This window comes from Bacillus sp. EB V-12 (genome assembly GCF_056158125.1).
In genome coordinates, this window is sequence record NZ_JBUXJL010000005.1 from 288,357 (window position 1) to 342,454 (window position 54,098).

A 54,098-nucleotide genomic window follows, 5' to 3' on the forward strand; every position below is an offset into this window, starting at 1 on the left:
GATAAATGAGGAATAGAAGGGATATAAGTAGACATTTGTTTCTCTATTGTATGCATAATCATCCATTAAAATTGGTAAATTGACGAATTAGATTTTTTACTTTGACCTTGCGGATAATTTAGGATACGTACAGTTCCTCTTCTATTTTTAGTATCAATATTAAGCAGCTCACATGTAACAATTGTTTGGTTTATTGCGTCATCCACGGTTGGATTTGCCAGATTACGACCCTTTAGCCCTTTAAACTGAATACCTGGTGCAACTTCTACGAAAATCCCAGCAATAGCATCTACACCTACAATTTTACCTACAAAGCGGTCACGTCGTTTGTTTAATTCTAATAGTTTTTCCATTGGATCCGTTTCTAGTTTCTTTTTATTTCCTCTAAACTCATAGCGCCCATCCTTTTCCACTACTTTATCGATGATAAGCTCTACAATATCACCAATAATAATATCTGCCGAACGAACAAATGAATGAGACCATTGCGAGTATCTTACTCCTACTGTTACACCATGAACTTCAACCAGTATAGTTTGTGCAGATGGAATATGCCCAGAAACTGTTCCTGTGTATACTTTATTCCCCTCTTGCTCTACTATTTCTTCATATAATTTTCTTTGCAGTGCAAGTTCTCCTGCCGTGATAGATACAACAGCAAAGTTCCCTTCCTCAGTTTTTTGGAAATGCTCAATAATAACAGGTTTTGTTCTACCTATCAGCCATTGAGGATTTTTAGGAATATTTATACCTGCCTCTGTAATTGGACAATATGCTGTCGTATGAGTACCAATCTGCATTGTGAGCACTTGTATCCGCTCAGATGTCCCGTTTTTAGTTGGGAATAATTTTTCAGATACTACGGTAATTAAGCCTTTCCCTACAGTACGTTCACGTTTCATACGAGCTAATTCTTCTAATTCATGTTCACGTATTCGTTCAAATTGATTGAAAGTTGTTTCTATAAAGGTTGCCTCTAGCGTGCTATCAGGTTCAAATACCATCCCTAGCTCTTTTGGAATATGAGTATTTACTTTATCTTCTACCATTATATTTTCCTCCTAGAACGTAAAAAAGGACACACCTGTACCGTTGGAATGGTACGTAAGGTGTGTCCTTCACGTAAGTCATGTTTTATTTGTATAATTATTAATTAAAATATAACGTTTTTAAGTGGTTTGTGCAAGTCTTATTTTATGAAAAGGGAAAAGTTAAAATACTATATCTAACCTTTTCTCCTATTTTAAGCTAGCTTTTCCCTGAAAATAAAATCTTGAATAAAAAATTTTTTAGGTTTCTGTAGGTATTAATCAAAAAAATCATCTAATTCCTTACTCATTACATTAGATGTATTTTTCTTTTGTTGCTGGTTTTTGTTAAATAGTGAAATTGTATTGTTATACTTATTTTTTTGTTTGGCTTTTAAGCCTTTTTGGCGTTCTTTATAGCTCATATGTTTATATGCAGGCTGCTCTTCATTATTTCTAGTGTTATCTACCAAATTCTTTTCTAAGTTTTGATGAACAGTAATGCTAATAGATTCGTAAACTTTTGCAACCTCTTCATCAAGTTTATTTTCTTTAGTGGGATTAACTGTTTTTGTAGCTGGTTTTAAATTAGTTTTCATATCTGTTTTTGCTTCCTCTAATACTGTAGTTATAAGTCCCTCTGTTAGAAGCTTTTTTTGCAATGGATCAGTCTCAACAGGAATTCCTAAATGAATTGGGTAATCTATATCCCTTGTTGGTTCCAACATAGTATTAGATACCTCTTTCTTCCGTTCTGCTAGCTCCATATTTTTTTTAGGACTTACAATTTCCATATGTGTCTCCTTTGTTATATTCGGCAGCTCGCCATTCCGTTGTAGGGCATCTTGTAATCTTGAAGCACGTGTATAATCGATTTTAAATGCGTTCTGTAGTGCATGTATAGAAGCATTCCCTGATTCCTTAACAAAGGCTACTACATCATCATATAGGATGTCTTTAAAGAAGCCTGTGTCCTCTTGCTTTGCTTCTTCGTTTGGAATGCTATTTTCTCGTGAAGTCGTATTATCTAAATCTGTATTAGATGAAGGAGTAGTATTGATTTGAGAATCCTTTGATAATATCGACGTACTATTATTGTTTGAAATTAAAACTTTACGAGGGCCATTCCCAGTGTAAGTGCTCACAACCTGATTGTGTTCTAACTTCTCAATAAATTGTACAGCCTTTATATGGCTGATTCTGAATTTTCTTTGCAAAAGAGATGGCGAGATTTGTTGTGATTCGATTACAAATGCCTTAATTTCTTCATACAACTTATTTTCAGTTTCTTCAATAATATGTCCCTGTTGACTGACAGCCGTAGAATAATCGGGAAAAGTTACATTTTCTACGGTGTTTGTTTCATATTCGGACTTGTATTCTTTATAATTCTCCAACTCTACAATATGTTGGTTCTTATTGTTTGTTTCTATGGAATTATTTTGGCCTATTTTATCACCATGCATAGGTGGAAATGATTCTATCTGTTTTATATTATTTGCATCTACATGTTTCATAGGATTTGATTTTGCGATAGATTCTTCAATGAGTCGAAGACGTTCGTTTTCCCAATATTGTCCAGACTTAATTTCTACTTGAATGATTGCTTGAGCAAATTCCTCTTTGGGTACAAAGTTACTAGTAATTTGTTGTACAGGTTGTACATGATTGTCTTGTACAATACGTGCAGCACAAATGAAGGCACCTTGTGCCATGATATCTCCTGGTGACATAACGACTTCTTTTAATTTTTGGTATGTCGAACCTAAGCGACTAACAGGATTCTCTTGCATAGGAGAAATCCCTTGTTCAGATTCGGATTCTTTAAATTCCTCTGTTTCACCAAACATGTCAGAAAAAATTTTCGCATCATATGGTGTTACATCACCAAATATCATCTTGTTACGGAACGAACCTAGTAAAGTAAACATATACTGCTCTGTGAAATCCAAAGCTAATTGAGATAGTGTTTGACTTGCAATTGTCAGAATGACTTTATATTTACGAGATTGTGCAGGGAACTCTTTGAATGGGCGCACAACATAATCAGGGAATTCATCTACAATAATATGATGGTATGGTGAAATATTTGGTTCTCTTCGGAATACAGCATTTTGCATACTTAGTAATACGAATTTTCCTAGTACATTAGAAAGATCTGCAAGTTCTCCTTTGGCTGTATTTACTAGTAAAATACCACCTTGCTCTAGGTGAACATCAAAATCAAAATCTGATTTTCCAAATAAAACACGTCGTATTAAAACATTTGAGGCTAAATCTTTTAAGATGTTACGCAAACCTTTTACATATTCTTCTTCCCGGTCATAATGCATTGGTTTTCCACGATATTTTCCAGATTTATAAACGGCCGGTTCCCCTTGGAAACCCATTTTTTCACGAATGGTATTATCGAACCATTCATCGATACCTTTTATAATCTTATATTCGTTTTTCTGGTCACGTGAAGCAACACCACTTTGAACAAAATCATATAATTTTTCTACCTGTACTTTTAATAGTTTGTGCATACGGTGTACACGTTCTACATCGTCGTACATATCTATTAAGTCATCAAAGGTCACATCTTTTTGTGGGTTATGTAGTTTTAATAAATAAATATGTTGCTTAAGGTGGTTCCGTTGTGCTTGTTCAAAGAATGCATTATTAGATTCCGACAAACCCTGGATAACCATTGCAAAAACCTCGGCAACTTTATCAACTGGTCCACGTAAAATATTAATGTTTTTGGTATCAGGGTTTGTGGGATCAATATAATAAATTGAACTTTCAGGAATCTTGTGTGCTTGTACTAACTTAAATACCTTTTGACATAAATCATTACTCGGTTCAATAACAGTTATCCCATTTAAAAATGTTCCTTTTACTTCTTCAGTATCATAATTATTCTTTTTATACGTATTTTCAAACTTATTTATAAAACGTACCATCCAGTGTAAATCTTGATTAATCATTGGAATAATTAAACTAGATGTCTTACCAGAACCAATAGGACCAATAATAATTCCATTTAGGGTTCTATCTTTCCCCTTGATTCGAATCATTTCTTTGTGCTTAATATGAGGACCTATCTCAACATCAGGATATATTTGTTCCTCTTGACTATTAAACCACTTTTGCAACTTATGATTTTTATATTCGTATTTTTGTACCCATTTTAAGATTTCTTCTCTGTAACGGACAATATGGCCACTATACCAAAGACTAAACAAAATCATAAATACGGTTGGTAAGAATACAAATATCATGGTGAGTGTATGGAAATTTCCTGTTAATACATCCCCTATTGCTTGATACTCACCAAAATTAACATGTTTTGCTTTATTCATAAGATAAGGAATAACTTTCGCATGGATAGGAGTAGTTGCAAACCATAAAAACTGAATATCTACTGCAATATGAGAAGCAATTAAAATTAATAACTTGCCATTTTGAAATTGTAAAGCTGGGATACGACTGTAGAACCTAAAACTAAATTCTCCTAATAGCAAAGAGAAGAACATTAAAAATAGTGGTACATATGTAATTTCTATAGGATAAGACGGTGGTTCAAATGCATAGTAGAGTAACTGTATATAGTTTGCTACACCAAATCCAAATGAAAGGATAAATCCGCTAATTAAGGCGATTGTAGTGTATAATGGTAATCTTTTCTTAGATGTTTTCATAAAGGTTCACCTACCTTTTAAAGGCATAGTTGAGCTTTATGGTGTAATGTAAAACGATTATGAAGTTCTGACTTGAATCGTTCCTTTGATTTTTTTAGAAAGAACTTCGCTGTATCTTCAGTTTGTTTTAAATATAAGTCAATACTATCTCCTTCACACAATTGGTTATATTCTTCTTGAGAAAGTACGGCAATATTTATCTCTAGTTTGTTATTCGTTGCAGTTTCAATTATTACATCGTACCAATAATAATTAGGCTTTCCTGGGATTTTGATATCTTGTAGGGAAACGCAAAATTTAGCTCCCCCTTCTGTAATATGTTTAAGGACTAGTTCTGGAGTTTTAAGTGCTTCTCTTGCTGAGAGCACTCCCCCAGTAGTTGTTGCACATTGTATGTTCATTGTCATTTTCCACTTCCACCTTTCTCCATACAAAAAAGGCAAGCGACACCCACTGTAAAAACAGCGTGTGTCGCTTGCCTTAATTTCATATGTTCTGATTTGATTGTAGTTTTGAGTGTTTAGTTCAAACGTTATTCTAGCATCTTAAATAATAAAAATCAATAAAATTATATAAAAGTATATAAAAAATAAACGATTAATATAATTCTACAAGTTTACGTCTTTTCGGATTAACGTTATTTGCAGTATGTACCATAATCTGTTCATCGGTTGCTATATTTGTATTTTGAATGGATAGAAGTAGTACATTATCATAAGTGTCCATCAGTAGAATATCTCTAGGATTTTCACGTTTAGGATAGATAACTACAAGTGGAACGCCTTCATCTCCTTCCCTTCTTGAAAACACGACATCATCTAATCTTGCAATCATTCGGTAATCATTTTCATTTCCAAAAATAAAAAAGAAATCTTGAATAGAAGCTTTATCTCTCCTGTATGTGCATCGAAGGCCACCATCTATTGATTCTTTAAACGTTTGAATTTTTTCGACAAATGTGTAACGCCAATTGACATCTCCTACTGTACGTTGAGATAAAGGAAAAAGAATATCTTGTTCTAAGTTTTGATTATCATCTGTTCCTAGAATGATATCTGAAATAACATCCCCAGCATCTTTCAATGAGCAAATGTGTACATTTAGATTTGGTATATTCATTAATAGTTCATGATACTTCCGCATAGAAAATAATAGATTTTTCATACGTACGTATGGCGGTTCTGCATCTTCTGCAAGGAACATAGATTTGTCGTACATAACAAAGACAACCGTTACATCTTCAGTGGTTTTTTTTGTATATTCTATGTACTTCCCTACTTTTTCAACTAAGGTAGAATTGGTTTCTTTACACATATCCATCTCAATATGGATATTTTTATTTTGATATGAAATATGTTCATCAGGAATCAAGGCCAATTGGTTGTCCTCAATTTTCACATTATTTTTCTGGTAAAAAGAACGAATATCCAATTTATATAATATTCCATTGGTTTGTGTCTTCCTTGTAGTCGCTAAAAGAGTACGGATCATGACCTCACGTGAACACATTGTGTGAAAAGAAGTTGCTCTTGAGTAACGTCTTTTTGAACTTTTTTCAGAAATTCTTCCTATTTCCATTAAGAATTCAATTGTCTTTTCTTTTAAGGAAAATAAAGCACGTTTCGTAATACTGTCAGCCTTTTTATCTATTCTTTTAGTTAGCATAGCTCCATATTGTGAGTAGCGGTCAAGCTTTGTAAATATGCTAGCTTCAGAACATTCTCTTCCCTCAAATGCACTATATAACTGAGTGATTTGTCTTGTTGTAAGTGCTCTCTTGTAATATAAAACTGTAAAGACAAATATGTCAGCTTCTTTTAAGTGAAAATGTTTTTTGGTACCTGATCTTCTATATTTATACACTTTTCCGGACAATGCATACACCTCTTATATTGAATTAAACTTAAATTAAATACTTATTATTTTTAATATACTATTACATTGATGTGATAGTTGTAAAACAAGAAAAAATGAATAAGAGATTTTTAATCTTTAGAGATACCTCATTTTGTACATCGAAGTTGAGATGATAACTACTCTTATAAATCTCTTATAAATTATTGATTTATAGGGCTCTATTAAATCCTTTGTTTTGTTAGGACGAGCTACTACTAGACAGCTAACAATAGTTATAATGAAATTCCATTTATAAAATAATGTTATGACGTCCTAACATTTATTAGATAGTAAAAATATTATTTTAATTGATTAAAATTATTCAAGAATTATAAAAAGGCTTATTGATACTAAAGAGTAATTTTCTCTATCTTTAACTCGAAATTCAACTTTTTATATGTGATGAAGCACTCTTTCCGAATTCTGATATTGGCTTAATTTAAAATTCGAACTTTTTCTTTTAGTTGTTTTATATTGTATAGAATCACAAATTCACTTAGATAAATATTATTAATTGTTTCTACCAAATCAAAAATAAGTTAGAAATATGTCTACAGGTACTTAAATATAGGTTTTAGTCACGTGAACTACTTCGCCTTTTGCTTCGTTTAAAAGGAGTAATCCTAACTGAAAGGATAAAATTAACCAATTGTTAATTTTATGTAAGGTTATAATTGCTATCATCATTCCTACTACATTACAAAAGTTTTTATTGTAATGTAGTATCACTTTGATGTTAATAAGATGTGATCTCACTTTTAATAATCTAGTTTGAAGAAATGTTTCTTTTTCATAGTAGTGATGTGATTGTTAGCCTACTACTTTTAGAATGTCACAGTTAATTTATCTTAGTATTCTCTTTTTAATATGTTGAATATTGAGGGTATTGATGCTGTTTATATGAAATTAACAACCTCTTCTACTGGTTTTCAAGGAATGAATGAAATTGACAAGGAATTGAATTCAAATGAGGAACAGAGGGTAATTTTTCTTATAACATATATAATAATGTGAACTAACAAGTACTAAGTGAAGAACAGCGCATTAACATAACATTAACAATGAGCGGCCTTATAAGTAATAAATCCTGTTAAAACAGCTAGTTAATAAAGTAAACCTTAGTGTGAATTGCTATAAGAACGTTTTGAAATCTCCCTAGTAATATAAATACACATGACCAATATAAGATGTTGGAAAATTACAAAAAGTGAAGCTGGATTATGTAAGTTGTATAAATACATCTTATATAAAAGTTGTATATAAGAGACTTATATACAACTTTTATGTTAATTGGATAATAAGATTTTTGTTTTAATATTGATATAAAAGCATTTTTTTATACATCGTATATATAAAACTTATATATACGATGTATAAGTTTTTCTTGGGTTTTTATATTGAAAAAATAGGCGGTTTTTAATCGTTTTTTTGAAATTTTAATCTGGATTTTTTAATGATTTTTGTTGAAATGTAAATCACATGAAATTTAAGATTGATATAACATGTATACGCATTATATATACGTCGTACATCTAAGCCCTTATAAAATATAGATTAATTCTAATTTTATCTTTATAAAACTTATATATAAGTCCTGTATATAAGTTTTATTTATAATGACTTGATATACGACGTGTAATGATGTACTATGTTTCTAGGAATAATTAACCAGTGTTTTAAGGGGGGGACAACTTGAACGAAGTTTTAAGTGAAAAATATCAAACAATCAAGTTTGCAGATGAAGTAGTAAACATGTTTGCTGATATACTTGAACAAGATGAGATACTCTATAGTGTATTTCTATACATAGGAAACATAGTAAATAAACAATTTCAAGAGACGAAGTACATGAGGGGCATATCTATTAATGAAATAGTGGAAAATGTAGTTATTGATAGGAGAGTAAAGAAAAAAAAGGGAAAATCCTATTCATTAGAGGTTGAACGTACGAATATATCTAGACGTTCAGCTGAAATAAGTGTAAGTACGCTATCATCAATGTCTTTAATCTATGAAAAAACCATGCACCCATATAAATTTTTGATCTCAACTTATAGAGGGCAACAAGTACTGATTGAGTTAGGGAAAAGAAAAAAGATAAATAAGGAGAGATAAAATAATGGCAAAAAACTTCTTAAAGAATGAAGTGGCAGTTAAAATGACGATGGTCGGTTTTGGTCAAGCTGGTACTAGAATGGTAGATAAATTTGCGGAATATACACATACAGATGGCACAGCAGTATATAATTGCTTAGCACTAAATAGTAATGATGGCGATCTAGCTGAATTAAAAAATGTACCAAAAAGTAATCAAGTTTCACTGAAATTAGGTGGTTTAGGTAAGAACCCTGAGCGTGCAGTAAAAGTCCTTGATTCAAATGAGGAAGCAAAAGAAAAGCTAAAAGAATTTATTACTGAACGTGTAAGACCTACGGATGAACTTGTTTTATTTTTTGCAGGTTTAGGTGGAGGAACTGGAACTTCTACAATCATTAAGGCCATTGAAGAATTTTCGGCTTTTCATAACAAGCCAGTAATCAGACAAGAATTACAAAAGGTTGCGCAGCTATATCCAATGGCTGAAATTAAGGCGAATCAGGCAAAGTTTGCAAGAATAGCCTTTGAAAATGCTATTGAGCGCAAAGACTTTATTAAAATGGGGATTGTTGTAACTCTTCCCGTCCGAGCGGATGGGCCTGATGTATTACGACAAGTAAATAAATTTTCACAGGAAATTTGGAAATTAGCAAATGATAAATCAAAAGGTGTAGCATTTGTAGTATTTGCTGATAACCAGCATTTTTACGATGAATTTAAGGAATTAAATGAAAATGAGAAAAAAGGTGTCGCTAATTCACGAGATTATGCAAATCAACGTATTAGTGAAATTATTCATGAGTTAAATACCGCTGCTAATGGATCTGGTACATCTGTAATACTGGATTCTCAAGACTTTAAACGTATTTTACTTGAGAAAACGGGCTGTTTAGTAATTAATAAGGTTTCACGTAATATGAATCAAATAGAAAATAGCCATGCAATTATAGAAATGTTTCAAGAATCATTAAGAGGAAGCTCTTTCCATCCCCCAATTGATTTGATGAAGAAGAACGATGATGGTTCAGTTGAAGCATCAAAAGTACATCATTTTGGTATGCTTGCTATCCTAGATGAGCAAAAGAATATTAATGATTCCTTTATGGATGACGCTAAGGTAGAAGTTTCAAATAATTTACCTATAAATGGCACAGTCTTTAATGGATATTTGGTGAGTAAGAATGATTTCTTAGGAAGTGTATATACGTTCTATAAAACTGATGCATTACCATCGAGATTATCTAAAGGTTTAGTTGAAGAATTTAATGAGTTTAAAGAAAGACAAAGCCAAATTCAGTATAAAAAGTCTCAAATTAGTACGATTGAAAGTATAGATGAGGATGAGGATTTAGGTTTTGCATTTGGAGATTTTATCGATATGGGTAGTGACGAAGAAAACAATAATGCTGGAGCAAATGAAGATGAAGATCTAGCAGATTTTTTAGATCCAGATAAAATGTTTGGTACTACAAAATAATAAAAAAGTCTGGACTAAGTTCCAGACTTTTTTATTATTCAACTGAATTCATAAGAGATTTTATATGCTCAATAATATTATCTTGTATGTACTGCTCTATGAAGAGTTGTTTTTTACTCAAATCTTCCTCTTTTTTAAACCAGCCTGCTTTTCTAGTACGCTCTTCCTCAGGTTTATTATTCCATAAGTTCTCTGCTTGTTTTCTTAATTCCTGGCGTGCTCTATGCTCAATAATAAAATTATCAAGCCTATCTTGGCGTTGGCGTAATTTTAGCGCTTCTACATCCTCAGGTTGTGGTAATTGCTTTAATATACTCTCTACCTTCTCTTCATAATGAGATTCAATATGTTTTATTTTTTCTTCTAACTGTTTAGTTACCATTTTTTCAATAATTTCTGCAGTAGCTTGAAGGTTTAATTCAGTGGATACCTCATTTGTTTGATGTTCTGGTGACACTGGTCTTAAATCAAACTGGTGTGGTAAAAGGTCAATAATTGCATCTAAAGACCATTTCTCATCCCTTTTCTGCTTTATAAATAGAGCAATTTCAAGGTCTAAAGCATTATAGAGTTTTTCATTTGTATTTTGAGTTCTTAAAGTTTCATGAAGTCCCTTTTCTTCTAGGATATTGAACCAATTATAAACTGTATTATGATGACGTCCTACTAGTTTTGAGAATTCTGTTATCCGCCATGCTTTTTCGAAAACATTATCATCTAATATATCATCATCGTTAATTTGATGGTCTTGTTTTTCATTTTTTTGCTCAATCATTGTAACTACCTCCTCAAAAATCAACTCATAAACAACTAATTATAATTAACATGTGAGCTGAAATTAACATGTTAGCTAGTATTTCGATAATATTTGTAAAAATCCCTACCAATTCAATGAAATACATGAAATGTGAAATTAACATGTAAACATATACTTGTTAACAAAACATTAACGTTTGGTATAAAATTCAGTTGAATTAGTAACTTTATTACCAATTTGAAATGTATAATTGGTAATGTTTTGTTAATGGGAATATATATATTATGTTAGTAGCACTACTGATAGTTGCTATGAGATTAACAAATTAGGCTACTTAATATTAATGATAAGGAAATAAAGCTATTTTGTAAATAAGTTATAAGGATATAATCCAGGTATATAACGGAAAATACACATAGTAACGTCCAAAATGGAATTATCGCGTATAAAAACTAGTAAAAAGTAAAATAATATTAATGTAGATTTAGTATTGTTCAATAAACAAAACAGTATTTAAGGATATAGGAGCACAATCATAATACTTTGAAGAGGTTCGCTCCTACTCCCTATTTACTTGCTGCGGATCTACTTATGTATATTAATTTAGTATAGAATGTACAATTTAAGTTGTATACTGCATGTCATGATAGAAATTTGTATAGTCAGTATCAACAAAATGAATTTATCGGTATTTAAGAACAAACTGAGCCCGAGAATTGACATTGATATAAAAGATGACATTGACATGAAACGAATACTAAAACACTCTTCTAACAACACACAAATGCCTATTGTTAATGTTTTGTTAACTATAATAGGCATATTAACCCTATGTTTACATGTTGATCTAAAAAGATTACCTTTTAACATGAAATGTGAATCGCAAACGAAGGATTTTATGGGTAATTTTAAGGAAGTTTTTAAGATACTAAAGTTTGACTTAGAATACTAGAATAATCATGGTAGTGTTTTTTGTAGATATCCGATTTCTAGTACATGCTTGTATATAATAATAAGATCATAAATAAGATGATGAGATTGATATGTTAACCAAAATTAGATAAGTATACTTCGAATATCCATAAAGATAACATTGACATGAAATAAGAAATCGCTATGAGATTAATATAACATTAACAAAAACCATTCAAACTAAGGACGGATCATCCTAATTGTTAATGTCATGTTGATTAGAGATAGAAACTACCATTTTGACTTAGAGATGCTAGTTATTCTAATGGGTGTTTATGACTTAAACCTCCTTAAAAAGTTAATAAAAGTAATTGGTAATAAAATATAGCGTGCGCTGGTTTGCTAGTTGTTACATCCTATTAACTAATAATAATAATAATAAATGTAGATCTACCAAATGGTTTTACGTTAATTCACATCTGAGTGCCATCGAATTGATATAATATATAAAATATTGATATGAAATTAACATCTACACATTTTTATTTCGTTTCATATCAATGTTAATTGATATGTCAATTTCAATCAGGAGCATTAGTGTCGGATAATTGTTTATATAACATTAACATATCTGGGTTATGTACTTCTTGTGTTAATAAATTAAATAGAGATAGATTTTCTTTGAAACCTTCTTGATCAAGGAGATTTATAAAAAGAATGGTGTAGCATATTTGAATTTTAGTTATAAATAGCAGTTGTAATGTTCAGGTATATGACTTATTTAGTTGGGCATACTATAAGTATGAGTTTTTTTATGATAAAAAAGTACTGATGATATCTTTACAATCTATAATTATAGATTGTAGTTTTTATAGTATTTGAGTGAAAGAAATGGTTTTGAAATTTAGCTATAATAGAAATGATTTTGTGCGTCATTCAATTTTTAAGCATGCGCAAACTAAAAGTCATTTTAATTCTTACAAGAAAAACATGTTATGGATGTATATTCATCATTAGCATTCCTTTTTGTCTAATAACTAAAATAGGAATCTAAAAGCTATTTTATAATCTTTGTTTGCGAAATATGTAATTAGTAAGTTGGCTTAGGTATGAACTGGCTGGGTTAGTTTAACTTATATTTATCTCTCAATATAGGATTTCATGTCAATGTCAGTTGATGTGTTAATATCAATGAACGTGTTTATACCGCTTGATTGTTTACATAACATTAATATGTATTAGTTGTTTGGTGTTAGTTATGTTATGAGTACTATAAAGATTGTTTTATATCTAAAGTTTTCTAAGGCAAGGAATATATCAAATGAATGTTTTTTACTTTTGAAATTTAGTTGTAAATATAAATCGAAATTTTGGTATGAAAATCCTGTACTTAGATATACTAATAGTATTACCTGAATTAGGTGATTAAATGACATATGCAAAAAAAGAAAAAGGTTAATCAATTAGAAGCATTATTTTTGTGAGCTTAATTAATAATTGCGAAGTAGTATTGACATTTAGATATTATAGAGATAATCTTATACATAAGTTTCATTGTTTAAAATTAATATACGAATCGAGAGATATTTAATTCTTGCTAAACGGACACACCGAGGGCATATACCTGCCATTGGTGTGTCTTTTTTTTATTTAATAACTAGAAAATGATAAGGAGAGTATTAAAGAATGAATGAAATTATTAGTGAAAGCAAAAGAAGATTTGATAAATATTGTAAAGATAATCAAGTTTTTGAGGAGAGAATTAATTCTCTTATTAACTACTATTTTTTACTGCTTGCTGATCGTGTAAACATTTTACAAGATAGAGAATTTAATAACGAGGTCGAAGAGAAGCAATTTAAAAGCAGTCTCAAAAGGTTTGAAACATTATTCCCAGCTGCTGCTAAGAATGCATTTCTAAAAGGATATCAGCTTGGTTTAGAGTTTTTCAAACATCCAGAGACAGTGATTCCGGATTCTCTATTTACAAATCCTAATTTTGTACAAGATATTCCTTTTGCAATTGTAAATGCAGCGGAATTTAGCATTTATGAATTAGTTCGAACGGATGAAACACAAGAATTTAGTGTGTTTGCTGTTCGAACGTATGAAGGCATTAAACCCATAATGGAGCAAGTATTTTGTGAAATTGCATTGTTTGGTGCGGAAATTGCACTTGAGCATGAACGTGAGGAAAGAGGACTGAAAGTAGTAGAAGGAAAAACAACTACTTTTACAAATGTTCCAGTAGATCGTTTATTTACAATTACTCCATCTGTAGCTGCTAATGTTGTACATGCAGACGGCCGCTGTGAAATTTGGAGTCTAAATTGGAATACGAAATTAACTTTAGATAACCCTTTTATTGAATTAGCACAAGTAACCATTGTTTACAAAGACAAGACAGAAATACAAAAAAATCTTCGGGATGGATTTATATATGAACAAAGTTTATTTAGTGAGGTACCGTTAGAAGAAATCGAAGATCGTTTAGAGGTTAGAGTCAAATATAACCTTATTGATAATATGCCATGTAATTTGGATGGATTTGAAATAGAAGCGCTTCTCACCGAACTATTAACAAAAATACAAAATGCAACAAATGTGCCTTTTGAAAACATGCTATTACTTTAAAGCGATTTTCTATCAAAGAGGAGTTTTTTATAATGAAAAAGATTGTATTAGCTATTAGTGATTCTGTGTATACGGCATATTTGCGTGAGGATTTTATTGGTGCGGGATTTGAAGTAGCTGATAGTGATGTCATGCACATCAAGTATTTAGATGAAATTCTGGATACGGAAAAACCCGATATTCTATGTATTAATGACAAACGATTAAATATTGATGCGGGACACGAAGATAAGCGGGAATTAATTATCTTACAGAAGTTAAGGGACATTCGCTTTCAGAAGGATATTCGAATTGTAGTATTTACAGAGCGTGAAAATGATGATGAGTTTTTAGCGAAACTGATTTATCTAGGTATCTATGACATTTTTAACTCTCGTAAAATTGATATTGATAATAAAGTCATCCCGCAGCTGCTACAGGAATCGGATATTAAAAATGTAGTGGAAATTGTAGGAGCAAGTCAGGCACCGCAACATACGAAATTGCACGAAGTTTCTGTTGATGAGGAAGAAGAGGAAGTATCAAGTGAATTAGAGGAAGGAAGCAACATTAAACTTCCCTCTAAATCTAAATTATTTAAAAACAAACCAAAGAGTAAGTCTATCCAGCAGGAAACGCCAAAAGCACCAATTATAAAAAAACAGTATAAATTGGTTTTTGAGCCGGTATATGAGAAGCAAATTGGTATTGCCATTCCAAGAAGAACAATAGTTGTGGCCAGTATGAACAGAAGAAGTGGTGCTACTTTTGTTTCACATCTTTTAGCTGCTTACTTAAATGAACTACAGATTGATGTGAATTATATAGAGAATCTATATGATGATGGTTATACGTATCCGTTATTAAAGGGATATACAGAAGCACCAGAAAACTATCGTAGTGAATTTATGTTGCAGCGATATAAAGAGATGCTACAGAAGGAATCTGATATATTATCAATTCCAAAATGGAAGCAAGGAAGAATAAATTATATCGTAAAGAATCCTATAGTGGACCAAGAGCTGAAAAACGAAACACAGCAGGACTTCGACCATTTTATTAAGGTTTTATTGGCCAACCAAGAAGCACCTATATCTATTATTGATGCAGGGAGCGATTGGGATAAAGATTTATACCATGAGATCTGTGAAATGGTGGATTACATATTCTTTGTAGCGGAACCAGATCTGCATCAATTACTAAAGATAGCGCATCCTCTTACACCAAAAGAGAGAAAGCTCGTTTCTTACTTAGATTTAGAGAAAACGAGAATCATTGGGAATAAGTTTTCTTCTGCACTTTTAAAGCATGAAGTAGTAGAAGAATGTTTTGGAGATAAGGTATTAACTGCTTTACCAACATATGAGATAGAAGATGTATTTGAATCTCAATTAAATAGTAGTACGTTACTATCTAGTCGGAACTATTATAAAGAGTTAGAAGGAATAATGAAGGAAATAGCAGAGTTGCTGCTACCAAACCAATTGTTGAACCAAAAGAAAAGTTCCATTTTAAGTGGATTTCGATTTCGAAAGTCTGAAAGTTAATGGAGTGTGAAGAGGAATGCAAAAATTTATTATAGGTGCCGCCTCATTATTATTATTTGTCGGCTGTTTATTCTTAATGACAGATATGATTATTGGAGATACGACACACACAGATAATAAGTCTGCACTAGAACGTGCTGGAAGTACAGCAATGGATAAATCCGTAAAAGTAGGTGTTTTACGAGTACAAGAAGAAATTGCTATTGAAACAGAAATCGCAAAGAAAGAATTTGAAAAGTCTTATAACCAAAATGCAACATTTAAGGATCCGGCATCAAAACGAGAGTTTTCTGTACATGGTGTACAAGAGCAACCTGCAATGATTGCGGTTGAAGGAGAAGCCGAAGCTGCTAGTTATACTAAACAATTTGATGAAAAGAAAGGCAGCATAAAGAGTAACGCAAAACACATATTTATTTATGAAGCAGATTCTGACAACAAGAAAGCTGGAGGAAACGTGAAATAAATACGAAAAAGTAGGTGTGTAAGAAATGCAAAATACAGTAACAACAGCACTTTTTCTAACACTTTCTTTACTATTGATAACTCTTATACCAGAAGGTGTACTGTATGGAATGCAGTTAATAAAGGCACATGATTTTGCTTCTAGTACAGTAGAGTTAGCAGAAAAAACAGGTGGTTTTCAGTACACGTATGAAGGAAAAAACGTAAATCTAATCCCTGATATAGAGAAAAAAATGAAAGAGCAGAATATGGATGGATGGAAATATGAATACACAAAAGGGCGCGTAGATCATAATCAGCCATTGAATTTTAACATAAAAGCTGAACATCACTTCTTTATTTTTAAAATGATAGGGATAGATAGTGTGAAAGCACCGATATGGGCTAACAAAGATGGAATGGGACAAATTTATTTCCGTTGAAAATATCAATATGTATAAAAAGAGGTAAAAAACTATACTGAAAAGTGTAGTTTTTTGCTAGAAAAATACATTTAACAATAAAAATATATAAATATTATACAAGCTCATTTCTATATGGTAATATTTTCTTTAAAGAACAGCGGTTATAAAAAAAATAATTCATAAATTCATATGTTGAATTATATGGATTTTATATTTAAATTCGGTACAATAAAGGAATCTATGAAAAAACTAATATATTTGGAGGAACAAACAATGGCAAACAAATTTTTAAGAACAGCAACAGCACTAACAATTATGGGTACTTCACTATTAGGAGCAGGAGCATTTACAGCGAAAGCTGCTGATAACACAGATTCACTAAAATTCAATGATGTTCCAGCAAATCACTGGTCTACAAAAGCAATTTATGATTTAACAAATCGTAAAGTAGTGCAAGGATACGGAAATAATATCTTTGGTTTTGGTGACAATGTAACTCGTGGGCAAGTTGCTCGTATGATTTATATGTACGTAAAACCAGCAGATGCAGATGTTAGCTTCAAAAATCCGTTTACTGATATTAAAGGACATTTGTTTGAAAAAGAAATATTAGCACTTGCTAAAGCAGGACTTGTGAATGGATTTGGTGATGGGAAGTATGGTCCAGATGATATTTTAACTCGTGAACAAATGGCACAAGTACTTACAAATGCTTTTAAATTTAAGGCAACGAAAACAACAAAATTTGCAGATGTTGATAAAAATTCTTGGTCTTACGGTGCAATTAGCGCATTAGAGGAAAATGGAGTTACTATTGGTACAGGAGGTAATATGTATTCTCCAAAAATGTTTGTAACACGTGAAGCGTATAGTCAGTTCTTATATAACTCTATTAATGCAGTAGAAAAAGAGACTAAACCAGAAGTGAAGCCAGACCCAAAACCTGAAACAAAGCCAGAGGAAAAACCAGAAGAAAAACCAAATCCAAAACCTGAAACAAAACCAGAGGAAAAACCAGAAGTAAAGCCAGACCCAAAACCTGAAACAAAGCCAGATCCAAAACCTGAAACAAAACCAGAAGTAAAGCCAGACCCAAAACCTGAAACAAAACCAGATACAAATTTACCATCAAGCATAGATAAAGGTTTAGTTACGGAGGAAGTTACGTATAATCCAAACGCTATGAAAAACCAGATAGCCCAAAAATCCATTTCTACAGAAGCGCAAAATCTTATTAAGAGTGTGAATAGTAAATATGGTACTAACCTTAAGTATGCAGATTTAAATGGAACAATTAGACTGATTGATAAAAATATGTACTTACCAGCAGGTACAATTGGTGCACAAGTTTATATTGATGCGGTAAGTGAAAATGATTTTAAAATTATTTTCCTAGATAATAACGAAGCAACTATTGAGTTAGCTAAAAAGTGGACTACTATGTTAAATTCAGATTTAATTCTAGATAAAGAAATTCAGGAAACTGTAGATGCTCAAGAAATTAATAACTATGAAAAAGGAAAGTATAAAGTTCGTGTAGGGCACTCTACAGCTGATCATATGATGTACATTCAAGTGCGTGTATAATATTATTGCATTTTAAAGATATATTCGATATATTTAAATATGTAATATAATAATTAACTGATATATATATAATTTATTTGCGTAAAGGACACACCTTACGTACCTACCAAGGTACAGGTGTGTCCTTTTTTATGTTAAAAGGAGAGAGGTTATGAGACTGCGAAAAAAGATACTATTAACGTGTGTTTCGGTGATGTTGGTATGGCCATCAATAGCAAGTGCAAATAATGGGGACATTCCATTTTATAATGGAAATGAAGACACGTCTTTAAAATCACCTGAATTACAATTGAATGGGAAGTTACTTAGAGCAGGAAGTGGTTATAAATCAACAGAGTTTGATTATAAAGCGGATTTACATTTTCCTGCTGTGTACAATGGCTCTTTTAATTGGGGGAATTCGAGGGAAAACCTCATCCAAAATGAAGACCATTCAGAACCCTTTGTTCGTATTTCAAATGATGGTTATATTAATCCTTCAGTTACAGTGGGAGATCGTATGGTAACCGAAATGGAGAGAATTACAAACGATATAATTGCAAGTAAATATTGGGGTAACCCTAAATTCGTTTTAAGAAATTTAATTCCGCATAGGATTAAAAATGGGTTTTCAGATAAATCTTATGGAGAGTTCTACTGGATTAGAGACATAGCCTATCTTTCTGGTGGGTACGCAGGTGCTGGTGGTGTAAATGGTGTGAATAGGTATAGCTTGTGGTATGTACGCACAAGTAAACCTGAAATAAAAGATTTTAAAGCCAAGAGTGGAAAAAAAGATGTCCCTGTTAAATTTACATTTAACGGCTTTGAGTATGTAAGTAAAAATAAAGGATACAATGACCGAGATCCTAATGGAACAACAGTAAATCCTTATCAAAGAGCTGCAGGTGAACGTAATCGAGTGAAGTGGATGCTTGATATTATAAAAGATGGCGAAATTGTGCATCATCAAGAAAATTATTTACGTTCAACTCCACAAAAAGATAACCAAAAACCATATGAAGGTGATGCAGGGCAATTTAAGTCAGAAGAACTAAAGTGGCAACCACAAATGTGTGGCCGATATGCTACGAGAATTAAAGTACTTGATGCTGTTCAGAGGGAATCAAACGAGAAAACTGTTGATTTCACTATAGATGATAACTGTGGTACAGAAGTAACACCTAACCCAGATCCAGGCGATGAAGATGACTTTAAATATAAAATTGATTTCTCTAGTGACAGAATCGAAGGCGAAACCGCAAGAGAAGGAAAGAATATCAAAACAAGAGTAGATGTATCACGTGATAATTTTAAACTAGAACGTGATCAATATAGAGCTAAGGTAAACAACAATATTAATATGTCTCAGCAAGAAGTAAATAGTTCTGAATCTGATAGAGATAGTGCGCAGTCTAGTCTTAGTTATTGCCGTCGTAATCCAATTCATGAGATAGATGCAGAAGGGAACCATCACTATTACGATAGAGACTGCTCTTGGGAAGAAAATAAACTAGATAGTGCGGCAAGTAGGCTAGATAATGCAAGGCAGAAACTAGAAAAAGAGAAGAATAAAATTAAAAAGTTAGACGTATTAGAGGAAAAATATACAAATCCTGAAACAGTAGTTGTGTTAAAACATAACGGACAACAAGTCGCATCACAAAAGGTAAGATTAACAGAGGGAGAAAAGAAAACCCTGAAGCTTGACTGGCAGCATAAGGGGAAAGGAACAATTCAAGCAGAAATTAATCCTGCTAGTAATCGCCTAGATGTAGAAGAAACCACATACAAAAACAATCCTATTAAAACAGCTATCTATGCACCATCTCATGAAAAAGGGATGTGCGGTGTAACGAGTGTAAAAGGTGTGGTAGAAACAGTAAGTGAACGTGTATCAAAAGAGGACACAGTGGGAGAAATGTTCTATGAAACCTTAAATGGAAGTATTGATGATCTATCACCTTCTAAGCTTCATAGTGGCTATGGCTTTTCGTATCAAGTAAATGGAACATATAAAAATCAGTGGAATGAAAATTATCCTGGTGTATTTACAGCAGCAACGGCACAATATCCATTTGCAGATGAAGGGCTAAAAACAACACAAGATTTAGAGGCTGTTTCTAATACTGGATTAGCATCAAAATTCCAACCTAAAAATATGTATATGTCTGAAATAACAGGACATGTTTTCGATAGCAAAAGACCAACTAAGTCTCTATATTGGGATGGTCAAGAAAAAATTATTGATGGCCAACGCAAATGGTATGCACCATTAAAAACGAAAGATGGGAAATATGCGTTCAATGTTGAAACAAAACCAGCAGGTATAAATGAAATGAGCTTATGCCTGACAAGTGAGGTAGAAATTAAAGGGGTCGCATACGATGACTTTAAAAAGAGAAGGGTGCTTGCAGATCTTCCATTTCCTGTACAAACACCAGGCTGGAACTGGGTTGGAAAGGAACATATTATTACTGATTTATCAAACTGGTACTATATGAAGAATAGAAAATAGTTAAGTAGTATTGTATAATAGATTGAATCGACACAATAATATATTCATCTTAAACTAGTAGCTGAATGGATAAACCAAAGGCACATCCCTTAATGGGATGTGTCTTTTTTTCATAGAAAGGGGAAATTAGAGTGGATAAAAAGAAAAAACAACGTGTTAGACGTGTGATTATTATGGGGACCGTCGCAATTATTGTATCGCTATACATTGGAAAAGAATTTCAGGATCGGAATGGGAAAAGTTATGCTCCTGCAAAGTATTTTGAAACAGGAACAAAATTGATTTCGTTTTAATAATAATTTTGCCTCTCTCATAAACTATCGTGAAAAGTATTTCCATGCGATCTCTTCTTTTCTCCATAAAATGAAAGAGAAGGGATAGCAACCGACCAACTGGGAATATTCAGTTACTTTAGATTAATTACAACATATTTTCGGTATGCTTAATAGGTTAGAAACCTTATTATAACAGAGCTTTTGGAGGCTATTTAATTTATCCATTACGTGTATTGAAATAGAAAAAACAGATATTTTTTAGAAATGATTGACATGAAACTATATATATCATAATATTGATATTGTAATATTAAAGAAAATAAATCCAACATTTTCATATAGACTTTAGATTAGCTAAAAGGACACACCTAAGGCGTTTTACGCCATAGGTGTGTCCTTTTTTGCGTTTAAAGGCTACATAAGGAGGAGTACAAACATTGAAGCCATCTAAGTTTCAAAAGAAGCAGATTGCTGCGGTAGGTTTAGCTGCTATAACAGTAGCGGGTATCTATGGATACAATCATTTTGCAGTAGAAAATGCAGTGAAACCAACGAAAGTTGTGGTAGCCGCAAAGGACATACCTGCGCATACAGAGATTAAAGAAGAAATGCTAGTGGAACGAACATTACCTGGTGATGGGATACCTCCAAATGCATTACGCGTAAGTAAAAAAGAGGTTATAGGTAAGTGGACAAATGATGGGCAGCCCATCACCGAAAACAGCTATCTTTTTAAAAATAAAGTAGTAAAGAAAGAGGAGTTAGCTGACTCTGCAATTTTAAATTTGAAAGATGGAGAAGTCGCATTCCCGTTACTCGTTGATTTGGAAACAAGTTCAGGTAATAGTATCATTCCTAACACCTATGTGGACTTGTATTTTAAACAAGTTGTGAAAGACGGAGACAATGAGAAGGTAGTATTCGGGGGGCTTTTCCAACGAGTACGTGTTACGGCTGCAAAAGATAGCAATACAGAAGATGCATTTGTATTAGAAAAGAAAGAATCAAAAGAGGAACAAGAAGGAAAACAAAAGCCAAAGGTAACGCGATTATATACACTGGCTATTTCACCTGAACAGCTTCAATACTTAAATCGTGCAAAAACACTTGGAGATGTAATTCCTGTTGCAGTTGGACAAAAGGTAGAACAAACAGGTAAAGAACTAGAACCAGCTGAAGGATTCTCGCAAATATCTGATCAAAAGAACATTTTAGACTATGTAGAGAAGCATTCGACCAATCCAATTTCTAAAAATGTAAAAGAGTATGTAGCGCAGTATTTGAACGAATCTAAGTAAGAAAGGGGTTTTTAAGATGGATCGTCAAGTAAGAATCATTGCCTTTTATGCCACAAATGAAAACGTAGGAAAAAGCACGTTAAGTATTACGATGGCAAATGAGTTAGCTCATCTAGGGAAAAATGTGCTTTATGTAGAAGCGGACCAAGTAAGACCAAATTTTGCAGTTGGAACTGGTCTTAGCCATGAGAGTAAAAACATGCTAGAGCTTGTAAGAAAAGAAAATGAATATAAATATAATCTTTCGCAGTATATTTGTACCAAGCAAGATTTGTTAGAGAAAAAAGTGAATCCAAGATTGATGCAAAAATTGCACGATAAGATGGATTTTCTGGTATTTCCATCAGGTTATAGTTTGGTTCAATTCCCAGAGATTCAAAACAAAGAATTGTTTGTAACGACATTTATCGAATCACTTGTAGACACAGAATATGACTACATCATTCTATCGGTACCAACTGAATTATCCGAGGTGCTAAGTTACCCAATCCTATACCAATCAGACCTTGTTGTTCATGTGCTAAATGGCAACCCTCGTGGTGCGTTGGCAATTAAAAGAGAATTACAACTAATAGAAGAAGCAAAGCTAACATTGCCTCGTATGATTCATGTTTTGAATATGGGAGACGAGGATTATGTAGAAGATATTGAAAAGCTTTCTTCCCAAAACATTGCAGTGACAATTCCGTATGACAGAGATCGTACGAGTTATGAATGGGGGATGCAATTTGGTTCTCCACAAATTAATACAAAGGTCCATCACATTATGGAAGCAGCTGGTCTTGATTTTCCATTCCAGCATACAGCCTCTATGAAAAAGGGTCTCTTTGGTTTAAGAAACTAAAAGGGAGGTAGTAGTATGTGGGGCTATTTACAGGAAAAACAAGACGCCTTAAAGCGCAATCGAGTGGATTTATATCACTTTGGTTATAGGATTCGTTCCAAATCAGCTCGAAAGTTAGGAACAACTATAGCTCAACAGATTAAAGATATAACGGATGAAATTCGTGCATTTTTAGTAAAAGACCATCGTGATATCTTAAGCGAATCCTTTATGAATAAAGAGAAGAGAGCAGCTGTAGAACAAATCATTAAAAGCTTTCTATTAAGTAATCAGGTCGTCATTTCAGAGGTACCTTCTGAACGATTACTAAATATGGTATGTGACGATATTGTAGGATTTGGGATTATAGAACCTTTAAAAGAAGATAAGGATGTAACCGATATTTATATCAATGGCACAAAAGAAATTATATACGAAAAAATTGGAGAGGGAGAATGTACATTTCCTTACCGATTTGAGACAGAAGAAGAGGTAAAAGCCTTAGCTTATAAGATGGTAAACAGTACGTCAGAGTCATTAAATACAGCAAAGCCATATGTGGACTGCATGTTTCCGTATATTCGTATCAATATTGCTTTAGATGAACTTGGGGGACTCGGAACAACAATAACAATTCGTAAGAATGCAGATCACCTTCGTGCTTCTGAAGAGCGTATGTTATTTACTAATCAAGCGTCAAAAGAGATATTGGATTTTTTAGCCGCAGCTGTGAAGGCCAAAATGAATATTCTAGTGGCAGGAGCAACAGGTACAGGGAAGTCAGAGTTTATGAAATATCTTGCTTCTCATATTCCAAAAGGGAAGAAGAAAGAACGTACTCTCGTAGTAGAAGATAACCCTGAACTCTATTTACATCGTATATTTCCAGAACATCACTTTGTTCCGATGCAGTGTAGAGCATCGGAAGTAGAAGAAAATGCAATCGATTTTGATAGATTGTTAACAAATGCTTTACGTCAAGGACCAAAGCGATTAATTGTAGGGGAATCGAGGGGGAAAGAAGCGTTAAAAATGATTAACTTCTTTCAAACAGGACATCCTGGTTTCACCTCTGTCCATGCAAGAAGTGCAAAAGAAGCAGTTAGACGTTTAATGCTTATGTGCCTGCAAAGTGGTGCAAATATTGATGCCCAGTATTTATATGAATTGATTTCACAGACATTTGATGTAATTGTCTTTTTGGAAAAGAAAGATGATGGAAATCGTTATATTACAGAGATGATTGAACTATTGGATTATCAGGAAGATATACAGTTTAATCCATTGTCTCAGTTTATGCCAACATATGAGGAACAAGATGAAATGAATGAAAGGGTAGAGAAAATTCATGGCCAACATATTATTACAGGGAGAATATCAGCTGATTTGGAGAAGAAGTTCCGTTCTTCTGCTGTAAATCCAGCTCTTTATGCACCATTCCTTTCACAACAGGAGGTGCAATATGCATAGTTTATTAGCCTATGGATGTATATTTTTAATCTTTATTAGTGTAGGATTGCTCGTTTTACTTTTTGTAAAATCTAAAGGTTCTGCTCTCTCTCAATTTGTACAAGAAAACGAGAAAGAAGAAAGGCGCTTGGAATTAAGGAATATTAAAGGGATACGGATGTATTTGCCACAATCCGTTATCCAAGAAGCCCAAAAGTACGAGTGGAAATTGACAAAAAGCATGTACTGGGTATATACGATTCTTTCCGGAATGAGTATTGCAGCAGTATTCTATTTTTCCTTTGGTAGAGATCCATTTACACTGGTTACTGTTTTATCTGGATTTTTAGTTCCAAGGTTTCTTCTTTATCGAAGAAAAAAACGTTACTACTTGATTGTCATTGACCGTCTTTCTATCTACATGAAGGCAGTAGCAAATGCACTTCAAATTAGTAACAATGCAAAACGGGTGTTAGTTGAGGTGAAACCAATGATGCATGAAAGCATTCAAGAAGAAATAGAAAAAGTTTCTCTTTTATTAGAAGGTGGAACCACAATGCATCGTGCATTTAGAGGATTCAATGAAACGTTTAACTTTAGAGAATTGGTTTTCTTCCATGAAATGTTGGAAGTGTGCAGTCGAGAAGGTGGAACAAATTCAGTACAAGTCTTACTAGATATTGCAGAAGATTTTGAAAAACAAAAACTATACCTGGCAAGATTGCGTTCTAGTTTGTCGCAAGCACAACGTGCTTTTGTACAGAACTGCTTAATCGTCATCGCTATGCCGATTGTTATTATGTTGATGTCAAAAGAAGCATATGGATTTTTAGCAGGTTCTATGATGGGGAAAATCGCGTTATCGGTAAATATGTTAATTGTCTTTTTCTTAGCAACCCGTGTAGAAAAGATTGCAAATTATAACCCAACAGAAAGAGGGGAATAAGGTGGCTACGATTTTAGCTGTAGTGGTATTCGTTGTCATGTATTGGGTATTCTCTACCTTTCTACAAAGTAAAAAAGACAGCGGTAGCTTACTTACGAACTATGTAGAAAATGCAAAACGAATTGAAAAGAAGAATTTAAATCAAATGATGCTCGCTCCCTTCCAGTCGTTATCACATAAGTATCTGACAGAAGAAAAGAAAGAGCAGATTCAGAAAAAATTAGAAGAAGCTGGCCTGGATACGAAACCAGAAGAATATCTGAAAATGAAGGTTGCATATCCCATCATTTTCACCTCTGTTTTCTTAATATGTACTGTGTTTCATGATTATTATTTATTTAAAGCGGGTGTTCTAATTTCACCATTGCTTTATTTCTATCCTGATTATCTATTAAAGAGAAGAATCAAGCAGGCGATAGAAGCTAGGAAGTTCGAATTACCAGAGTATCTAATTCCTATGCTGCAGTTGTTAAAAACACATACAACATTAGAAGCAGTAAAAAAGGCGCAGATATATGCTGGAAGACATCTTCGTCCGTATGTATCTACACTTACAGCGGAATTAGAAATGTATGCAGGATCGGATCAACCATTTCGAAACTTTGCAGCAGCCTTAAATAGTCCAGAAGTAAATACCTTTACGATTGCATTGCAACAAGCGCAAAAAACGGACAAGGTACAGAGTCTTCGTATTATGGATGCACAGATTAAAATGATGCGTGAGTTAAAACATGAGAACTATAATCGTCTCATTCAAAATAAACCAATGGAAATGAATAAATTTAACGTCGCAGTTATTGGATGTATTGTGATTTATCCAATGGTGATTGTTATTCAATCTTTAATGCAAGGATTTGCAAGTTTATAGAAGGCATTGTCAAAAATGGAATAAGTAAAGGAGCAAAATATATGTTAACAAAAATGAAGAATTGGTTAAAAAATGAAGACTCACAATTATCATCAGAAAATGGTATGTTAATCGCCTTGGCGGTAATTATCGTATTAGTAATTGGCCCATTTGTATGGAAAGCAATCCAAGGTGGTTATGATACGATCCTGGCACGATTCACAAAAGCATCAAGCAATGCAGATGTGAATTCTTGGAACAAGTAATAGAAGTTTTAGATTAATGATGTTTTTACGTATAGCTCAAATAAATGGATAAGGGAGATTCAATCATGTTAGCAAAAATGAAAAATTGGTTAAAAAATGAGGATTCACAGTTATCATCAGAAAACGGTATGTTAATTGCCTTGGCGGTGATTATCGTATTAGTAATTGGCCCATTTGTATGGAAGGCAATCCAAGGTGGGTATGATACAATCCTGGCACGATTCACAAAAGCATCAAGCAATGCAGACGTAAGTTCTTGGAATAAGTAAGAGAAGATTTAGATAGGTAAATTCTTATTTTAATAGATTTTTAAAATTTGTATATAAGGGAGATAAAATATAATGTTAGCAAAAATGAAGAATTGGTTAAAAAACGAAGATTCACAATTATCATCGGAAAACGGTATGTTAATCGCGTTAGCGGTAATTATTGTGCTAGTGCTAGTCATTGGGCCATTTGTATGGAAAGCAATCCAAGGCGGGTATGATACAATTCTAGCACGATTCACAAAAGCATCAAGCAATGCAGATGTTGATTCTTGGAACAAAAAATAAATATAAAAATAAACGAGGGGGCTACTCTAAAAGTGGTTCCCTTTTTTACACAGTATTTTTATATGAAATTAAGAGGGGAGTAAAGAAAATGAGCCTGTATATCATGGGATTATTTCTAATTTATATGGTACTTAATGTATTTACCGACTTAAAGTATAGAAGAACAAAAAATATATGGCATTTCATTTTTTTAATAGTAGGTTTAGGTATCACGTATTTTACTGGAATACGAACGGGAAAAGAGATTGTAATTGTACTAACTATGGCCTTAGTATGTGGCTTATTGTTAGAGACATTTAAATTTTCTTCACCCGGTGATACGAAAATGCTTGTGGTGGCAGCTCTATATGTTAGCAATGTAGTAGAAGAATCGGCTATACTTACCGCGATTACATTAACAGCTTTCCATTTACTATTCTTTTGGATTGCTAGTGTTTATCGATTAATTAAAATTTTAGGGTTTGTAGGAGCGATTAAAGACCAATTGGAGCATGCTGCGTCTATATTTGGTGTGAAACTGCCTAAGAAAGAAATAAAGCTAATACAGAGCTTTCCTGGGGCTTGTTCTATTTTACTAGGGGCGATGATTTATATTGCGTTCACTATCTATCAAAATGGAGGTATCTTGGCTTGAACAGTAGAATTATTCATCAAAGGGAAACCTATATTTACTTTACAATTTTTGCGCTAATAGGCGTTATTATTTTAAACATGTTTATAAATATATTGTTTGTATTAGCATATCCGTTACTAATTGGATTAATTGTGCAGGTTATCTTATTGCATAAGATGAAAAAAACATTCTATCGGAGCGGAAAAGAATTAACAGAACAATTAAAACTAAAAAATATATTTCTAGTAGAATCAAACATTTTAGGAGATGAAGAAGGAACTGTCTATGAGGTGCATCAAATGCCTTTTTCATTTTCTAATGGATTAATTAATAAAGATAAGAGTTATAAAGTCATAAAACAAGAGTATGATCGAGAGGTCAAAGAGGATTTAACGAAAATTGCAAAATGGCAAGTTACAACAAAAGCTAGACTTGTTACGACAACACATTTTCGTTTATATACAATTTGGCAGAAAAATAGTACAGGCTATCAATTAAAAAAAATAGAGGATTGTGTTGATCCATATGCCAAGATGAACCTCATTCAATGGATGATTGCTTCATTCTGTACGACTGGTCGTATCAAGTACGATAAGAAACCAAAAGAGTGGGCAAGCTATGAATGGATTACTTTAAGGTAAATAAAAAGACAGAAGAAGAAACTAAGTAGTTTAGTTATTGTAGGGAAACTTATTAATATACTGTTTGTATTGATAGATCCTGTACTAATTGGATTAATTATGCAGGTTGTCTGGCTACAGAATATAATAAACGCATTTTATCGAAACGGAGAGAATTAACGGAACAATTAATTTGGCTGATAGCAAATAATATAGATTAAGAGAAAAATATAACTGAATTACATTTGAATTTGAGTGATTAAAAGATAAAAACGGTCTAAATTTAGATCGTTTTTTTTGTAGATATTTTTCATCCAAAATACAATCAAATTCAAGTGTCTATTCCAATAGTCTTTTTAACAGAAGCAACTGCACACGATAATGATTATTAGAATAAATAATATAATCAATAAAGAAAATCTTCTAGCAAAACCCCAACCTTCATCGCAACTACTACCATATCCCATAACAAGAGTGTCTTCTTTAGATAAGAATGTAAAACTAGGGTTCATTCTATGGATTCTAACGGGTCCACATTAATGTATGTTTTTTTTTGAGAGTGCCCTTTTGAAAATAAGAGAAAGACAACCTAAGGTGCCTTCTTGCGATTGGAACCATCGTAATATGGAGTTGAATGCCAATCCAATTATTATTTTACCACGTTAAGTAGTTTCAGTTATTAAGAAAAAACAAAAGCACTCTTCGAGTGCTACTGCTTACTTCACTACCTTATTCATAATCTCTTTATATTTATTAAACTTATCATCTTTAATATTTCCATTCATTTGTAAAAGGAAATTCGCTTGGCGTATATTTTCGTTAAAATGTGGGTGGGATCTCATATTCGAATATATAAGAGTACAGACTCCAATTTTTTTTTCGTGTTTAGTATGTGTATTGGATATCTTTTAATTGAACTACTCACCACTTAACGTCCTAACGGACTGTTTGAAGTGGGTGATTCCTGCGAACACCGATGTATCCGCCAGTTATCTTAGCAGGCTCTACCCGCAGTCCCTACGGTGAGAACATAAGTATCTTGTACGCTGATTCACCACACTACCTACTTTAGCTTGGTTTTCGCAATTTTGAGAAGCGTGGGGCGATAGAACGTTGAAGATTTTACGGTTGCAACGTTTTTCTGCAACCAACCTCATATCTTCAGTTTTCGAAGAGCAATCTGTACAAGTAAATGATAGCAAATATGTTGGCTTGTGCCAACCCACATTCATCTCCCACCTAAAATTGGTGTTTCACACCTTCACATTTTTGAGGAAGGAGTCTTCTGTCGGAAAACGATAAAAAAGTGATTTAATAGGAAAGGAAGTTTTAAATCATGGGTTTTGAAGCGTTAAAGAGAAAAATGCTAACTACACCACATGGATTTACTGCTGGAATAGAAGGGCCTTCATGTGATAAAAACGGGAATATTTACGCTGTTAATTTTAAAAGAAGAGGTACAATTGGAAAAGTAACCCCAATTGGAGATAGTAATATCTTTATTGAACTTCCTAAGAATAGCATCGGAAGCGGGACACGTATTGATCGTAATGGAACTTTGTTTATTGCAGATTATGTTAATCATAATATATTTGCAGTTAATATTGAAACAAAAAAAATAAAGGTGTATGCTCATGACCCTGCTATGACCCAGCCTAACGATTTAGCGATAACCGATCAAGGTGTTTTATTTGCTAGTGATCCTAACTGGAGTGAATCAACGGGACAATTATGGCGTATTAATAAAAATGGGGTCACTCATTTATTAGAAAGTAATATGGGAACGACTAATGGAATTGAAGTGAGTCCTGATGAAAAAAAACTATATGTAAATGAAACAGTACAAAGAAAAATATGGGTATATGATTTATCAAGTGATTACGAATTAAGTAATAAACGTTTATTTATAGAATTTCCCGATTTTGGACTTGATGGAATGCGTTGTGATATGGCTGGGAATTTGTTTGTAGCTCGCATTGGCAAAGGTGTGGTGGCAAAGATATCACCTGATGGTCATCTTCTAAGTGAAATTCATCTTGAGGGAAGAAACTGTAATAACCTTACATTTGGAGGACCTGATGGGAAAACCTGTTATGTGACAGTGGCTGATACAGGAAACATTCAAACGTTTGAAACAGATGTCCCCGGAAGGTGTTGGAGTTTACTACAGGATAGATAAGAAGGTTCTGGTGCAAAATATGAGTTATATTGTATCTCTGCATTTTGTCTGGGGATTTTTTCATAAAGAAAAGACCCCCTTAAGGTGACTTCCACTGAATGGCCTTACCTTAATTTTATTATGTTGTTATTATATAAGAAAAGAAGACATCGATTAAGATGTCTTCTTTTACTTGTACACTTGGTGTTAAGAAGGTATTGTATTGCTTAAAAACCATGAAAAATATAACAATCATCGAGTAAGTCTATTATAGCCTCAATAAATAGAGTTTTTATATGTAATATTGCATATATATAGATTTATTTATGTTTTATCGATATAGTTAAATTGTCTGTTTCTTGTTTTAATTCGTTTATTTATTTTGAGTGCTCCAGCAATGGAGCCTTTTTTTGTGCAATAAAACATTTTTTTCCATTACTTAGTTAATCTATATTAACTTTACTCTCTTAAAATATATCCATATTTTACTAAATGATTATATAGATAACCAGTTTTTTCTAAATAATCTAGTGGATTGATGATTTTCATGTTATTTGTTAATTTTATAGGGAAATTTATCATGTAATGAAGATTGAGAAATCAATAATTATAAAAAACTTATAGTATCTTTAGGAAAAATATATTTATAATCCGTATATCAATATGTTATAATTTAATCTCTAAAACTACCCAAAAAGGACTGCCTAATGGTGGTCTTTTTTATATTGGTGAGATTGTACTAGTATGATAGAATAGGATTAACTGTATATTGTGAGGGTGATTGGTTATCCCTTCTTTCCATTTGGAAGGAAAGGGAGTGATATACCTATGGAGTTTTTGTTTGAGCTTCTAAAAGAATTTGTGAAAGCCATTGTACGTGAAGTTTCTGCGTATGTTTTTAGGAAACAAATTTTAGAAAAAGATAACAAAAAACCCACTCCTCGTCGCCGTCGGAAGCAAAAGGGTGGGTTTCGTAAAAAATAAATGATATAACCACCACCCTGACGGTAGCAGTTATTAGAAGAGATGTTAGCGCATCTCTTCTTTTATTATATACACAAGCTATTACTGTAATACTAATACAGTAATTATATCAAACGTACATAAAAAATCAATGAGTACGTAATAGATATAATGTACAGAAGAAAAGAAACCCAAGGATGCCTTTTTTCAATTTATTACATCCCTAATTGATTGTAAATTGATTTGAATACGTGTATTCACCACGATATTTAATTGCAGCCACATAAGTACCACTTGTATAGCTATCTGTGATAGGGGTTTGCCAAATTTCTGTTCCAGGAATAAATTCTGGTTCTATTGTTTGGAATCGTTCTAGGGTACCATTTGTGTGGATTTTAAAAATTTTCATTTGCGCACCAAAATGTTCTCTACCAAAGTGCTGTGTTAAGTAAAATGTATCACCAGTTATTAAATTCCCAATCTTCCAATCTGGTTGATATGTACTTTCCTCTGAATTTTGTAAATCCACAATAGTTTTAAATCCCCAATCATCATTAAGTGGATCTGAGTAAGCTGCAGCTGCTTGTGAGGTAGGCTTACTCATTTCTATTGCAGTAAAACCGCTAAAAGTTAACGCCCCAATTAATGCTAATTTTCCTAACTTCATTATTGTTTCCCCCTATTAATTTTTGTGATTTTTAAAGCCAGAAATCATACACACATAATAATATAATCCGCTGTATTATATTTCAAATATTTTCTAAAAAAAACCATAAATGAAAAGGCACCCCAAAGGTGCCTTCCTCCGATTTGAATCACTTTAATTCTAAGAATATGTATTGGACTCCCATTCAAGTATCATTTTTCTCAATGAATAATTGGTATATTTTAGGGTGTTTTTTACTATTTTTATGTTAAGATATTTTGGTTGATATTCATTTTATTTTAGGAGGTTGGAAGATCTGTTACATGCTTTTCATATGGATTTTAGTTTCTATACAGAAAATATAAAAGTTTTAGGATTATTAGGGAATGCTACTCGATTATCAATTGTTTGTAAATTGATTACATATGGATCGTTGTCAGTTTCTGATTTAAGTAAGCAAACAAGAATTACAGAGGATTTGATTGTACAACATTTGCGTAAATTAGCCTTTGGAAATATTGTAATTAGTGAACGTATAGGGAAAAGGCTTTATTTTAAAATAAAAGATAATAAAACAATTGAGATTATTAAGGTATTAGGGTTACAAAGTTAAATTTAATTACTTTCGCTACAAATGATTTTGCTATAAATTAATTGTGCAAAATCATTTGTATCCCACCTACGGAAATAGGTGTCCCTTTTGGGTATACACGAAAATCCCTGTATCAACTTTCACTTAAAAACACGGGAATACGCTTTCAATTTTCTTACAATTATGTATAAATATTTATAATTATATAAATAGTTTGAAATTTTGAGGTTGATATGTAAAGATTAGAGAGGTAATTTACAAAATCGAAAGGGGATTTGATATGAATACAAAGTATGTTATTAACCCAAAATGTTTTCGGTTTAAAGTATTAAGTTTAGTTGCAGTTTTAATGATTACTATTTGTACATTTTTTGTAAGTGGAAATACAACCACTTTAGCTGCTACATCTGTACCTGTATATTTAAGTGATACGTTGACTCCGATTTCTGTTGTAGGAGATATAGAGAAAATAAATCCTAATTATTCTTCGTATAATAAAAATCAATCATTTTATAAAACGAAGTTATCTATTAATGGTGTGCAATATGACAAAGGAATTGGCTCACATGCAAATAGTACAATTAAGTATAATTTGAATGGACAGTATTCTAAATTTACAGTAGATGTTGGAATAGATGATCAAGTAGCAGCTGGTCATGGTTCTGTGAATTTTGTGATAATCGCTGATGGTAAAATTCTGTATATAAGTCCGGTTAAAAAATCTCACGATCCAGCTGAACATGTAGAAGTAAATATTGCAGGAAAAAATACACTTGAGTTAGTTTCCTATAATGCTAATGATAATATTGACAATGATCATGCTGACTGGGCGGATGCAAAATTATTTACTCAATGAGTACAATATATTACTATACTATAATTTAATAAAAAATCCCCTTAGTTATTTGAGGGAATTTTAGTCGGAATATATCAATCTAAAAAAGTCGAGTTCCTAGCGTACAGGAAATCGGCTTTTTCTTTATGAAATTTTGCTTAGCGTACAAAATTCGCGAAATGTCATCGCTATCAAGCTAAATTTTATAGTACCCCCAGAACGAAATATTGTGCTAACTTGTAACAAAATTTCGTTCTGGGGCAATGTTGAATCCTTAAGTTGATGGATGTGTGGTGCTACCCCATCGCTATCAAGCTAACAAAAAAATACCCCCTAGAATGAAAAAGGCGTTATTCTTTCTGAGAAATCATAGGAAAGGATAATGCCTTTATATCAATATGACGGTATCCTATATGAAAAATTAACATCGTTCCAAATGTATATATTGTATATATTGTATACATTGTGTATATTGTATATATTGTATACATTGTGTATAATGTGTTCATAAGCATTTAAGAGGCAAGGAGTTGAATCATGAAAATCTTACTATCTAATAAGTCTAAGTCGCCTATTTATCAACAAATCATTGATCAGATTATATTACAAATATCAAACGAAACATTGAAAGTAGATGATTCGTTACCTTCTATGCGTTCATTAGCAAGAGATTTGAAGGTAAGTGTTATTACTTCAAAAAGAGCATACGAAGAACTTGAAAAAGCGGGTTACATCTACTCTATAGTAGGGAAAGGCTCGTTTGTTGCAAAACAAATAAAGAAACAACGTGCGGATGAACCAAGTGATCCAATACGTGAAAAGTTCAGTACAATCGTTCGAGAGAGTAAGGCTAATCATTTATTAAGGGATGAGTTAATACAAATTATTAATCATATTTATGAGGAGGAATAAAAATGGAGAACATTGTAGAAGTGAAAAATGTTTCAAAAACATATAAGGGATTTTCTTTAAAAAATGCATCGTTCAACATCAAAAAGGGATTTGTAACGGGATTTATTGGCGCAAATGGTGCTGGAAAAAGTACGACAATTAAACTTATTATGGATCTTATTAGCAAGGATAGTGGAGAAATCACAGTGTTTGGTAAAGATCATCATAAGGACCAAGTTTCTATTAAAGAGCGTATTGGATTCGTATACGATGACAATATCTATTATGAAGATATGACAATTCATCAACTAAAAAAATTCATTGCTCCAGCGTATAAAAAATGGGATGAAAATCAGTTCCAATCCTACTTACAACGCTTTGAGTTACCGACTAACATAAAAATGAAAGAGATGTCTACAGGGATGAAAATGAAGACTTCCTTAGCGTTTGCACTTTCACACCATGCCGAATTTATACTTATGGATGAACCGACATCTGGACTCGATCCTGTATTTCGAAGAGAACTTTTAGACATCCTTTATGATTTAATGGTCGATCAAGATAAAACAATTTTTTTCTCCACACATATTACCACTGATTTAGATCGTATTGCTGATTATATTGTATTTATTCATAATGGAGAGATTGTATTTGAAAAAGATATACATAGTATTTCTGAAGAATATGCAACTGTAAAAGGGGATAAATCCTTGCTTACGCCGAAAATCAGAGAACAATTAATCGGGATTCGTGAAACAAACGTGGGATTTGAAGCACTCACAAGTAACGCCAGCCGTTCACGTACGCAATTAGGGAATGATGTATTAATTGAAGAAGCGACATTAGAAGATATTATGTACTATACAAAAAAGGGGAATATTCAATATGTATAATTTAATATTAAAGGATTTTCGATTGCAAAAATTAATGATCTTATTCTATCTACTTGGTATATGCTTTTTTATAGGGACGTTTGGAAGTTTTGGGTTCATAGTCGTTTTGGTGGCTGGTTCTTATATGATAAATCTACATTATTACGACGAAAAGAATAATAGTCACAAATTTATTAATAGCCTGCCTTATAGTAGAAATAAAATTATTATGTCAAAATATATCGGTACAGTGTTGTTCACAATTCTAGTAGTTCTATTCTCATTATTGATTCAAGCAGTAATTCAAGTTGCATCCCCGAATTATGGAGTTGAAATTGAAACTCCACAGACAATTATGGTTAGTGTTCTTACTGTCATGTTGTTTACGTCTATCTACTTACCATTTTTCTATCGCTTCACCAATAAATATTTGATGGCTGCTGTCAGCATTATTTTCCCTGTATGTGTTGTTTTATGGAGACCAATTGAGGCATATGTAAATATTACTGACCTTGTATATAGCGTTACTACACAATTTACTATTAATCAACTAATTACACTTGCTTCAATCGTTACCATGCTTATATTTATTAGTTCTTACTTCTTAACAGTGAGAATTTATAAACATACTGATTTTTAAAAATTCTTTTTAACTGAAGTATAGAAAACCTAACAAATAACTGTTGTACATTTTTATTCTTAAACGCTTTGGTGCTACTCCATGCCCATCAAGTTAAAATCTCATATTACCCCCAGAACGAAAATTTTGTGCATTTTGCTCGTATTTATTGTTTTGGGGAAATTCATATTTTTAGCTTGATGGCGATGTGGTGCTACTCCTAATAAAGCAAATCCTCCAGCAAAACCGCAGTCTTCACCGTAACTACCACCATATCCTATAACAATAGTGCCTTCTTTAGATTAGAGGATAAAACTAGGGTTCATTCCATGTAATTTAATGAGTTCACATTACTTTATGTATTTAAGAATCAATTGAGCAGATCTTCTTGAAAATAAAAAAAGACGCCATAAGATGCCTTTCTGCGACTTGAACCACGTTCATTTAGTATAAACCTATCCGTATTATCCCTTTGTTATACGTGTAAACACATCCTATAAAACAGAATCATCTATACACACCAGATTGTTAGTTCACAAAGTACAAGAGATTTGAAATCAGTATTAGAGTGACGCCACACCTTTTATAATTATCGATATGTTACGCCTTTCAAAAGAATCTGCTTTATAGAATGTATCCACAATTTATATTTTACTATATGTAATATTTATTTGGTGTAATTTTTATGAAGATGTATAATTGCATAAAGTTTATGAAAAAATCAGAGTATAATTTGGTATTGTGTAATAAAGATAAGGCTCACCTACGGAAATAGGTGGGTTTTTTGTTGGGTATTTTTATCTTATTGCACAAAAGGGAATTTCTATTAAAACCATAGCATATCTTTATAGCTCTTAAATTGAGAAAAAAGAAAAGACACCTAAATAAGAGTGTCTTTTCCTATAGTTTTTAGCAGAAGCAAGAAGCTCCAACAATAATTAATAAAATAAATAATACAACTAATAAAGCAAATCCTCCTGCAAAGCCACAGCCGCCACCGCAGCTACCACCAAAGCCCATAATAATTCCTCCTTTAAATAGTAGGAGAAAAATAAGGAGTCACTCATGTATTTTAATGAATTCAAATTACTTTATGTTTTTATGAATTAAATGAGCATGGCCTTTTGAAAATAAAAAAAGGCGCCATAAAGCGCCTCCCATTTGGGTAAACAAGAAGTAAAGTTTCTAAGATAACTGAAAAAATAGAACAGGTGCTTAGATTTTATCACGATTTTTTTCTGAATGAACATGCATTATTACATATCGTAATAAATCCCTCTATTTTCCATTTGATAAAATTAATTACAAATATTGACAAAATTTAAATAAATATTTCTAAAAAAACAAAATACTTACAATTATTTAAAAGATGGTACATTTAAGGTGCAAGTTATAAAAAAATATTTAAGGGGGATTTATTATGTTCAAGAAATTAGTAGTAGGAGCATTAGCAACTGGTATCGCGTTAACTGGAGGAATTGGAGCGGCATCAGCAAATACAGCAGACACAGTAAATAAATCAAGTGAAACAAAACTGTTAGCATGTTATCCAAAAAACAGTGAAGGTAAGTATGTAAAAGAAGTAAGACAAAAATCCGAAATATTTAATAACTCTTACCCAGAGCCAGCTTGTGGCGGAGTAGTGCAATGGTATTTGAAAAAAATCGAGTATAAAAACGAAAATGGTGGGACATTTGTTGGTTATTATGAAGGATGGCTTAAATAGTTAGCATCTAAATCATTTCAAAAAAGACACTCTAAGCAAAAAAATTATAATAAGCTGTCCATATGGGCAGCTTATTTACATAAAAAAGACACCCTAAGGTACCTTTCTCCGACTTGAACCACTTTAATTTTAATAATATGTATTGGAATCCCATCCAAGTATTGTTTTACCATGTTAAGTATTATTGGTCATTGAGAAAGAATAAAAGCACTCATAAGATTGCTTATCCTTCAATCTAATGTTTTTTACTAGATTTTTTATGTCCTTTATTTCGTTCACAAGCTACACCATCGCCATCACGATCTAAATGCGAAGCATAAGCTGGGCTATCTGGAGTTATATCGTAGTAACCAGCATTATTTGCATCTGTACAGTTTGCAAAGTGAACTTTCTCTTGTTTAGTTGCAGCTTGTTGCTGGGGTACTGTGTTAGCTGTAACTTTTTGTTGCTCCTGTTCTTTTGCTCGAGCTGCTTCTTGTTGTTTCTTTTGTTCTTCCTGTTGTCTTTGAGCCTCTTCTTGTTTGCGTTGTTCATCTAATCGCTTTTGCTCTTCAGCTTTTTGTTTTTCTTCATTTTCTTTTTGCTTATCTTTGTCCTCTTGCTTTACTTCAGCAGCAGTTGTTTTTACTTTTGTATCTTGAGCCTTTTCACTTTTAGGAGAAAGTGAGAAAAATACCATCGATAAAATTAAACAAGAAATTGCTGAAATAGCGATTTTCTTTTTACTCTTCCTTCTAATAGCAGCGACAATTAGTAATACTAAAAATATAAGTGCGGCTAAAAAGAATAATAGCATTAATACTTCCATAATCGGGCCTCTTTTCAAATAATATAGATTTTGAGAATCATAAAATGTAAGATTTCTGGATAATCATATCAAAATAATTATCTTTATATTGTTATATTATGTCGAATGAAAATAAAAAAGAGAGCCGAAGCCCCTCTTCCTTTAAAAGTTACTGTATCTGTAATAATGCGCCCGAGTTTACTACTCTGTTTTATCAAGATCAGCCGATAATTTCTTCAAAATATCACGTGCTTCTTTCTTCTCTTCATCTGTTAACTTAGCAGTCTTACTCTTTGCTTCAAGTGATTTAAGTACTTGCATGTATGTACTATCTTTAGTACATACAGTGTCTGTATAAGAGTCGCCAATAGCTACTACTGAATAATACGTTTCATCAGGAGCATAGTAATTTATTTTTGCCGCATAACCAGCAGCGTATAAAGTTCCGTATTTATCAATGCTTATAGAATTATTTGAAGAACCGACATGGAACACTAAAATGGCATTTTCCATTTTAGTGTTCCATCTGGATTTACTGCAAATACTTCTCGCTCTGACCTAACATAAACTACACCATTTTTATCTATTACTGGTGAGTTCACAATAACCTGAGTACCCGTTGAGTATTTCCACTTTAATGTATAGTCTTGATTATACGAAGATACCCCGCTATTTCCAGCTATATAAATTGTTCCATCCTTCGAAGAGATTGTAGGAGCAGCTTTTAAGTTTATATCATCTTGTCTCCACTACTTTATTAAATTTCCATTTTTGTCAAAAACATATACAATAGATCCACCATTTATATATAACTTACTATTTAATCCTAAAGAAAAACCAGGGTTCCCCCCCATTCCCGCTAAACTTTTTATTCCATAATTCCTTACCATTCTTATCATGAGCATAGAGAAAATAGTTTTGACCACTTGAAAGCATGTGTAACGAACTTCTAACGAAACGCGGAATCATTCCAGAAATGGATAGGGAGGCGGTTTAAATTATGGAAGAAAGCACATTATCACTGTTAATCGTATCAGCAGCAATATGTGTATTCGTATACCTGGTACACCGAATAGATGTCTGGGACAAAAAGACAGGATGTTCACGGAATGACAAATAAACAGCAGTGTGATGAATATGAACGTAAGAAAATCTTGTGGATTATAAAGGATTTAAGATTAAAGGGTGTACATAACAGCGCTCATAAGGTTGAGGAAAAATACAAGAGGTATATCACTCTAGCTAAATGATAAAAGCCCTGCAAGGGGATGCAGGGCAAGACTAAGGGTATTGAAGAATTGTCGATTCTAAAAGTAAAGGACTTCTTGGAATGTAATAAGTTTAACACATACTTCGTTAAATTTTTATATAAAGATTTTACAGATTCATGAACATAGACAAACCTTTGCTTGTCTGAATGTTTAGGGATTTAATAGGGGTTCTCCACCTTATTGAGAGGTTCCTGGATATTCCGATGTGTGAAAGCATCAAAAAAGCCCGTACAGAAGCACAGGCCAGTTGTTACACATATCGGTAAATAAATTTTAACAAACTTTCAGAAAGTTAGCTATTGAAAAATAAAAAACGCTCGATGGCGACGAGCGCTGTAGAGAAAATATTCCCTAAAATTAGCTACCTCTATTATACCATGAATTTTCTCTCAGTAAATAAGGAGTGAAAGACCTATGTTAGATAATAATCAATCTAAAGTCGTCCTTCCGAAGTGAGTGTGGAAGGGCGCACGGAATGAAAAAGAAGCGAGAGGAAAGGCGATTGAGTACATTACTCCCAATCGATATCCAGGATACAAAGTAATTAAGGTTCAAGGCGACATAGCGATATGCGAAAGGGCGAATGCGTGATGTTTAAGATATCTGTAAGGCGTGGATTGATGAAAGAGATGTTAACAGAAGTTCGGGATTTAGAAAAACGAGGTTATGACTATGTAACGCCAATCAAAAGAATATATAGGACAGAAAGAACTCTTTATCATGAAGGTAAATTTAGTGGGAGAGAAAAGGTTCGGTTTACTGGCATGGAAGACAATGTGAGCTATGAATGTTGGATGAAGAAGGTGGACTAAATGGCGAAATACAGACAAGTTCAAACTTCATTTTGGTCAGATGCAAGAGTTCCAGAAGAGATGACGCCAGAGGATAAATACTTTTACCTCTATCTAATGACTAATGAGCATACAAACCAAATTGGAGTTTATTAGATAACTAGAAAACAAATGGCTTTTGAATTGGGTTACTCAATTGAAAGTGCAAAAGCTTTATTGGATCGCTTTATTAATCATCATGATTTGGTAGTTTATAACGAAGAAACTAGAGAACTTTGCATACTTAATTGGGGGAAATACAACCTTAACAAAGGTGGCAAGCCGATTGAGGATTGCATAAAGAAAGAGCTTAAAAGTATTAAAGATTTATCGTTAGTACGACTGGTGCTAGAACGAACAGAAAACACCTCGTTAGTACAAAAAGTCAGTGTTTATGCGGGTTTTGACGATACGGGGACAAAAAGAAAAAGAAAAAAAGACTCCTCGTCACAAGTTTGAAACTTGCGATACCAATGGGGCTAAGTATCTATTTTAAAAAATTAAGGGGAACAATCCTAAGCAAAAAGAACCTAACTTCAATAATTGGGCAAATGAATTTAGATTAATGTGAGAACGTGATAACAGAGAACCACAAGAGATTAAGGATGTTATTGATTGGTGCCAAGCTGATCCGTTCTGGCAAGGTAACATTTTATCTCCTAAAAAGTTACGGGAGAAGTTCGACCAATTAACTATTCAAATGAATTCTAAAAAAGGAGAAAAAAACAATGCGGAGAGCAGCGGCAGCAATGCCAACCTATATAGCCAAAAAGGTCAATATGACTATGGATTCTGATGTGTGTGACACACATGGCATGAATAAGATGAAGTTCGGTGGACAAGTTGTTTGCCCTCGATGCTTCCTTGAAAACGATAGTAAGAAGCTTCAGCAACAGGAGCAAGCAAAATACGATGCGGATAAAGCGAAAGAGAAGAAATTCATGTTCCATCAACAAAGTATGATTGCCGATAGCAATATCAAAAAAGCTAATTTTGATAATTATAAGCCAACTAGCAAGGAAGGAACGGAGAACCTTGAGCTCGCAAAGGTCATCGCAACGGAAAGATATTTAACATGATTATGGCAGGAAATTGCGAGGCAGGGAAAACACATCTTGCTTACGCTATAGTGGATCAGCTTGCAGGTGCAGGGAAGTCAGTTGTCTTCGTTACAGTAGGTGAATTGCTACGGAAGATTAAAAGTACGTTTAGCAAAGATTCAACATTAACTGAAGATGCAATCATTCGAAGTTTAGTAAACGCAGAGGTTTTAATAGTCGATGATTTAGTAGCAGAGTTAGGCGCATTAGATGCCAATACAAAAGCAACAAACTTCATTAATAGGGTACTATTTGATGTTTTCGATGGTAGACAAGGTAAATCTACTATCTTCACGACAAACCTCACAGGGAAGCGTTTAGACGAGGCATATGGTGAACGGATTGTATCGCGGATTCTCAATAATTTCAGAACAATCACTTTCAAAGAAACAAAGGATTATAGAAGAAAGGCATTGCCATTTTAAAAGGGGAAATTGGAATGTGTGTATGTGAAGGAACAGGAGTAATTAAGAACGATATGGGGAATGGCTGCTATCAATTTGCACCGTGTATTTGCGAAGCAGGGAATCGCAGTCCTGAAGAAGTGGATAGAAGACGTTATGCCGTTATGACGGAGTTAAGAGAAATTCATCAATTACAACTGGAGGGGAAATGGGATGCCACGACTTGGAACGGATTTGGAAAAGGAGAATTACACAATGACATTGCAGAAGGAGACGTACATGAGGAAATCGCGTCGTAACCTATATATTGCTTTAGAAGAGTTGGATTTAGTGTTTGATGAAAGCGAAGTGATTCAATTAAGGGAAATGTGGGATGAGGATAAAGATATTCTTGAAATAGCAAAAGAGTTAGGAAGGCATCAACTAGAAATCGCCGCGTTAATTATGGATCAGGCAGATAAGAAAAAAATCAAATCGTGTCCAATGGGGTTAGGGGCATGAAACAACTAACACTGGAGGATGTAGTCGGAAGTTTTGATTATACCGCAACAAGTACCGTGAACAAATTCTTGAAGCGTAATAGCGTTATGACGTACTCAGTAGAGTTTTACGACAAAGACGAGAAGTGGAAGCTTCGTTGGTTTGAGGCGAAGTCCGAGAGCAAAGCTATAGAAATGGCTAAAAAGAAATACGGAAAGATACAGATTATCACCACGTATATTTCTGATAGAACCTTAGAAGAGATAATGAATTTGGATTAGGAGACATAGCGTTATGACGTATTTAAAGGGTAGAAACTCATTTGATTGAACGAGGCACTTATAGGCGTCATAGCGTCAGTAGAAACGTTGGGATTATTGGAATTAGAAAAGAAATATGGGCTTCGGATTTACTGGCTAGGGGCACTAAATAAAAAAGGCTAGGAGTTCCCCTAGCAAAGAGTTATGTCGTACAGAAAGGTATAAAATTAATGTTTGCGATTTCATTATATAACGTTCCTAGGGTGAAAGGATTGACTCATAGCAATCTTTACGTAACTTTTACATGTGCTTGAAGTATTTGGTAACATAGACATGGATTTATTAGAAATTGAAATTATTAAAGAAATTTATGTTTATGTAAATTTTAAACAATACTTATTGGAATAAAAAAAATGGTCCTTACTATTACGTAAGAACCCCATAACCGAAGAAAAAAAGTCGTATGTGAAACCAAGTGGGAATCACAAATATATTTTAATACCTAAATATATGGTTGTCTATACATCGAATCAAACAACATAGTTATTTAAACGAAGGAGCCCTAGATTTAGGGATCTAGGGCTTCTTGTGTCGGTATAACTCACACAATTTTATGAAAAGAAAAGAACTTATTGAAGATAACATATGAATGTTTCGTAAATGTATCAAAAAAGTGAACAAAATAGTTATTTTAATCGGAAATAGCAGGTAATTGACCAAATCACCTGCCATGTGCCTAAACAGTCCGGAGGGGTAAAGCTCCGATTTGAAAGAGTGTAGTCATGGGAAGTTGACTTGAGGATAGTATGTGTAATGTAAAAAAGGTTATTCGTAAAGGGGCATGAGAAAAAGAGTATATATCAAATATGTACTCTTGAAAAAAGGAGAACCAGAACCCTATAAGCGATGAAACATAATACTACAACATATGCTTGCCTCATTTAAAGGTGTGAGGAATATAACAAAATAGTTATTTTATGATGGATAAATAAAAGAATCCATTTGCTATAGACGGATTCTTCCCACAAGGTTTGCAAGAAATTCAAGGTAACTAGACCGGAGCACTTATTGAATTTCTTGTGATAATACTGTATGCAAAGGGATTAATAAGGTTAAAGAAATTTAAACAAAATCCTTATTTAACAACAAATAAAAAGAGCACTAATCGAGAGCGCTCCTTATACCTAATTATAACGAAAGTGGCGAACTCACATTATACAGAAAGGCACTATTATTGTATGTAAAAGTATGGGATTAGTGAATGGATTTAGATAAAATCGTTATCTAAATAAAAGAAGCCCCGATTATCCGCGGGGCTTCTAAGGGTATGTGTCAAGTAATGACGTACTCGACTAATTAACCATATCATGAATTTTTTGGTAAAAATACTGGTAAATGTGTCCAAATAAGCAGGGCATCAATTTGAATAAAAAACGCTATTTTAGTAGAAAACGTTGAAAAAGGATCCGGAAAAGGGGTGGGGGTCCTTTTTAGTGGAACAATAGAATTTTATAGGATTACCAATACGTTACCATAAAAGGAAATTTGTTTCCAGGTTATGGATATTGAGAAAACTTTATATAAAAACTTCATTTTAATAGAAAACGGGGGTGATTAATTGAGAGTTGATAAAATTTTTTCAGAACTATGGCATTTACATTTAAGAGGAAATTTAAACACCGAATTAATGACCACGGAAGAATATGAAGAAAATGAAAAAGAAGTTAAAGATATATCTTTGATGGCTATAAACACAATTAAAAAGCTGCAAAGAAGAATAAGTGAACTTGAATTAGAAAACGATCAATTGAAAGGTATAAATAAGTTTTCTTAATAAAAATTTCATTTTGTTTTATTTTAAAACCAAAAAAGAGCACTTAGTAAAGTGCTCTCGTGACGAACCTCATTTTATAACGACTATTTTATAAAGAAAGGAACTCAGAATATTATATGTGAGTCCAGTTAATTAAGTGCTTCTTACAAATAAAGAGCAGCTAGCAAAAGCTAACTGCTAGGTTCTCCAAGGGGGAACAAGGAGAAAATCTGATGTCACATACATTATTGACGGAATATTTAATTTTATTCACGAGAAATTATATTCTAAAATTTGGATTATGATAGTCGATATTCTCCATGTTGACCAGAAAAGAATTAAAAGTTCTAGTGAAATTCCAAGGGGCCTTTTCTTAGTTTTTTGAGATTCTTTTATCAAATAGCCAACAGCACTAATTGCTATAAGAATGAAAAGAATAAGTTCGAGTGTAACTGGCATTCTATCTACTCCTAAAAATAAGTTTGTATATAACGATTATAAGATATTTTTAATGATTGGTAGTAAAAAATTCAACAAAATAATTCTTTTAAGAGAAAGTGAGGAATAACAATGGGACAAGGTAACCGTGGAATGGCATTTGAAATGCTTATCAATCTAGCGAATGAAATGTATCAAAGAGGGGGAGTGGCGCTTATTAACAAACGTCCGACTCCTGTGAAGGTGCTAAAGAGCAAAGGTGGCCGTGTACTAAATGGATTCTATGAAGCAAAGAGTACAGTAGACTTGACGGTGTATATAAGGGAAGAGCTGTAGTATTTGAAGCGAAGTCTACAGAGAAAGATACACGTTTTGATTTAAAGAACATTGCGCAGCATCAATTGGATTACCTGGAGAAAGCGGAGAAGATGGGAGCGATATGTTTTTTCCTTATTGAGTTTAGTAAGGATAAGTCAGTATTCGCAGTGCCACTATCAGTCATTCAATCTTATGTAAAGATGTCTCATCAACCAAAGGGCAAGAAATCTATACCGAGAGCAGATTTTGATATTTATGGATACTTAGTAGAGCAGACGGAACGAGCGTCAGTGGATTACTTACAATACATAGATGAAGCAGTGGCTCCAGTTATGTTTGATGGCATGATTCACATTGATCAGGACCATAAGAAAGTAGCAAATAACATTGAAGCAGCAAAAGAAAAGATGGCCAACAAGAAACGCAATTTATTAAAGGCTTAATGGATAACGGAACCATGCAGGGTGGATGGTGGGGACTACTCGCTATGCATGGTTCCCTTATTTAACAAAGAGATAGTAAAATTTCACGTACCTTATGTGATGTTAAAAAGAAAAAGCAGAAATAGGGGGGATTCCTTCATGGAGAGACAATTAACATTATTACCGACTATTGATAGAGAGACAGAAAAACAGGTTCAGAAAGAAATAGTGAAAATACTAAAGGAATACTGTGCATTAAAAATCGTTTTGAGAATGAAGTGGAGTTACAACACGAAGGAATCAGTTTGTTCCCCGAGATTAGAAACACGAGACATATTTGTAATATTAAATTCAAACAAATTGATAAGGCTCTACAGTACGTTTTGGATTATGACGAGGCTGAGATCATCAAGAGGAAGTACTTAAATGCAGATAAACCGAAAGATAGTTTTATTTACACTGAATTATCGATGAAGAAAGATCACTTCTACTATAAGAAGAAAAATGCAATTCGATTGATTGCTACATCTTTAGGGATGATTTAATAATACAAAAAAGCCAAATTAATAGTTTTTAATTTACTATCCATTTGGCTTTTTATGTTTTATTTTTTAGGCATCCATGTATGTCCGCAATTCATACAACCATTGACAATATTTTTTCTACCAACAAGTCCGCTGATTACTGTTGCAGGGAATCCTAAAATTACAGAAATCAGGATAATACCTTGAGATATTTCATAATATTCATTAGGTAAAAGAGCTGAGAATAATATAAGCGCAAATAGGAAAAATAGAAAGGAAAACACCCTCCTAAAGTTATAACCACGTCTATTACCGACTATTTGATTGGATTTACACTTCCTGCAAAGAACCCGCTTTGTTACTTTTTCTTGTTGTACCGTCATGTCTAACCATCCTTGTTTTTTATGAAAATATAATAGCTTAATTATATGATATTATCACCTGAACTGGATACAAATATTATCAAAAAAAGAAAAAATATAATAAATTGGAATGTTTATGTTTTTAAAAACTTCGACAAAATACCGACAAAAATGGGGACTAAATAGGGGGAATTTTGATAATGAAATCAACGGTATTCTTAATGTACAAGCCCTTTGACAACCGCATATCGAAGAGGATTAGTACACCTATAAGTGAAACGTTCTTATGCGAGAATGTCACGGTAACGTATACCGCATAGTAGGGCGGGCAAGGCGGTACGAACCCGCGTTAAGACGAAAAGCCCAATGAATGTATAACAATGACATATTCCAGTGTGGCGGGTGTGAGATAACTCGCATTCGTCATACTGTTTCTATTATGTTTATCAATCAGCTCGGAATGCGTCCTCTGGGTTAATAATAAATATAAGTCTATTTCTCTCTAATATGTCGGTTCTTGAAAATGGAATGGAGGTGGTTGTTCGTGATTCAGTGACACTTGCATTCTAAAAAGCTAAAAAGTATACGTATCTCGTACATTAGTAATTACCCATGATTCTTATTAATGACCAAAACGAGGGCAAAGAGTTCCACTCTTTGTTTGAGCCAATACAGCGGAAACATTCCCCTTCTGTCCCTCTAGTGTATTGGTTCAAACAAGGCGTCGGAAGAACCATATACGTCTTGGATATAAATCCTTTATAATTCGATATTGGTCAGCTAAGGGCCGCGACACCCGATGTATTGACCGACTCTACGGAGTATAAACGAGAAGATTCCTAGTTTTCTCCCATCCCCTTGAAAGCTGTCACTTCGGTGATGGCTTTTTTGTTTTTTTATCATATTGAAAATAATGCCATGATGGATAAAGAGATAAGAATTTAATAGTGAGGGGATAAAGTATGAAGAGAAAAGTGGAAAAAAATGATTTTTTCAGTATTGAAGATGCTCAAAATCAAGCGCTAAGAAAAGGTAGAGAAGCGGAATTTTTAGATGTTCTAAAATATATGAATCGTTTCTATGAAATTTCAGAATGCAATGTTTTTTACTCTAAAAATTTATTTAGGAATAAAGAACCTTATGAATTGTATTTTTTCTTTGAGGATGAAGTAGCGATCGGAAAGAGTTCCCCTGATCAGGATAGCAAAGAGCTAATAACAATTTCTAAGATAAAGTATAAGGATGTAAATGATATTAAATTGAGTTACCTAGATGTAGATTTATCAAGTGGAGAACTTCCAAATATTCTTGAAATAAAATTGAATAGCGGAAAACATATTGTACTTGATAGTATTAAAGATCCTAATAGTAACAAGATAAGTTCATTTATTAATAAAATCGAAAGAATATATTCTCTTATATAAAAATAAAAGCATTCATAACAGGTGCTTTTTTTTTCTTTGTTATATAGAAATTACACATTAAACATACATTTATATGCGTAGTTACTATACGCTAAGGAATAGTAATAAAAAGATGAGACCGATGAAACCATATAAAAACCAAAAGAATCCTAAGATGGGGAATGTTTTATGAAATTTAATCATGGTAAACCTCCTTGGTTATATAGAGGATTATAATATATCGTCGGTCTATATAGAAGAAAAAACAGAAATTGGTACATGCTAAACGAGAGTATGGAAGAAATGTACATTTGAATTAAAGGATTCTATATAAATAGGTAGAATCTAATTATTTGGTTCACATTTTAATCCAAGGAGTACAAATTCGATGCGACGTGAAAAGGATTTGTTGAAACAATGGAAGGCGGATTTGCAAGCTGTTCAAGAAGAGAAGAGACTGAAGAAGAAGGCTAAGAAAAAGAATAAGAATAAGAAATATAGCATTCCAGGTAAGACAGCTGACTTCATGGATGGCAAGAATACTTATCGTAAAGAGAATGGGGTATGGAAACAAAGAAATAAATAATGTGAGGATAAATAAATTTGATTAAGTTTATAGCAATTATCGTAGGCGCTGCCGTGATCTGGGTGGCGTCTTATTTGCGGTTAAGGAAAGATAAGGCGTGAGATAGACTTGCAAATTGAAATATTATTAGTTTGAAACATAGACTAGTAAACAAACTATTTCTACCTTTTAATCATAGAATATGATGAATTCTATTTTAGAGGAGGGAATCATATCTATGGGATGGGATAATAATTTTGGACATTCTCGAGATTGTAATAGATTTTGGGATGATTTAGTATTTTGCGGTTGCGGCCGTAGACGAAGAAGAAACGATTTTAACGACTGTCATTGTAGACGCGACTGCGATTGTGATGAGTGTCGTCGTAGACGTAATCATGACCGCGATCGTGAGCATGAACATGGTGACCATCGAGATTGGTAAAGCCTTTTGAAAGAGTGCATATTTTAATAGCACTCTTTTTTATTATTTTTTTAATCAGTACGTATTAATTAGAAGGATGCTGTTTCGATTTTATTTAACATTTTACAAAACAAACGAACACAACGAACGAAAATAAATGTCCTACTTAACTGTCTAAAAGTTGATACTTTTAGATGATGCGGGGAAATGATGTGAAAAATCATTGAAATCATATCTTAAATCCATCTAAGGGTTAGTCTGAAATAGAATATATAAAATAATGATAACTTTTAAATAGTATTAGGGGATGATTGATGAAATTAGTGTGATATGCACGAGCTAGTATAAGAGAGCAAGATTTAGAATTGCAATCTGAAACGGTAGGAGCATATAGTTGTACAAAAATATTCACTGGAAAATAGAACGAAGCGAAAAATCTTAAGAAAACATAAGGTTGTTGAAATTTTTTTGTGAATTCATTAATATGGAATTATATTTATTGTTTAATTGATTCCGTTTATTCCCACACCTTATTGTGTTGTGGTTGAGTTGTAGAAGCAAGTTGCGTCTTGTTTCAATTGTGAAAGGGCTTCTTTGAGCCGATTAGTGTATATATAGCTTATTTTGCTATACACATTTTTAATCGACTTGAAGAAGTCCTTTTTGTGTTGTTTCCAAGTCTGTTTGATCGGAGAACCCCTATTACATTGGGCAAAAATTTTTTTAGGGAGATTTAATTATGATAATCAGTTATGAAGTATCATTATTTTATTCTGCACATCCAAATGATCCTACTTAAAGTTTACGTGCATTACAAGCACTTAATCTGATAAAAGAGGATTTATTCCCTTTAACCAGTGTCAGTGTATTTTGATACAGCAATTAAGTTAGATAAGAAGAGAAGCAAAAAGTATTGGTCTACAAATCACGAGCTGTTTGCTAGAGCATTTGAAGCATACGTAGAATCGGATTTGCAAGATCAAAAACATAGAAATGATTATTTAGTTTGTAATTCGTATCCTTTTGTATATCCATTAGGTGATTATACGTAATATCCTAATGTAATTATAAAGAGTTTAACGGAAGTAATAGTCCTATATATAATAAACAGTATACAAGGAGTGGGGAAAAATGAATTATAACATTCAAAAAGGACAGTTTCGTTTAACAAGTGCTTATCCGAGAGGCAGCTGGTGGGAGTTTTACCGTATACCTTGTCCAATTTGTTATGATACAGGCAATTGTATGCTGCACGTTTCGCAAGATAAGGTAGCATGTACACGTGTAGAAAGTAAATGGATTTATGGAAAAAACACGGGCAATCCAAGCTACATTCACTACATAAATGGAAAAGATAAATATCAATTGCCTGAGGTGGATGAAGTTCAGATTCATGATAAGAAAAGCAATGAGGAATTAAATGTGTTTAATCGTAAGTTAATTGAGTTTATACCATTACAGGAGCATCATCATACACATTTAGTACGAGATAGAAAAATGACTGAAGAACAAATACAAGTACGTCAATATCGCACTTTTTTAAAACAACAAATTGAGTTAGAAGAGGATAATACATATACGACAGTTTGGGAAAAACTATTTAATCAGATTGGGAATAAAAAATGCTGGAAGGGAATCCCAGGATTCTATGAGATGAAGAAAGGTCAACTTTCTCTTCGTTTGATGTCAGGATCTCCTGGTATATTGATTCCTTTTCGAAACCAGTACAATCAAATTGTTGGATGGCAGGTTCGTGTGGATGAAGTGAAAAACTCCGTTCATGTGAAATCTGCACCTACTGGAGTTCAAGCAGAATTAATCGAACAGCCTAATGTCGTGAAGATAACTAAAAACGGTAATTGTATCTTTGAAGGCGAACTAGAAGTGAGCAAAAAGGTAGAGATTCCATTTCAAGAGGGACAAATTGTTGTAAAGATTCATAAAGGGCAAAAATATCTGTGGGTCTCATCAGCAAACAAAAATCAAGGAACTGGTGCAGGAGGTAATGAAAATCCACTTCCTGTACATGTAGCTGTACCAAGTTCTCATTTGAAACATTGGAATTCTGGTACCTTACATCAAACCAACTCAGTAATGATTACAGAGGGAGCTATGAAAGCAGATCTGGTTGCTGATTTGATTGCAGTGAGATTTAATAAAATGGAACTTTCTGAAGTAGGGAAGACGGTTCTTGCAATTCCTGGTGTGAATGCTTGGCGAATTGTTATGCCTGTATTAAAAGATATGGGTGTAGAAAATGTCTATTTAGCGTTTGACGCTGATTTAGTAGAGAATCAAAAAGTAAGAAAAGCTCTTATAGACTTTGCGACAAAGTTAAAGACAGAGGGCTATAACGTAATTATTGCTGCATGGAACCCAGCACAAGGTAAGGGGCTGGATGATGCAATGCAAGCGGGATTTAAACCTGTATTTCAGATATTGTGAAATTTACAAAGTAGGTTGGTATTTTCATAAATAGGTAGATTGAAAAAGATAGAATTTTTAATTCTATCTTTTTCTTATATCCAATTACCACAGAGGATTTAAATTAACTAAAAGAAAGGTAGAAGAGAATATGAATACATCTATGAAAAAAAGTCTAGTAAATTTACGAGTTGATTTTGCTTTCAAACGCTTGTTTGGGGTAGAAGGAAACGAGGATATACTCATTGGTTTTCTTAATGCGGTATTACAATCCTCTTTAGATGAGGAAATTATTTCTTTGCATTTAGATGATCCACATCTTCCTAGGCAACAAAAGGATGATAAATTGTCTATTTTAGATTTGCGAGCTACCCTTAATAGTGGTATAAAATTAAATATAGAGATACAGGTTCGCGACAAAAAAGACATGATCGAGCGATCTTTGTTCTACTGGGCTGGCATGTATTATTCTCAAATGACTCAGGGGATGAAGTATACAGAATTAAGACCAACTATTTGTATTAATATAGTGGATTTCATTCTGTTTCCAGGAGAAGAGGACTTTCATAATGTCGGTGTAGTCATGAACAAAAAATCGGAGCACATAATTTCAGAGAATATGCAATTGCACTTTCTTGAGATTCCAAAAGTAATTCGAGAATGGCAAGAAGATCGAATGGATCCATGGGAGGATATATTAGCACGTTGGCTATTATTATTTCCTGCATATGAAGATGAGAAATTAACTACAATCCTGGAGGGAATCGCGATGGAAAAAGATCCAGTTTTGAAAAAGGCAATAGAGGATTGGGAGCGTTTAAGTAGTGATAAAGATTTTTTACGCTTATATGAGGCGAGAGAGAAGGCAATAAAAGATAGAATATCAGAAATAGAGACAGCAGAAGAAAAAGCTGCAAAAGAAGCTAGAATAGAAATGATTCATAATTTAATTAAAGTAGGTGTACCTATAGAGAAGATAGCGGAAGCCACTGAATTAAGTGTCGAAAAGGTTAATGAAATTTTAAGAAACAAAGAGTAGATAGAAGTAGTGAAAAACAGGTACTTGTGAAAAACGCACAATTACCTGTTTTTTATTTCTAATAAATAGTTTGATAAACCAGCTTTAGGTCTTAAGGACGGTAATATTTTTTAAATTCTTATAGTATGGTACGATTCTAACAAAGAGGGTAGAAATAAAGGTGTAAACAAGGACTTGTTTTTTTAAAATCGTATTGCTATAATATAAAAGTAATAAGATTTTACAATAAAAATATAAAATTAATCAGTTCGCATATAAGAGAAGACCTCAATATGCGCCATTTCCTTAGGGGACGTGTGCGTGTATTGAGGTCTTTTTGCGTTTTGCGAGCAAAAACACACCTGGAGGTGCAGGAATTATGTTGAATTGGTTGTCTGCAAAACTTATGACAACATCAGTAGGAGATTTCCTATTGGCAAAAAGTAGCTTTACGAAGGGTCTTGGTGGTAGTGGCAGTGGTGCCAATGCTGAAACCGTCCAAAAAAGCATGAACACTTTGGTGAAAACCTTAATTGGTTTTGGGGGAATTTGGGTGGCAGCTTGCGTTGTATTTGCAGCTATTAAACTATCTGGTGCACAAGGGAAGAATCCTGAAAACCGTACACAAGCTATGATTGGTTTAGCTTGTGCAGCAATTGGAGGCTTTGTCATGATCAAAGCGTACGATATCGCTGCTTGGGTTACGACAATCTAACATAAGAGTTTGTAGAAGCTCTCCTCGATTTGGGGAGAGCTTCTCTTATACAAGGGAGGAAAAAGAATGAGAAAAGTAACCGTTCCTGTTGATATGACTTCGGAACAAAAAACACTACTAGGTGTGCTGAGCAAGCGCCAATTGATTTATCTATTGGGTGGCGGAGCATCCCTTTATTTATATGTACCATTTTTATGGCGACTATTTGCACCTATTGATGCAGTAGTAGCATTTTTTATTTGCTTAATTTTAGCACTACCGACGGTAATAGGTGTTATAACGTTTGCGTTTATATATAAAGAAAAACAACACATGTATCTAGATAAGTATCTACTTATCAAAATGCGTAGCCGTTCCGAAAAAGGTAAGTGGAGAAAAGGGTACGAGCTAACTACATGGGCAAAGGAGAACTTATAAATGTTAGAAATGATATATTTTGCCGCGATAGCCATTGTGGGATTTTTCTTTTATCGGAAAATGAATGGAAAACCGCTGTTTGGTTCTAAGAAAAAAGGGAAAAAGCAAGGTGGAGTAGAGAAACACACTACTGAAAAAGCTGGAAAGAAAAATAAAAAAAATAT

Annotated in this window: 52 protein-coding genes and 6 pseudogenes (1 of these 58 only partly in view); 46 read left to right on the forward strand and 12 right to left on the reverse strand. The window is 33.1% G+C overall.

Annotated features, from left to right (window positions below):
- The 5 genes from ACZDYH_RS18655 to ACZDYH_RS18675 form a co-directional block, all read right to left on the reverse strand.
- Positions 1–56: the beginning of a hypothetical protein gene (locus ACZDYH_RS18655; protein ID WP_474886968.1), read on the reverse strand. 871 nt of this gene lie to the left of the window's left edge; 56 of the gene's 927 nt are visible here — the first part of the coding sequence; its start codon is at positions 54–56; the stop codon falls past the left edge of the window.
- A 9-nt stretch (positions 57–65) separates the two neighbouring features.
- Positions 66–1,049: an RNA-binding protein gene (locus ACZDYH_RS18660; RefSeq protein WP_434714718.1), complete on the reverse strand. Its 984-nt coding sequence runs from the start codon at positions 1,047–1,049 to the stop codon at positions 66–68.
- Between the two features lie 257 nt (positions 1,050–1,306).
- Entirely contained in the window at positions 1,307–4,714 is a 3,408-nt protein-coding gene (locus tag ACZDYH_RS18665; RefSeq protein WP_474886919.1) for a DNA translocase FtsK, read from the reverse strand.
- 17 nt (positions 4,715–4,731) lie between these two features.
- On the reverse strand, positions 4,732–5,121 hold the full coding sequence (locus tag ACZDYH_RS18670) for a hypothetical protein (protein ID WP_474886921.1): 390 nt from the start codon (positions 5,119–5,121) through the stop codon (positions 4,732–4,734).
- A gap of 190 nt (positions 5,122–5,311) precedes the next feature.
- Positions 5,312–6,589, reverse strand: coding sequence for a replication-relaxation family protein (locus ACZDYH_RS18675; protein WP_474886923.1), 1,278 nt, complete (start codon positions 6,587–6,589; stop codon positions 5,312–5,314).
- 1,713 nt (positions 6,590–8,302) lie between these two features.
- Here ACZDYH_RS18675 and ACZDYH_RS18680 point away from each other — a divergent pair.
- Both ACZDYH_RS18680 and ACZDYH_RS18685 read left to right on the forward strand, forming a co-directional pair.
- The gene (locus tag ACZDYH_RS18680; RefSeq protein ID WP_001006726.1) at positions 8,303–8,725 is read left to right on the forward strand and encodes a hypothetical protein; all 423 of its coding nucleotides are present in this window, start codon (positions 8,303–8,305) and stop codon (positions 8,723–8,725) included.
- Between the two features lie 4 nt (positions 8,726–8,729).
- Complete coding sequence (locus ACZDYH_RS18685) at positions 8,730–10,184, forward strand: FtsZ/tubulin family protein (RefSeq protein WP_001097036.1); 1,455 nt, start codon at positions 8,730–8,732, stop codon at positions 10,182–10,184.
- Between the two features lie 34 nt (positions 10,185–10,218).
- Here the strand turns inward: ACZDYH_RS18685 and ACZDYH_RS18690 are convergent, their stop codons facing one another.
- Complete coding sequence (locus tag ACZDYH_RS18690; RefSeq protein WP_434714726.1) at positions 10,219–10,959, reverse strand: MerR family transcriptional regulator; 741 nt, start codon at positions 10,957–10,959, stop codon at positions 10,219–10,221.
- A gap of 2,580 nt (positions 10,960–13,539) precedes the next feature.
- On the opposite strand from ACZDYH_RS18690, the gene ACZDYH_RS18695 reads away from it, so the two are divergent.
- The 19 genes from ACZDYH_RS18695 to ACZDYH_RS18785 all read left to right on the forward strand — a co-directional run bounded on the left by ACZDYH_RS18695 (position 13,540) and on the right by ACZDYH_RS18785 (position 31,799).
- Positions 13,540–14,487 carry a hypothetical protein gene (locus ACZDYH_RS18695; protein ID WP_001002561.1) on the forward strand — a complete coding sequence of 316 codons (948 nt, stop codon included), beginning with the start codon at positions 13,540–13,542 and terminating at the stop codon, positions 14,485–14,487.
- 32 nt (positions 14,488–14,519) lie between these two features.
- On the forward strand, positions 14,520–16,013 hold the full coding sequence (locus tag ACZDYH_RS18700; RefSeq protein WP_474886927.1) for a hypothetical protein: 1,494 nt from the start codon (positions 14,520–14,522) through the stop codon (positions 16,011–16,013).
- Between the two features lie 16 nt (positions 16,014–16,029).
- Entirely contained in the window at positions 16,030–16,479 is a 450-nt protein-coding gene (locus tag ACZDYH_RS18705) for a hypothetical protein (RefSeq protein ID WP_474886929.1), read from the forward strand.
- Between the two features lie 25 nt (positions 16,480–16,504).
- Complete coding sequence (locus ACZDYH_RS18710) at positions 16,505–16,900, forward strand: DUF4320 family protein (protein WP_459070485.1); 396 nt, start codon at positions 16,505–16,507, stop codon at positions 16,898–16,900.
- 255 nt (positions 16,901–17,155) lie between these two features.
- Positions 17,156–18,469: an S-layer homology domain-containing protein gene (locus ACZDYH_RS18715; RefSeq protein ID WP_474886931.1), complete on the forward strand. Its 1,314-nt coding sequence runs from the start codon at positions 17,156–17,158 to the stop codon at positions 18,467–18,469.
- 151 nt (positions 18,470–18,620) lie between these two features.
- Entirely contained in the window at positions 18,621–20,966 is a 2,346-nt protein-coding gene (locus ACZDYH_RS18720; protein ID WP_474886933.1) for a hypothetical protein, read from the forward strand.
- A 131-nt stretch (positions 20,967–21,097) separates the two neighbouring features.
- Positions 21,098–21,259 (forward strand): hypothetical protein, encoded by a 162-nt coding sequence (locus ACZDYH_RS18725; RefSeq protein ID WP_434714736.1) that lies wholly within the window; start codon positions 21,098–21,100, stop codon positions 21,257–21,259.
- A 419-nt stretch (positions 21,260–21,678) separates the two neighbouring features.
- A complete protein-coding gene (cpaB, locus tag ACZDYH_RS18730; protein ID WP_000804783.1) occupies positions 21,679–22,539 on the forward strand; it encodes a Flp pilus assembly protein CpaB in 861 nt (286 codons plus the stop codon).
- Positions 22,540–22,555: 16 nt separating this feature from the next.
- Positions 22,556–23,383, forward strand: coding sequence for an AAA family ATPase (locus ACZDYH_RS18735; protein ID WP_434714740.1), 828 nt, complete (start codon positions 22,556–22,558; stop codon positions 23,381–23,383).
- A gap of 15 nt (positions 23,384–23,398) precedes the next feature.
- Positions 23,399–24,832 (forward strand): CpaF family protein, encoded by a 1,434-nt coding sequence (locus tag ACZDYH_RS18740; protein ID WP_474886936.1) that lies wholly within the window; start codon positions 23,399–23,401, stop codon positions 24,830–24,832.
- Positions 24,825–25,757 carry a type II secretion system F family protein gene (locus ACZDYH_RS18745; protein ID WP_474886938.1) on the forward strand — a complete coding sequence of 311 codons (933 nt, stop codon included), beginning with the start codon at positions 24,825–24,827 and terminating at the stop codon, positions 25,755–25,757. Before ACZDYH_RS18740 ends, ACZDYH_RS18745 begins: the two co-directional genes overlap by 8 nt.
- 1 nt (position 25,758) lies before the next feature.
- Complete coding sequence (locus ACZDYH_RS18750; RefSeq protein ID WP_474886940.1) at positions 25,759–26,625, forward strand: hypothetical protein; 867 nt, start codon at positions 25,759–25,761, stop codon at positions 26,623–26,625.
- 41 nt (positions 26,626–26,666) lie between these two features.
- Positions 26,667–26,870: a hypothetical protein gene (locus ACZDYH_RS18755; protein ID WP_000956353.1), complete on the forward strand. Its 204-nt coding sequence runs from the start codon at positions 26,667–26,669 to the stop codon at positions 26,868–26,870.
- A 65-nt stretch (positions 26,871–26,935) separates the two neighbouring features.
- Positions 26,936–27,139 carry a hypothetical protein gene (locus tag ACZDYH_RS18760; RefSeq protein ID WP_088020031.1) on the forward strand — a complete coding sequence of 68 codons (204 nt, stop codon included), beginning with the start codon at positions 26,936–26,938 and terminating at the stop codon, positions 27,137–27,139.
- Between the two features lie 72 nt (positions 27,140–27,211).
- Complete coding sequence (locus ACZDYH_RS18765; protein ID WP_474886942.1) at positions 27,212–27,424, forward strand: hypothetical protein; 213 nt, start codon at positions 27,212–27,214, stop codon at positions 27,422–27,424.
- Positions 27,425–27,512: 88 nt separating this feature from the next.
- On the forward strand, positions 27,513–28,058 hold the full coding sequence (locus tag ACZDYH_RS18770; protein WP_434714748.1) for a hypothetical protein: 546 nt from the start codon (positions 27,513–27,515) through the stop codon (positions 28,056–28,058).
- Positions 28,055–28,678 (forward strand): hypothetical protein, encoded by a 624-nt coding sequence (locus ACZDYH_RS18775; protein WP_474886943.1) that lies wholly within the window; start codon positions 28,055–28,057, stop codon positions 28,676–28,678. The genes ACZDYH_RS18770 and ACZDYH_RS18775 overlap by 4 nt, the downstream gene beginning before the upstream one ends.
- A gap of 1,315 nt (positions 28,679–29,993) precedes the next feature.
- Positions 29,994–30,836 (forward strand): SMP-30/gluconolactonase/LRE family protein, encoded by an 843-nt coding sequence (locus ACZDYH_RS18780; protein WP_474886944.1) that lies wholly within the window; start codon positions 29,994–29,996, stop codon positions 30,834–30,836.
- Between the two features lie 807 nt (positions 30,837–31,643).
- Positions 31,644–31,799 (forward strand): hypothetical protein, encoded by a 156-nt coding sequence (locus ACZDYH_RS18785; protein ID WP_165362282.1) that lies wholly within the window; start codon positions 31,644–31,646, stop codon positions 31,797–31,799.
- Between the two features lie 202 nt (positions 31,800–32,001).
- Here ACZDYH_RS18785 and ACZDYH_RS18790 read toward each other — a convergent pair whose 3' ends face one another.
- Complete coding sequence (locus tag ACZDYH_RS18790; protein WP_098347821.1) at positions 32,002–32,445, reverse strand: DUF5065 family protein; 444 nt, start codon at positions 32,443–32,445, stop codon at positions 32,002–32,004.
- A gap of 313 nt (positions 32,446–32,758) precedes the next feature.
- On the opposite strand from ACZDYH_RS18790, the gene ACZDYH_RS18795 reads away from it, so the two are divergent.
- The 5 genes from ACZDYH_RS18795 (at position 32,759) to ACZDYH_RS18815 (ending at position 36,254) form a co-directional block, all read left to right on the forward strand.
- Positions 32,759–33,037, forward strand: coding sequence for an ArsR/SmtB family transcription factor (locus ACZDYH_RS18795; RefSeq protein WP_434715072.1), 279 nt, complete (start codon positions 32,759–32,761; stop codon positions 33,035–33,037).
- A 259-nt stretch (positions 33,038–33,296) separates the two neighbouring features.
- Positions 33,297–33,872: an NPCBM/NEW2 domain-containing protein gene (locus ACZDYH_RS18800; protein WP_163092953.1), complete on the forward strand. Its 576-nt coding sequence runs from the start codon at positions 33,297–33,299 to the stop codon at positions 33,870–33,872.
- A gap of 516 nt (positions 33,873–34,388) precedes the next feature.
- Positions 34,389–34,763, forward strand: coding sequence for a GntR family transcriptional regulator (locus ACZDYH_RS18805; RefSeq protein WP_016083401.1), 375 nt, complete (start codon positions 34,389–34,391; stop codon positions 34,761–34,763).
- A 2-nt stretch (positions 34,764–34,765) separates the two neighbouring features.
- Positions 34,766–35,635 carry an ABC transporter ATP-binding protein gene (locus ACZDYH_RS18810; protein WP_474886945.1) on the forward strand — a complete coding sequence of 290 codons (870 nt, stop codon included), beginning with the start codon at positions 34,766–34,768 and terminating at the stop codon, positions 35,633–35,635.
- The gene (locus tag ACZDYH_RS18815; RefSeq protein ID WP_474886947.1) at positions 35,628–36,254 is read left to right on the forward strand and encodes an ABC-2 transporter permease; all 627 of its coding nucleotides are present in this window, start codon (positions 35,628–35,630) and stop codon (positions 36,252–36,254) included. Before ACZDYH_RS18810 ends, ACZDYH_RS18815 begins: the two co-directional genes overlap by 8 nt.
- An 888-nt stretch (positions 36,255–37,142) precedes the next feature.
- Here ACZDYH_RS18815 and ACZDYH_RS18820 read toward each other — a convergent pair.
- Positions 37,143–37,253, reverse strand: coding sequence for a YjcZ family sporulation protein (locus tag ACZDYH_RS18820; RefSeq protein ID WP_000505681.1), 111 nt, complete (start codon positions 37,251–37,253; stop codon positions 37,143–37,145).
- Between the two features lie 400 nt (positions 37,254–37,653).
- Between ACZDYH_RS18820 and ACZDYH_RS18825 the strand changes: the two genes are divergently transcribed.
- Positions 37,654–37,959: a hypothetical protein gene (locus ACZDYH_RS18825; protein WP_434714762.1), complete on the forward strand. Its 306-nt coding sequence runs from the start codon at positions 37,654–37,656 to the stop codon at positions 37,957–37,959.
- A gap of 235 nt (positions 37,960–38,194) precedes the next feature.
- On the opposite strand, the gene ACZDYH_RS18830 is transcribed toward ACZDYH_RS18825, so the two are convergent.
- Complete coding sequence (locus ACZDYH_RS18830; RefSeq protein WP_434714764.1) at positions 38,195–38,767, reverse strand: excalibur calcium-binding domain-containing protein; 573 nt, start codon at positions 38,765–38,767, stop codon at positions 38,195–38,197.
- 180 nt (positions 38,768–38,947) lie between these two features.
- Positions 38,948–39,259, reverse strand: coding sequence for a hypothetical protein (locus tag ACZDYH_RS18835; protein ID WP_434714768.1), 312 nt, complete (start codon positions 39,257–39,259; stop codon positions 38,948–38,950).
- A 596-nt stretch (positions 39,260–39,855) separates the two neighbouring features.
- Between ACZDYH_RS18835 and ACZDYH_RS18840 the strand changes: the two genes are divergently transcribed.
- From ACZDYH_RS18840 to ACZDYH_RS18880, 9 genes and pseudogenes are all read left to right on the forward strand, one after another.
- Positions 39,856–39,996, forward strand: a complete 141-nt coding sequence (locus ACZDYH_RS18840) for a hypothetical protein (protein ID WP_474886950.1) — start codon at positions 39,856–39,858, stop codon at positions 39,994–39,996.
- Between the two features lie 611 nt (positions 39,997–40,607).
- On the forward strand, positions 40,608–40,829 hold the full coding sequence (locus ACZDYH_RS18845; RefSeq protein ID WP_474886952.1) for a hypothetical protein: 222 nt from the start codon (positions 40,608–40,610) through the stop codon (positions 40,827–40,829).
- Positions 40,830–40,964, forward strand: a complete 135-nt coding sequence (locus ACZDYH_RS18850) for a hypothetical protein (protein WP_434714774.1) — start codon at positions 40,830–40,832, stop codon at positions 40,962–40,964. It abuts the gene before it with no gap.
- Between the two features lie 15 nt (positions 40,965–40,979).
- Positions 40,980–41,643 (forward strand): annotated as a pseudogene (locus ACZDYH_RS18855) (hypothetical protein).
- A pseudogene (locus ACZDYH_RS18860) lies at positions 41,627–42,372 on the forward strand (ATP-binding protein). The pseudogenes ACZDYH_RS18855 and ACZDYH_RS18860 overlap by 17 nt, the downstream one beginning before the upstream one ends.
- A gap of 14 nt (positions 42,373–42,386) precedes the next feature.
- Positions 42,387–42,650 (forward strand): hypothetical protein, encoded by a 264-nt coding sequence (locus tag ACZDYH_RS18865; RefSeq protein ID WP_474886954.1) that lies wholly within the window; start codon positions 42,387–42,389, stop codon positions 42,648–42,650.
- Entirely contained in the window at positions 42,607–42,852 is a 246-nt protein-coding gene (locus tag ACZDYH_RS18870; RefSeq protein ID WP_474886956.1) for a helix-turn-helix domain containing protein, read from the forward strand. The genes ACZDYH_RS18865 and ACZDYH_RS18870 overlap by 44 nt, the downstream gene beginning before the upstream one ends.
- Complete coding sequence (locus ACZDYH_RS18875; protein WP_434714778.1) at positions 42,849–43,112, forward strand: hypothetical protein; 264 nt, start codon at positions 42,849–42,851, stop codon at positions 43,110–43,112. The genes ACZDYH_RS18870 and ACZDYH_RS18875 overlap by 4 nt, the downstream gene beginning before the upstream one ends.
- Positions 43,113–44,709: 1,597 nt before the next feature.
- Positions 44,710–44,925 (forward strand): hypothetical protein, encoded by a 216-nt coding sequence (locus tag ACZDYH_RS18880; protein WP_434714780.1) that lies wholly within the window; start codon positions 44,710–44,712, stop codon positions 44,923–44,925.
- Positions 44,926–45,174: 249 nt separating this feature from the next.
- Here the strand turns inward: ACZDYH_RS18880 and ACZDYH_RS18885 are convergent, their stop codons facing one another.
- The gene (locus ACZDYH_RS18885; protein ID WP_001145513.1) at positions 45,175–45,363 is read right to left on the reverse strand and encodes a hypothetical protein; all 189 of its coding nucleotides are present in this window, start codon (positions 45,361–45,363) and stop codon (positions 45,175–45,177) included.
- A gap of 111 nt (positions 45,364–45,474) precedes the next feature.
- Between ACZDYH_RS18885 and ACZDYH_RS18890 the strand changes: the two are divergent.
- Together ACZDYH_RS18890 and ACZDYH_RS18895 are read left to right on the forward strand one after the other, a co-directional pair.
- A pseudogene (locus ACZDYH_RS18890) lies at positions 45,475–46,103 on the forward strand (Holliday junction resolvase RecU).
- 138 nt (positions 46,104–46,241) lie between these two features.
- Positions 46,242–46,627 (forward strand): annotated as a pseudogene (locus ACZDYH_RS18895) (ArpU family phage packaging/lysis transcriptional regulator).
- Positions 46,628–46,686: 59 nt separating this feature from the next.
- On the opposite strand, the gene ACZDYH_RS18900 reads toward ACZDYH_RS18895, so the two are convergent.
- Positions 46,687–46,989, reverse strand: coding sequence for a hypothetical protein (locus ACZDYH_RS18900; protein WP_434714782.1), 303 nt, complete (start codon positions 46,987–46,989; stop codon positions 46,687–46,689).
- Positions 46,990–47,930: 941 nt separating this feature from the next.
- On the opposite strand from ACZDYH_RS18900, the gene ACZDYH_RS18905 reads away from it, so the two are divergent.
- The 8 genes and pseudogenes from ACZDYH_RS18905 to ACZDYH_RS18940 all read left to right on the forward strand — a co-directional run bounded on the left by ACZDYH_RS18905 (position 47,931) and on the right by ACZDYH_RS18940 (position 53,934).
- Positions 47,931–48,392 carry a DUF3908 family protein gene (locus tag ACZDYH_RS18905; protein WP_434714784.1) on the forward strand — a complete coding sequence of 154 codons (462 nt, stop codon included), beginning with the start codon at positions 47,931–47,933 and terminating at the stop codon, positions 48,390–48,392.
- Between the two features lie 367 nt (positions 48,393–48,759).
- A complete protein-coding gene (locus tag ACZDYH_RS18910) occupies positions 48,760–48,957 on the forward strand; it encodes a hypothetical protein (RefSeq protein ID WP_326048963.1) in 198 nt (65 codons plus the stop codon).
- A gap of 217 nt (positions 48,958–49,174) precedes the next feature.
- Positions 49,175–49,381: a hypothetical protein gene (locus ACZDYH_RS18915; protein ID WP_082682420.1), complete on the forward strand. Its 207-nt coding sequence runs from the start codon at positions 49,175–49,177 to the stop codon at positions 49,379–49,381.
- An 839-nt stretch (positions 49,382–50,220) separates the two neighbouring features.
- Positions 50,221–50,502, forward strand: a pseudogene (locus ACZDYH_RS18920) (LPD1 domain-containing protein); the annotation flags it as partial.
- Positions 50,492–51,805 carry a DUF3854 domain-containing protein gene (locus tag ACZDYH_RS18925; RefSeq protein WP_434714787.1) on the forward strand — a complete coding sequence of 438 codons (1,314 nt, stop codon included), beginning with the start codon at positions 50,492–50,494 and terminating at the stop codon, positions 51,803–51,805. The pseudogene ACZDYH_RS18920 and the gene ACZDYH_RS18925, both read left to right, overlap by 11 nt.
- A 130-nt stretch (positions 51,806–51,935) precedes the next feature.
- The gene (locus tag ACZDYH_RS18930) at positions 51,936–52,823 is read left to right on the forward strand and encodes an Rpn family recombination-promoting nuclease/putative transposase (protein WP_474886959.1); all 888 of its coding nucleotides are present in this window, start codon (positions 51,936–51,938) and stop codon (positions 52,821–52,823) included.
- A gap of 272 nt (positions 52,824–53,095) precedes the next feature.
- Positions 53,096–53,517: pseudogene (locus ACZDYH_RS18935) on the forward strand (hypothetical protein).
- A 66-nt stretch (positions 53,518–53,583) separates the two neighbouring features.
- Complete coding sequence (locus ACZDYH_RS18940; RefSeq protein WP_474886961.1) at positions 53,584–53,934, forward strand: PrgI family protein; 351 nt, start codon at positions 53,584–53,586, stop codon at positions 53,932–53,934.
- Positions 53,935–54,098 lie beyond the last annotated feature (164 nt).

Excerpts from the sequence above, each read along its gene's own strand:
- ACZDYH_RS18795 (WP_434715072.1), top strand. The coding sequence starts at position 32,759 with ATGGATTTTAGTTTCTATACAGAAAATATAAAAGTTTTAGGATTATTA.
- ACZDYH_RS18800 (WP_163092953.1), top strand. The coding sequence starts at position 33,297 with ATGAATACAAAGTATGTTATTAACCCAAAATGTTTTCGGTTTAAAGTA.
- ACZDYH_RS18785 (WP_165362282.1), top strand. The coding sequence starts at position 31,644 with ATGGAGTTTTTGTTTGAGCTTCTAAAAGAATTTGTGAAAGCCATTGTA.
- ACZDYH_RS18780 (WP_474886944.1), top strand. The coding sequence starts at position 29,994 with ATGGGTTTTGAAGCGTTAAAGAGAAAAATGCTAACTACACCACATGGA.
- ACZDYH_RS18825 (WP_434714762.1), top strand. The coding sequence starts at position 37,654 with ATGTTCAAGAAATTAGTAGTAGGAGCATTAGCAACTGGTATCGCGTTA.
- ACZDYH_RS18810 (WP_474886945.1), top strand. The coding sequence starts at position 34,766 with ATGGAGAACATTGTAGAAGTGAAAAATGTTTCAAAAACATATAAGGGA.
- ACZDYH_RS18915 (WP_082682420.1), top strand. The coding sequence starts at position 49,175 with ATGGGATGGGATAATAATTTTGGACATTCTCGAGATTGTAATAGATTT.
- ACZDYH_RS18710 (WP_459070485.1), top strand. The coding sequence starts at position 16,505 with ATGCAAAATACAGTAACAACAGCACTTTTTCTAACACTTTCTTTACTA.
- ACZDYH_RS18695 (WP_001002561.1), top strand. The coding sequence starts at position 13,540 with ATGAATGAAATTATTAGTGAAAGCAAAAGAAGATTTGATAAATATTGT.
- ACZDYH_RS18885 (WP_001145513.1), bottom strand. The coding sequence starts at position 45,363 with ATGCCAGTTACACTCGAACTTATTCTTTTCATTCTTATAGCAATTAGT.
- ACZDYH_RS18660 (WP_434714718.1), bottom strand. The coding sequence starts at position 1,049 with ATGGTAGAAGATAAAGTAAATACTCATATTCCAAAAGAGCTAGGGATG.
- ACZDYH_RS18765 (WP_474886942.1), top strand. The coding sequence starts at position 27,212 with ATGTTAGCAAAAATGAAGAATTGGTTAAAAAACGAAGATTCACAATTA.
- ACZDYH_RS18875 (WP_434714778.1), top strand. The coding sequence starts at position 42,849 with ATGAAACAACTAACACTGGAGGATGTAGTCGGAAGTTTTGATTATACC.
- ACZDYH_RS18740 (WP_474886936.1), top strand. The coding sequence starts at position 23,399 with ATGTGGGGCTATTTACAGGAAAAACAAGACGCCTTAAAGCGCAATCGA.
- ACZDYH_RS18905 (WP_434714784.1), top strand. The coding sequence starts at position 47,931 with ATGAAGAGAAAAGTGGAAAAAAATGATTTTTTCAGTATTGAAGATGCT.
- ACZDYH_RS18690 (WP_434714726.1), bottom strand. The coding sequence starts at position 10,959 with ATGATTGAGCAAAAAAATGAAAAACAAGACCATCAAATTAACGATGAT.
- ACZDYH_RS18930 (WP_474886959.1), top strand. The coding sequence starts at position 51,936 with ATGAATACATCTATGAAAAAAAGTCTAGTAAATTTACGAGTTGATTTT.
- ACZDYH_RS18745 (WP_474886938.1), top strand. The coding sequence starts at position 24,825 with ATGCATAGTTTATTAGCCTATGGATGTATATTTTTAATCTTTATTAGT.
- ACZDYH_RS18820 (WP_000505681.1), bottom strand. The coding sequence starts at position 37,253 with ATGGGCTTTGGTGGTAGCTGCGGTGGCGGCTGTGGCTTTGCAGGAGGA.
- ACZDYH_RS18870 (WP_474886956.1), top strand. The coding sequence starts at position 42,607 with ATGACATTGCAGAAGGAGACGTACATGAGGAAATCGCGTCGTAACCTA.
- ACZDYH_RS18840 (WP_474886950.1), top strand. The coding sequence starts at position 39,856 with ATGACAAATAAACAGCAGTGTGATGAATATGAACGTAAGAAAATCTTG.
- ACZDYH_RS18670 (WP_474886921.1), bottom strand. The coding sequence starts at position 5,121 with ATGACAATGAACATACAATGTGCAACAACTACTGGGGGAGTGCTCTCA.
- ACZDYH_RS18665 (WP_474886919.1), bottom strand. The coding sequence starts at position 4,714 with ATGAAAACATCTAAGAAAAGATTACCATTATACACTACAATCGCCTTA.
- ACZDYH_RS18845 (WP_474886952.1), top strand. The coding sequence starts at position 40,608 with ATGTTTAAGATATCTGTAAGGCGTGGATTGATGAAAGAGATGTTAACA.
- ACZDYH_RS18815 (WP_474886947.1), top strand. The coding sequence starts at position 35,628 with ATGTATAATTTAATATTAAAGGATTTTCGATTGCAAAAATTAATGATC.
- ACZDYH_RS18720 (WP_474886933.1), top strand. The coding sequence starts at position 18,621 with ATGAGACTGCGAAAAAAGATACTATTAACGTGTGTTTCGGTGATGTTG.
- ACZDYH_RS18805 (WP_016083401.1), top strand. The coding sequence starts at position 34,389 with ATGAAAATCTTACTATCTAATAAGTCTAAGTCGCCTATTTATCAACAA.
- ACZDYH_RS18735 (WP_434714740.1), top strand. The coding sequence starts at position 22,556 with ATGGATCGTCAAGTAAGAATCATTGCCTTTTATGCCACAAATGAAAAC.
- ACZDYH_RS18835 (WP_434714768.1), bottom strand. The coding sequence starts at position 39,259 with ATGGAAAATGCCATTTTAGTGTTCCATGTCGGTTCTTCAAATAATTCT.
- ACZDYH_RS18925 (WP_434714787.1), top strand. The coding sequence starts at position 50,492 with ATGAATTATAACATTCAAAAAGGACAGTTTCGTTTAACAAGTGCTTAT.
- ACZDYH_RS18760 (WP_088020031.1), top strand. The coding sequence starts at position 26,936 with ATGTTAGCAAAAATGAAAAATTGGTTAAAAAATGAGGATTCACAGTTA.
- ACZDYH_RS18830 (WP_434714764.1), bottom strand. The coding sequence starts at position 38,767 with ATGGAAGTATTAATGCTATTATTCTTTTTAGCCGCACTTATATTTTTA.
- ACZDYH_RS18865 (WP_474886954.1), top strand. The coding sequence starts at position 42,387 with ATGTGTGTATGTGAAGGAACAGGAGTAATTAAGAACGATATGGGGAAT.
- ACZDYH_RS18715 (WP_474886931.1), top strand. The coding sequence starts at position 17,156 with ATGGCAAACAAATTTTTAAGAACAGCAACAGCACTAACAATTATGGGT.
- ACZDYH_RS18770 (WP_434714748.1), top strand. The coding sequence starts at position 27,513 with ATGAGCCTGTATATCATGGGATTATTTCTAATTTATATGGTACTTAAT.
- ACZDYH_RS18850 (WP_434714774.1), top strand. The coding sequence starts at position 40,830 with ATGGCGAAATACAGACAAGTTCAAACTTCATTTTGGTCAGATGCAAGA.
- ACZDYH_RS18900 (WP_434714782.1), bottom strand. The coding sequence starts at position 46,989 with ATGACGGTACAACAAGAAAAAGTAACAAAGCGGGTTCTTTGCAGGAAG.
- ACZDYH_RS18705 (WP_474886929.1), top strand. The coding sequence starts at position 16,030 with ATGCAAAAATTTATTATAGGTGCCGCCTCATTATTATTATTTGTCGGC.
- ACZDYH_RS18755 (WP_000956353.1), top strand. The coding sequence starts at position 26,667 with ATGTTAACAAAAATGAAGAATTGGTTAAAAAATGAAGACTCACAATTA.
- ACZDYH_RS18790 (WP_098347821.1), bottom strand. The coding sequence starts at position 32,445 with ATGAAGTTAGGAAAATTAGCATTAATTGGGGCGTTAACTTTTAGCGGT.
- ACZDYH_RS18940 (WP_474886961.1), top strand. The coding sequence starts at position 53,584 with ATGAGAAAAGTAACCGTTCCTGTTGATATGACTTCGGAACAAAAAACA.
- ACZDYH_RS18685 (WP_001097036.1), top strand. The coding sequence starts at position 8,730 with ATGGCAAAAAACTTCTTAAAGAATGAAGTGGCAGTTAAAATGACGATG.
- ACZDYH_RS18910 (WP_326048963.1), top strand. The coding sequence starts at position 48,760 with ATGCGACGTGAAAAGGATTTGTTGAAACAATGGAAGGCGGATTTGCAA.
- ACZDYH_RS18700 (WP_474886927.1), top strand. The coding sequence starts at position 14,520 with ATGAAAAAGATTGTATTAGCTATTAGTGATTCTGTGTATACGGCATAT.